This is a genomic window from Burkholderia lata (assembly GCF_902499335.1).
Classification (GTDB): domain Bacteria; phylum Pseudomonadota; class Gammaproteobacteria; order Burkholderiales; family Burkholderiaceae; genus Burkholderia; species Burkholderia lata_B.
The window spans coordinates 55779-111848 of the sequence record NZ_CABVQK010000013.1; the positions used below are offsets into that span (position 1 = coordinate 55779).

The 56070-nt window shown below is 68.1% G+C and carries 51 protein-coding genes and 1 riboswitch (2 of these 52 running past the window's edge); of the genes, 31 read left to right on the top strand and 20 right to left on the bottom strand.

Annotated features, from left to right (window positions below):
- Both BCO18175_RS28785 and BCO18175_RS28790 read right to left on the bottom strand, forming a co-directional pair.
- On the bottom strand, positions 1–1463 hold the 5' portion of the coding sequence (locus BCO18175_RS28785; RefSeq protein WP_254608185.1) for an amidase. 16 nt of this gene lie to the left of the window's left edge; the window shows 1463 of its 1479 coding nt (coding positions 1–1463); its start codon is at positions 1461–1463; the stop codon falls past the left edge of the window.
- Positions 1464–1514: 51 nt separating this feature from the next.
- Positions 1515–2831: an MFS transporter gene (locus BCO18175_RS28790; RefSeq protein ID WP_174986062.1), complete on the bottom strand. Its 1317-nt coding sequence runs from the start codon at positions 2829–2831 to the stop codon at positions 1515–1517.
- A 199-nt stretch (positions 2832–3030) separates the two neighbouring features.
- Here BCO18175_RS28790 and BCO18175_RS28795 point away from each other — a divergent pair, with 199 nt between their 5' ends.
- Positions 3031–3948 (top strand): LysR substrate-binding domain-containing protein, encoded by a 918-nt coding sequence (locus tag BCO18175_RS28795; protein ID WP_174986064.1) that lies wholly within the window; start codon positions 3031–3033, stop codon positions 3946–3948.
- Positions 3949–3996: 48 nt separating this feature from the next.
- On the opposite strand, the gene BCO18175_RS28800 is transcribed toward BCO18175_RS28795, so the two are convergent.
- A complete protein-coding gene (locus BCO18175_RS28800) occupies positions 3997–4389 on the bottom strand; it encodes an MAPEG family protein (RefSeq protein ID WP_174986066.1) in 393 nt (130 codons plus the stop codon).
- Between the two features lie 421 nt (positions 4390–4810).
- On the opposite strand from BCO18175_RS28800, the gene BCO18175_RS28805 reads away from it, so the two are divergent.
- Positions 4811–7918, top strand: coding sequence for a transglycosylase domain-containing protein (locus BCO18175_RS28805; RefSeq protein ID WP_174986068.1), 3108 nt, complete (start codon positions 4811–4813; stop codon positions 7916–7918).
- Between the two features lie 34 nt (positions 7919–7952).
- Here the strand turns inward: BCO18175_RS28805 and BCO18175_RS28810 are convergent, their stop codons facing one another.
- Positions 7953–8300 carry a GFA family protein gene (locus tag BCO18175_RS28810; protein WP_174986069.1) on the bottom strand — a complete coding sequence of 116 codons (348 nt, stop codon included), beginning with the start codon at positions 8298–8300 and terminating at the stop codon, positions 7953–7955.
- Positions 8301–8455: 155 nt separating this feature from the next.
- On the opposite strand from BCO18175_RS28810, the gene BCO18175_RS28815 reads away from it, so the two are divergent.
- A complete protein-coding gene (locus BCO18175_RS28815) occupies positions 8456–8701 on the top strand; it encodes a DUF1272 domain-containing protein (protein ID WP_069248784.1) in 246 nt (81 codons plus the stop codon).
- Positions 8702–8728: 27 nt separating this feature from the next.
- On the opposite strand, the gene BCO18175_RS28820 is transcribed toward BCO18175_RS28815, so the two are convergent.
- A complete protein-coding gene (locus BCO18175_RS28820) occupies positions 8729–9412 on the bottom strand; it encodes a FadR/GntR family transcriptional regulator (protein WP_174915441.1) in 684 nt (227 codons plus the stop codon).
- Between the two features lie 163 nt (positions 9413–9575).
- Here BCO18175_RS28820 and dgoD point away from each other — a divergent pair, with 163 nt between their 5' ends.
- Complete coding sequence (gene dgoD, locus BCO18175_RS28825) at positions 9576–10724, top strand: galactonate dehydratase (RefSeq protein ID WP_043190713.1); 1149 nt, start codon at positions 9576–9578, stop codon at positions 10722–10724.
- 154 nt (positions 10725–10878) lie between these two features.
- Here dgoD and BCO18175_RS28830 read toward each other — a convergent pair whose 3' ends face one another.
- Positions 10879–11811 (bottom strand): CopD family protein, encoded by a 933-nt coding sequence (locus BCO18175_RS28830; RefSeq protein ID WP_174986072.1) that lies wholly within the window; start codon positions 11809–11811, stop codon positions 10879–10881.
- 376 nt (positions 11812–12187) lie between these two features.
- Here BCO18175_RS28830 and BCO18175_RS28835 point away from each other — a divergent pair, with 376 nt between their 5' ends.
- The 3 genes from BCO18175_RS28835 to BCO18175_RS28845 all read left to right on the top strand — a co-directional run bounded on the left by BCO18175_RS28835 (position 12188) and on the right by BCO18175_RS28845 (position 15849).
- The gene (locus tag BCO18175_RS28835; RefSeq protein ID WP_041492946.1) at positions 12188–12952 is read left to right on the top strand and encodes a c-type cytochrome; all 765 of its coding nucleotides are present in this window, start codon (positions 12188–12190) and stop codon (positions 12950–12952) included.
- 19 nt (positions 12953–12971) lie between these two features.
- Positions 12972–14270 (top strand): c-type cytochrome, encoded by a 1299-nt coding sequence (locus BCO18175_RS28840; RefSeq protein ID WP_174986074.1) that lies wholly within the window; start codon positions 12972–12974, stop codon positions 14268–14270.
- A 133-nt stretch (positions 14271–14403) separates the two neighbouring features.
- On the top strand, positions 14404–15849 hold the full coding sequence (locus BCO18175_RS28845) for a DEAD/DEAH box helicase (RefSeq protein WP_174915359.1): 1446 nt from the start codon (positions 14404–14406) through the stop codon (positions 15847–15849).
- Here the strand turns inward: BCO18175_RS28845 and BCO18175_RS28850 are convergent.
- From BCO18175_RS28850 to BCO18175_RS28860, 3 genes are all read right to left on the bottom strand, one after another.
- Complete coding sequence (locus BCO18175_RS28850) at positions 15843–16349, bottom strand: hypothetical protein (RefSeq protein ID WP_174986076.1); 507 nt, start codon at positions 16347–16349, stop codon at positions 15843–15845. The genes BCO18175_RS28845 and BCO18175_RS28850 overlap by 7 nt on opposite strands.
- Positions 16350–16419: 70 nt before the next feature.
- Positions 16420–17247: a ferritin-like domain-containing protein gene (locus tag BCO18175_RS28855; protein ID WP_174915361.1), complete on the bottom strand. Its 828-nt coding sequence runs from the start codon at positions 17245–17247 to the stop codon at positions 16420–16422.
- Positions 17248–17574: 327 nt separating this feature from the next.
- Positions 17575–19215, bottom strand: a complete 1641-nt coding sequence (locus BCO18175_RS28860) for a gamma-glutamyltransferase family protein (RefSeq protein ID WP_174986078.1) — start codon at positions 19213–19215, stop codon at positions 17575–17577.
- Positions 19216–19437: 222 nt separating this feature from the next.
- Between BCO18175_RS28860 and BCO18175_RS28865 the strand changes: the two genes are divergently transcribed.
- Positions 19438–20217, top strand: coding sequence for a DeoR/GlpR family DNA-binding transcription regulator (locus BCO18175_RS28865; protein ID WP_048025981.1), 780 nt, complete (start codon positions 19438–19440; stop codon positions 20215–20217).
- A gap of 304 nt (positions 20218–20521) precedes the next feature.
- The gene (locus BCO18175_RS28870; RefSeq protein WP_011353109.1) at positions 20522–20719 is read left to right on the top strand and encodes a hypothetical protein; all 198 of its coding nucleotides are present in this window, start codon (positions 20522–20524) and stop codon (positions 20717–20719) included.
- Positions 20720–20808: 89 nt separating this feature from the next.
- On the opposite strand, the gene BCO18175_RS28875 is transcribed toward BCO18175_RS28870, so the two are convergent.
- Entirely contained in the window at positions 20809–21177 is a 369-nt protein-coding gene (locus tag BCO18175_RS28875; protein WP_174986080.1) for a hypothetical protein, read from the bottom strand.
- Between the two features lie 162 nt (positions 21178–21339).
- Here BCO18175_RS28875 and glpD point away from each other — a divergent pair, with 162 nt between their 5' ends.
- From glpD to BCO18175_RS28890, 3 genes are all read left to right on the top strand, one after another.
- Complete coding sequence (glpD, locus tag BCO18175_RS28880; protein WP_174986082.1) at positions 21340–22863, top strand: glycerol-3-phosphate dehydrogenase; 1524 nt, start codon at positions 21340–21342, stop codon at positions 22861–22863.
- Positions 22864–22969: 106 nt separating this feature from the next.
- Positions 22970–24472 (top strand): glycerol kinase GlpK, encoded by a 1503-nt coding sequence (glpK, locus tag BCO18175_RS28885; protein WP_174986083.1) that lies wholly within the window; start codon positions 22970–22972, stop codon positions 24470–24472.
- Between the two features lie 81 nt (positions 24473–24553).
- Complete coding sequence (locus tag BCO18175_RS28890) at positions 24554–25270, top strand: MIP/aquaporin family protein (protein WP_059233266.1); 717 nt, start codon at positions 24554–24556, stop codon at positions 25268–25270.
- Positions 25271–25350: 80 nt separating this feature from the next.
- Here BCO18175_RS28890 and BCO18175_RS28895 read toward each other — a convergent pair whose 3' ends face one another.
- From BCO18175_RS28895 to BCO18175_RS28905, 3 genes are read right to left on the bottom strand one after another with little or no spacing between them, the layout of a single operon-like run.
- Positions 25351–26601 carry an NAD(P)/FAD-dependent oxidoreductase gene (locus tag BCO18175_RS28895; RefSeq protein ID WP_174986085.1) on the bottom strand — a complete coding sequence of 417 codons (1251 nt, stop codon included), beginning with the start codon at positions 26599–26601 and terminating at the stop codon, positions 25351–25353.
- A 4-nt stretch (positions 26602–26605) separates the two neighbouring features.
- On the bottom strand, positions 26606–26914 hold the full coding sequence (locus BCO18175_RS28900) for a non-heme iron oxygenase ferredoxin subunit (protein ID WP_011353115.1): 309 nt from the start codon (positions 26912–26914) through the stop codon (positions 26606–26608).
- A gap of 36 nt (positions 26915–26950) precedes the next feature.
- The gene (locus tag BCO18175_RS28905; RefSeq protein ID WP_438820516.1) at positions 26951–27973 is read right to left on the bottom strand and encodes a fatty acid desaturase family protein; all 1023 of its coding nucleotides are present in this window, start codon (positions 27971–27973) and stop codon (positions 26951–26953) included.
- Positions 27974–28205: 232 nt separating this feature from the next.
- Between BCO18175_RS28905 and BCO18175_RS28910 the strand changes: the two genes are divergently transcribed.
- The 5 genes from BCO18175_RS28910 to BCO18175_RS28930 all read left to right on the top strand — a co-directional run bounded on the left by BCO18175_RS28910 (position 28206) and on the right by BCO18175_RS28930 (position 33233).
- On the top strand, positions 28206–29270 hold the full coding sequence (locus tag BCO18175_RS28910) for a LacI family DNA-binding transcriptional regulator (protein WP_174986089.1): 1065 nt from the start codon (positions 28206–28208) through the stop codon (positions 29268–29270).
- A gap of 144 nt (positions 29271–29414) precedes the next feature.
- Positions 29415–30473, top strand: coding sequence for a xylose isomerase (locus BCO18175_RS28915; RefSeq protein WP_174986091.1), 1059 nt, complete (start codon positions 29415–29417; stop codon positions 30471–30473).
- Positions 30470–31297 (top strand): TIM barrel protein, encoded by an 828-nt coding sequence (locus tag BCO18175_RS28920; protein ID WP_174986093.1) that lies wholly within the window; start codon positions 30470–30472, stop codon positions 31295–31297. Before BCO18175_RS28915 ends, BCO18175_RS28920 begins: the two co-directional genes overlap by 4 nt.
- A gap of 70 nt (positions 31298–31367) precedes the next feature.
- On the top strand, positions 31368–32354 hold the full coding sequence (iolG, locus tag BCO18175_RS28925; protein ID WP_174986095.1) for an inositol 2-dehydrogenase: 987 nt from the start codon (positions 31368–31370) through the stop codon (positions 32352–32354).
- 192 nt (positions 32355–32546) lie between these two features.
- Positions 32547–33233: an HAD family hydrolase gene (locus BCO18175_RS28930; RefSeq protein WP_174986097.1), complete on the top strand. Its 687-nt coding sequence runs from the start codon at positions 32547–32549 to the stop codon at positions 33231–33233.
- A 93-nt stretch (positions 33234–33326) separates the two neighbouring features.
- Here BCO18175_RS28930 and ribB read toward each other — a convergent pair whose 3' ends face one another.
- The 3 genes from ribB to BCO18175_RS28945 all read right to left on the bottom strand — a co-directional run bounded on the left by ribB (position 33327) and on the right by BCO18175_RS28945 (position 36589).
- Positions 33327–34037 carry a 3,4-dihydroxy-2-butanone-4-phosphate synthase gene (gene ribB / locus BCO18175_RS28935; RefSeq protein ID WP_039360016.1) on the bottom strand — a complete coding sequence of 237 codons (711 nt, stop codon included), beginning with the start codon at positions 34035–34037 and terminating at the stop codon, positions 33327–33329.
- Between the two features lie 118 nt (positions 34038–34155).
- A riboswitch (FMN riboswitch) is annotated at positions 34156–34304 on the bottom strand.
- Positions 34305–34493: 189 nt separating this feature from the next.
- Positions 34494–35195 (bottom strand): helix-turn-helix domain-containing protein, encoded by a 702-nt coding sequence (locus BCO18175_RS28940; protein WP_085042346.1) that lies wholly within the window; start codon positions 35193–35195, stop codon positions 34494–34496.
- Positions 35196–35413: 218 nt separating this feature from the next.
- Positions 35414–36589, bottom strand: coding sequence for an MFS transporter (locus tag BCO18175_RS28945; protein WP_174986099.1), 1176 nt, complete (start codon positions 36587–36589; stop codon positions 35414–35416).
- A 144-nt stretch (positions 36590–36733) separates the two neighbouring features.
- Here BCO18175_RS28945 and BCO18175_RS28950 point away from each other — a divergent pair, with 144 nt between their 5' ends.
- From BCO18175_RS28950 to lnt, 8 genes are all read left to right on the top strand, one after another.
- Positions 36734–37675, top strand: coding sequence for a LysR family transcriptional regulator (locus BCO18175_RS28950; protein WP_174915375.1), 942 nt, complete (start codon positions 36734–36736; stop codon positions 37673–37675).
- Positions 37676–37891: 216 nt separating this feature from the next.
- Positions 37892–39265 carry a tRNA (N6-isopentenyl adenosine(37)-C2)-methylthiotransferase MiaB gene (gene miaB / locus BCO18175_RS28955; protein ID WP_174915376.1) on the top strand — a complete coding sequence of 458 codons (1374 nt, stop codon included), beginning with the start codon at positions 37892–37894 and terminating at the stop codon, positions 39263–39265.
- 33 nt (positions 39266–39298) lie between these two features.
- Positions 39299–40345, top strand: coding sequence for a PhoH family protein (locus BCO18175_RS28960; protein ID WP_174915377.1), 1047 nt, complete (start codon positions 39299–39301; stop codon positions 40343–40345).
- A 147-nt stretch (positions 40346–40492) separates the two neighbouring features.
- Positions 40493–41269: an rRNA maturation RNase YbeY gene (gene ybeY, locus BCO18175_RS28965; RefSeq protein WP_174967522.1), complete on the top strand. Its 777-nt coding sequence runs from the start codon at positions 40493–40495 to the stop codon at positions 41267–41269.
- A gap of 12 nt (positions 41270–41281) precedes the next feature.
- Positions 41282–41914, top strand: a complete 633-nt coding sequence (locus BCO18175_RS28970) for a gamma-glutamylcyclotransferase (RefSeq protein ID WP_174915379.1) — start codon at positions 41282–41284, stop codon at positions 41912–41914.
- Positions 41915–41984: 70 nt separating this feature from the next.
- Positions 41985–42134 (top strand): hypothetical protein, encoded by a 150-nt coding sequence (locus BCO18175_RS28975; protein ID WP_174967520.1) that lies wholly within the window; start codon positions 41985–41987, stop codon positions 42132–42134.
- 311 nt (positions 42135–42445) lie between these two features.
- On the top strand, positions 42446–43333 hold the full coding sequence (locus tag BCO18175_RS28980) for an HlyC/CorC family transporter (protein ID WP_174986101.1): 888 nt from the start codon (positions 42446–42448) through the stop codon (positions 43331–43333).
- A gap of 52 nt (positions 43334–43385) precedes the next feature.
- Positions 43386–45074, top strand: a complete 1689-nt coding sequence (gene lnt / locus BCO18175_RS28985) for an apolipoprotein N-acyltransferase (protein WP_174986103.1) — start codon at positions 43386–43388, stop codon at positions 45072–45074.
- 88 nt (positions 45075–45162) lie between these two features.
- On the opposite strand, the gene BCO18175_RS28990 is transcribed toward lnt, so the two are convergent.
- Positions 45163–46827, bottom strand: a complete 1665-nt coding sequence (locus BCO18175_RS28990) for a tetratricopeptide repeat protein (protein WP_174986105.1) — start codon at positions 46825–46827, stop codon at positions 45163–45165.
- A 321-nt stretch (positions 46828–47148) separates the two neighbouring features.
- On the opposite strand from BCO18175_RS28990, the gene glyQ reads away from it, so the two are divergent.
- Genes glyQ through BCO18175_RS29015 form a run of 5 tightly spaced genes read left to right on the top strand, consistent with a single transcriptional unit; the run spans position 47149 to position 52591 of the window.
- Positions 47149–48153: a glycine--tRNA ligase subunit alpha gene (gene glyQ / locus BCO18175_RS28995; RefSeq protein ID WP_011885965.1), complete on the top strand. Its 1005-nt coding sequence runs from the start codon at positions 47149–47151 to the stop codon at positions 48151–48153.
- A gap of 22 nt (positions 48154–48175) precedes the next feature.
- Positions 48176–50275 carry a glycine--tRNA ligase subunit beta gene (glyS, locus tag BCO18175_RS29000; RefSeq protein ID WP_174973314.1) on the top strand — a complete coding sequence of 700 codons (2100 nt, stop codon included), beginning with the start codon at positions 48176–48178 and terminating at the stop codon, positions 50273–50275.
- Between the two features lie 10 nt (positions 50276–50285).
- Entirely contained in the window at positions 50286–50849 is a 564-nt protein-coding gene (gmhB, locus tag BCO18175_RS29005; protein WP_166963525.1) for a D-glycero-beta-D-manno-heptose 1,7-bisphosphate 7-phosphatase, read from the top strand.
- A gap of 43 nt (positions 50850–50892) precedes the next feature.
- The gene (locus BCO18175_RS29010) at positions 50893–51657 is read left to right on the top strand and encodes a lysophospholipid acyltransferase family protein (RefSeq protein ID WP_085042357.1); all 765 of its coding nucleotides are present in this window, start codon (positions 50893–50895) and stop codon (positions 51655–51657) included.
- A gap of 46 nt (positions 51658–51703) precedes the next feature.
- Positions 51704–52591 (top strand): M48 family metallopeptidase, encoded by an 888-nt coding sequence (locus BCO18175_RS29015; protein ID WP_069747088.1) that lies wholly within the window; start codon positions 51704–51706, stop codon positions 52589–52591.
- 108 nt (positions 52592–52699) lie between these two features.
- On the opposite strand, the gene gloA is transcribed toward BCO18175_RS29015, so the two are convergent.
- Positions 52700–53089 (bottom strand): lactoylglutathione lyase, encoded by a 390-nt coding sequence (gene gloA, locus BCO18175_RS29020; RefSeq protein WP_174915385.1) that lies wholly within the window; start codon positions 53087–53089, stop codon positions 52700–52702.
- Positions 53090–53460: 371 nt separating this feature from the next.
- On the opposite strand from gloA, the gene BCO18175_RS29025 reads away from it, so the two are divergent.
- Positions 53461–54396 carry a DMT family transporter gene (locus BCO18175_RS29025; RefSeq protein WP_174986107.1) on the top strand — a complete coding sequence of 312 codons (936 nt, stop codon included), beginning with the start codon at positions 53461–53463 and terminating at the stop codon, positions 54394–54396.
- Between the two features lie 97 nt (positions 54397–54493).
- Here the strand turns inward: BCO18175_RS29025 and rsmA are convergent, their stop codons facing one another.
- Both rsmA and pdxA read right to left on the bottom strand, forming a co-directional pair.
- Positions 54494–55321, bottom strand: a complete 828-nt coding sequence (gene rsmA / locus BCO18175_RS29030) for a 16S rRNA (adenine(1518)-N(6)/adenine(1519)-N(6))-dimethyltransferase RsmA (protein WP_174973311.1) — start codon at positions 55319–55321, stop codon at positions 54494–54496.
- A 49-nt stretch (positions 55322–55370) separates the two neighbouring features.
- Positions 55371–56070, bottom strand: partial view of a 4-hydroxythreonine-4-phosphate dehydrogenase PdxA gene (gene pdxA, locus BCO18175_RS29035; protein WP_174986108.1) — the 3' portion only. Its footprint extends 290 nt past the window's final position; 700 of the gene's 990 nt are visible here — the last part of the coding sequence; its start codon lies beyond the right edge, outside the window — the gene reads right to left on this strand; the stop codon is at positions 55371–55373.

Here is a 56070-nt window from a genome sequence, read left to right on the forward strand (position 1 = left end):
GCGACGATGGCCGGCGGCGTCCAGCGGCGGCCCGCCGCGACTTCGTAGGCACGGCCGAACTGCAGCACGCCCCAGTCGTCGCGGTAGCGGCCGACGATCTGCATGCCGATCGGCAGGCCGGTTGCACCGAAGCCGCACGGCACCGACAGGATCGGCGCCTCGGTCGACGACAGGTACCAGCACACGCGCATCCAGTCGATGTACGACGTGCTGGCGGCACCCGGCACATGCGCGGGCGAGCGCAGGCCGACATCGAACGGCATCACTTGCGTGGTCGGCAGCACGTAGAACGAATAGCGCTGCATGAACGCGCGCATCCGCTCGAACAGGCGCGTCTTGCGCACGAACATGCGGCCGAGATCGGCGGCCGTCATCGAGCGATGCAGCCGGTATTCGTCGTGAATCTCGGGCTTCAGCACCGCGCGCTGCGCATCGTCCAGCCCGTCGACCAGCGTGCCGATCATCCATGCGCGCTCGATGCGGAACACGTCCTCGGCTTCCGACAGATCGGGATCGTCGAATTCGACTTCGCAGCCCAGCGCCGCGAACACGCGCGCCTGCGCATCGACCGCACGCTCGATCTCCTGATCGATCGGCACGCCGGGCAGGCCGCGCGACATCGCGATGCGCGTGCCGCGGAAGTCGCGTTCGAGCGGCTGCGCGAAGCGTGCCCCAGGTTCCGAGAGTTCGGTCGCGGTCTCGCCGCTCGGCCCGGCGATCGCGGACAGCAGCAGCGCGGTGTCGGCCACGTCGCGCGCCATCGGCCCGTCGACACCGAGCGTCGTCCAGCCGTTCAGGTCCGGCGCGCGCGGCACGCGGCCCGGCGACGGCCGCAATCCGACGACGTTGTTCCATGCGGCCGGATTGCGCAGCGAGCCGCCCATGTCGCTGCCGCACGCAAGCGGGTTCATCCCGCACGCGAGCGCGGCGGCCGCACCGCCGCTGCTGCCGCCCGCTGAGCGCGTCAGGTCCCACGGGTTGCGCGTCGTGCCGAACACGTCATTGAACGTATGCGACCCGGCGCCGAATTCCGGCGTGTTCGACTTGCCGATCATCAGCGCGCCGGCGCTCGCGCAACGGCGCACGACGAGCGCGTCGTGCTGCGGCACGTGATCGGCGAACAATCGCGAGCCGTACGTGGTGCGCACGCCGTGCGTCGCGGTGAGATCCTTCTGCGACACCGGCAGCCCGTGCAGCGGCCCCTGCCATTCACCGCGCATCCAGCGCGCATCGATGTCGCGCGCACGGGCACGCAGCAGGTCGGGATCGACGACGGTCACGAGCGCGTTCACGCGCGGGTTGACCGTCGCGATCCGCGCGAGATGCGCGTCGAGCAGGTCGCATGCGCCGATCTCCCGCTTCTTCAGCAGGTCGAGCATCGCGCAGGCGGACAAGTCGCACAGGTCGCCGGCCATGACGCCGACGGACTGGGACGAAAACGAAAGCGAAGCGGTGGCGGTCATACGGTTCCGGAAGAAAGCAGAAAGGAAGGACGCGGTATCGGGCGCAGCCGGTCACGCATCGCGATCGCTGCGATCCGACGCGAATGCGAGCGCGACGAGCGACAGCACGCCGCAGACGATCACGTACCACGCGGGCGCGGCCGGATTGCCGGTCGCGCCGATCATCCACGTGACGATGAACTGCGCGAAGCCGCCGAAGATCGACACGCCGCCCGCATACGCGATCGACAGCGCGGTCGCACGCGTGCTCTTCGGAAACAGCTCGGCGAGGATCACGCCGTTCGCGCCGGCGTTGATCGAGTGCAACGCGGCGAGCAGCATCACGACCGCGTACATCGTCGCGATCGACGGCACCGCGCGCATCAGCCAGAAGCCCGGCAGGATCAGCACGGTCAACGCGATACGTGACCACAGCGCGACACGCTTGCTGCCGGTGCGGTCCGACAGCCGCCCGCCGACCGGCGCGGCGACGAACATCACGGCACCGGACAGGATCCCGCACCACAGCGCGGTATCCATCGGCAAGTGCAGCACCTTGATCGCATACGTCGACATGTAATACAGCACGATGAAGTGCGCGGCCGTGCCGCCGATCACGAGGCCGAGCGCGGTCAGCACGGCGCCGCCGTCGCGCCGCAGCACGGTGCCGAGTACTGCCGATGAACGCCGCGCGGCCGCGGCCGGCGCGTGCTGTTCGATCCCATTGAAGCGCGCGCGCAGGTAGAGGCCGACCGGCGCGATCAGCACGCCGAGCAGGAACGGCACGCGCCAGCCCCACGATTCGAGCGAGGCCGCGTCGAGAAAATGCGACAGCAGGAAGCCGACGAACGAACCGGCGAGCGCCGCGGCGCCCTGGCTCGCGAACTGCCAGCTCGTGTAGTAGCCGCGCTCACCGGCCGGCGCGCGCTCGGCGAGCAGCGACGTCGATACGCCTACCTCGCCGCCGGCCGAAAAGCCCTGCAGCAGCCGCGCGGCGATCACCAGCACGGGGGCCAACATGCCGATCTGCGCATAGGTCGGCATCACGCCGATCATGCCGGTGCCGACCGCCATCGTGACGAGCGTGAGGTTCATCGCGGGCACGCGACCGAAGCGGTCGGCAACGAGCCCGATCACGACGCCGCCGACCGGCCGCGCGATGAAGCCGACCCCGAAGGTCGCGACCGACATCAGCAATTGCTGCTGCGCGGATACCGCCGGAAAGAACAGTTTGCCGAGCAGCACCGCGAAGAAACTGAACACGGTGAGATCGAAGAATTCGAGACCGTTGCCGATCGTGATCGCAACAATCAACTGACGATTGGACGGGGATGCGGCAACGTTGCCGACATGCCCGCCAAACATGCTGTCCGCTCGGGGCGCCTTCATGAAGGTGTGTCTCCGTACTGGTTGTGCGTGTCGTGTGCGCGGCCCGTTCGACCGCCTGCGCATGCAGTCTAGGCATTCAAAAACCGCAGCCCGGAGCGACATTTTTCGATCGTGATAACGCATGGTTATCGCGTGCTTTGAATGCGGTGGCGCGGTGTAGGATGGGAGCGTCGCCACTGCCGCCGCGCCCCGCCACGCCGTGAAACACCACCAGCTCCGGGCGCTCGCCGCCATCGCCGAACACGGCAGCCTGCGCGCGGCCGCACGCGCGATCCACCTGTCGCAGCCCGCATTGACGAAGGCGATCCGCGAACTCGAACTCGATCTCGGCGTGCCCCTCGTCACGCGCAATGCGCGCGGCGCGCAGCTCACGCGTTTCGGGCAGGCCGTCTATGCGCGCGCGCGGCTGATCCTCGCGGAGATGCAGCACGCGCGCGACGACGTGATCCAGTTGGCGGGGGGCAAGGAAGGCGCGCTCGCCTGCGCGCTGACGCCGCTGATGTCGCTCGGCTTCCTGCCGGCCGCGCTCGACGCGTTCCGGCAGCGGATGCCGACGATCCGCCTCGACGTGCGCGAAGGCTTTCTCGACACCGCGCTGCCGCGCCTGCGCGACGGCTCGCTCGACTTCGTGATCGCGATCGTCGACGCGACGCGGCTATCGCCCGAATTCACGTTCCGGCCGCTGCTCGAGTCGGAGCTGATCCTGATGACGCGCGCGAGCAATCCGCTGCGTCACTGCACATCGCTCGCGCAGCTGCAGGACGCGCAATGGATCCTCAACACGTCGCCGGAAAGCATCGGCCGACTGCTGCAGGACGTGTTCGTCGCGCACGGCTATCCGGCACCGCAGCCGATCGTCGAATGCACGTCGTTCAGCGCGGCGTTTTCGCTGTCCGTGCATACCGATACCGTGTCCTGCGTGCCGCAGAGCTTCATGGAGGTCGACTGGATTCGCGAGCGGATGGTTGCAATCGACATCGAGGAGACGATTCCGGCCGTGTCGGTCGGCGTGCTCACGCGCCGCGATGCACTGAACACGATTGCATGCGACTACCTGATCCACTGCTTCGTCGAGGCCGTGCGCCGGCACGATCGCGCGACGCTGCTGTGGCGATAGCGGCGCGGCACGCGTGACGCGTCGCCACAAGCCGCGTGGCGGCGCCGCTCAGACGAACAGCGCGATACACAGCGCGGCGCCGCACAGATACGTGCCGAGCGCGCCGACGAAACGCACCGGATTCGGGTTGGCCATCGTCGGCCACGCGAGCAATCCGATCACGAGCAGGCAGCGGCACGCGGTTGCCGCGACGATCAGCGCCAGGATCGCGCGCGACGGATCGTGCGCGCCGAAATAGAGAAACAGCACCGCGAGAAACGGCGCGTATTCGGCCGTGTTGCCGTGCGCACGCACGATCTTGTGCAACCCGTTCGCCGGATCGGCCGCACACCCGGAACCGGTGGTGCAGCGAAAGCGCGTGACGGACACGACGAGCCCGAGCCCGAACAGCAGCAGCCCGAGGATGGCCGTGCATACGAGCGCGACGGGATGGATCGGCATGGGACTCCCGGCGAAAGCGGAAATGCGCCGCACATCCGATGATCGTACCCGCGGCCGATACCCGCGGCTATCGCGGAAACCCGCAGCATCGCCGTGCGCCGGACACAATTTTACGGTCGGGTTCCGGCCCGAATTGTCACCCTGCCGCACCGCACGAAACCGGTGCATTGCCCGCCTGCCCGGCCATCCGGGCCTCCCCGCCGACCCGCCCGCCACACGGACGCCCCGGCACGAAACGCGCAAACGTTACGCATGCGACGGCATGCACCACCGCAACGCAACGCGGGTTACAGCGCGTCACAGGCACGCGCGTTGCGTCGACGCATCTCGGTAGTGAACGCCCTTGGCAGCCCGCTGCGGAGGACTACACTAATCCTTAATGGGGTGCGGCCGGAGCCCGCGCCTTCAGGGAGACGCCGCCATGAATCGGCCGCTGAATCGTATCCTGCCGCGCGTGACCGGTCCCGCATCGGTCTGGACGTGGGTCAAGTGGTCTTTGCTGGCCGCGCTGCTGATCGCCGTGGCGATCGTTGCGCGACTCGTGCAGAGCGAGATCGAGACGTCCCGGCTGCAGGCGCGCTACCTGTCCGAGCTCACCCGCGACGTCGGCTACACGGTCGAGACGGGCCCGAGCGATCACATCCGCTTCCCCGCCAACGGCCCGTACGACCAGCGCCTCGGCTACTCGATGATTCCGGCGTTCCAGGAGCGGCTGCTCGCGCGCGGCTTCGCCGTCGACAAGCAGGCGCGCGATTCGCAGCGGATGCTGTCGCTCGGCGATCGCGGCTTGTTCCTCCCGTTCGAAGAGAAGGACCAGGCGGGCCTGATGCTGTTCGACTCGACCGGCGCGCCGCTGTTCGCGACCGTGTTCCCGCAGCGCGTCTACGCCGACTTCGACATGGTGCCGCGCGTGGTCGTCGATTCGCTGCTGTTCATCGAGGATCGCTACCTGCTCGACGCGAACCAGCCGAACCGCAACCCGGCGATCGACTGGGGGCGCTTCGGCCGCGCGGTCGCCGACCAGGCGCTGCATGTCGTCAACCGCCATCAGGCGCGCCCGGGCGGCAGCACGCTCGCGACGCAGATCGAGAAGTTCCGCCATTCGCCCGAAGGCCGCACCGCGACGCCGCCCGAGAAGCTGCGGCAGATCGGGTCCGCGTCGGTGCGCGCGTACATGAACGGCCCGCAGACGATGCCCGCGCGCCGCACCATCGTCGTGCGCTACCTGAACTCGGTGCCGCTCGCCGCGCGGCCGCATATCGGCGAGATCACCGGTATCGGCGACGGTCTCGCCGCGTGGTACGGCCGCGACTTCAACGACGTGAACCGCATCCTGTCCGCGCCGACGACCGGCGACAACGTCGACGAACAGGGCAGGACGTTCCGCGAGGTGCTGTCGCTGATCATCGCGCAGCGCGCGCCGTCGTACTTCCTCAACCGCGGCTATCCGGCGCTGCAGAAGCTGACCGACAGCTACCTGCGGCTGCTGTCGAACGGCGGCGTGATCTCGCCCGCGCTGCGCGACGCCGCGCTTGCCGCGCAGATCGAACGCAGCGCGCCGCCGGCCGCCGCACACGTGCAGTCGTTCGTGTCGCGCAAGGCCGTGACGTCCGCGCGCGCGTCGCTGCTGTCGGCGCTCGGCATCAGCGACGTGTACCAGCTCGACCAGTTCGACCTGGAGGCAACCAGCACGCTCGACAACGGCGTGCAGCAGGCGGTCGCCGAGCGACTCGCGAAGGCGTCGACGCGGGACGGCGCGCAGGCCGCCGGCCTGTACGGTTTCGAGATGCTCTCGCCGAAGGACGACCCGGCGCACCTCACGTACAGCTTCACGCTGTACGAACGCCGCAACGGCGCGAACCTGCTGCGCGTGCAGACCGACAGCGTGAACGAGCCGTTCGACGTCAATCGCGGCGGCCGCATCAACCTCGGCTCGACCGCGAAGCTGCGTACGCTGATCACCTACCTGCAGATCGTGTCCGACCTGCATGCGCGCTACGCGAACCTGTCGAACGCGGAGCTGGCCCGCGTGAAGCCCGACCCGATCGACGGGCTGTCGCACTGGGCGCTCGACTACCTGTCGCATACGCGTGACCGCTCGCTGCAGGCGATGCTCGACGCGGCCGTCGAACGCAAGTATTCGGCGAGCCCGGACGTGTTCTACACGGGCGGCGGCGCGCAAGTATTCTCGAACTTCGAGAAGTCGGACAACGGCCGCATCCTGACGCTGCACACGGCATTCGAGCATTCGGTCAACCTCGTGTTCGTGCGGCTGATGCGCGACATCGTCCACTACGAGACGCTGCAGGCGGCCGGCCCGTCGTCGTCGTGGCTCGGCGACCCGGAGCAGCGCCGGCGTTACCTGCAGCAGTTCGTCGACGGCGAAAGCCAGGTCTACGTGAAGCGCTACTACACGCGCTTTGCGGGCAAGGCGCCCGACGATGCGCTCGCGCTGATGCTGAAGGACGTGCGCAAGTCGCCGCCGAAGATCGCGACGGTGCTGCGCAGCGTCGCGCCGAACGAATCGCTCGCGTGGTTCGACGCGCAGATGCGCGTGCAACTGAAGGGCACGCCGGCCGCGACGCTGTCCGACGACGACCTCGCCAGGCTCTACGCGAAGTACGCGATCGACCGCTTCAACCTCAACGATCGAGGCTATATCGCGAGCGTGCATCCGCTCGCGCTGTGGACGCTCAACTACCTGCGCGCGCACCCGAGTGCATCGCTCGCCGACGTCCAGCGCGAGAGCCGCGATGCGCGTTTCTACACGTACTCGTGGCTGTACAAGACGCGCTACCACGCGACCCAGGACCGCCGCATCCGCCGCATGGTCGAACTGCGCGCGTATGCGGAAATCACGAAGTCGTGGCGTGCGCTCGGCTACCCGTTCGCGGAAGTCACGCCGTCGTACGCGGCCGCGATCGGCGCATCGGGCGACCAGCCCGACGCACTCGCGAAACTGATCGGCCTGATCGCGAACGGCGGCCAGAAAGCGCCGACCGAGACGATCACGCGGCTCGACTTCGCGAAGGGCACGCCATACGAAACGCGCTTCGTGCGCGCGGCCGCGCAGCCGCACCAGATGCTGTCGCCGGAGATCGTCAACGTGGCGCATACGCTGCTGCGCGACGTCGTGCTCAGCGGCACCGCGCGCCGCCTCGCGGGCGGCTTCACGCTGCCCGACGGCAAGACGCTCGACGTGTACGGCAAGACGGGGACGGGCGACCAGCGCTTCAACGTCTATGCGCGCGGCGCGCGGCTGATCGAGTCGCGCAAGGTGAACCGCAGCGGCACGTTCGTGTTCGTGCTCGGCGACCGCTTCTTCGGGGTCCTGACCGCAACGGCGCACGAACCGTATGCGGCACGCTACGACTTCACGAGCGCGATGGCCGTGCAGTTGCTGAAGTCGATGGCGCCGGCGCTCGCGCCGCTGATCGAACGCCCGGCCGGCACCGGCAAGCGCGCCGCGGGCCCTGCCCCGCAGGCGGAAACGCCCGCGCCGGATGCGGCTACCGCGCAACCGTCCTGACGGCCGCGCGACCGTTCATGCGCCGGCGCGCCGCTCAATGCGAGCGGCCGTCGTAGTGCGTGACCGGCAGCGCGTCGATATCGACATCCTCGAGACAGCGCACGTTGATCGCGGCCATCGCGGTGCCGTTCGGGTGGACGCCCTCGCCGAACGCGTGAATCCCGCAGCGCTTGCAGAAGCGGTGCTTGATCACGTGCTTGTTGAACATGTAGGTGGCGAGATGTTCGTCGGGCGTGAGGAGTGTCATGTGATCGCGCGGCACGAACCACATCAGCGCGCCCTTGCGCTGGCAGATCGAGCAGTTGCACGCCATCACGCCCTGCAGGTCGCCTTCCGCCTCGAACTTCACGTCTCCGCAGTGACAGCTTCCGCGATAAAGCATGGTCGTCTCCCGGTGCGGCCCATGCGCATCGACGGCGCCCCGGCGGGACACCGTTGGCCAGGCCGATCCAAGCGGGTACAGTAGCGCGCACATACGCCGCACGCAATGTCCGTGTGGCGCCCGTCCCGACCCCGTCCAAACCAAGGAAAACCGTCATGCTCGAACTGCGCCCCGGCTGCGAATGCTGCGACAAGGACCTGCCGCCCGATTCGGCGGATGCACGCATCTGTACGTTCGAATGCACGTTCTGCGCGACCTGTGCCGACGACGTGTTGAAGGGCCGCTGCCCGAACTGCGGCGGCGACCTGGTCGTGCGTCCGCGGCGGCCGGCGAGCCTGCTCGCGAAATACCCGGCGTCGACCGAGCGCATCCACAAGCCGGGCGGCTGCGCGAACGCCTGACGGCGCCGCACCACCCGCCCGCGCCCGTCACGACATCTCGATCCGCGCGCGCGTCACCGCGAGCAGCGCCGCCATCGCGCGGCGTGCACCGTCCTCGTCACGCACGCGGATCGCGTCGCTGACGGCCGTGTGCTCGGCGAGCGACGCGTTGTACACGTCCGCGCGGCGCGCATTCAGATGCAGTTGTGCCTCGAGCGTGCGATCGATCAGCGTGCCGAGCGGCACCAGCAGCTCGTTGCCGCCGGCCTCGAGCACGCTCAGGTGAAAGCGCAGGTCGGCGCGCACCCATTCGTCGACGTTGCGCGCGGCGGCCATTGCGCACGCCGCGCCGTCGATCGCGGCGAACGTGTCCGGCGTATGCATGCGCGCGGCAAGCGCGGCCGCGAACGGCTCGACCATCTCGCGCATCTCCTGCAGCTTCAGCGCGAACGCGAGCGGCGGCGCGACACGCGCATACCAGTCGAGCAGGTCGGCATCGAGCAGGTTCCATACGCCGCGCGGCCGCACGCGCGTGCCGATCTTCGGCCGCGATTCGACGAGCCCCTTCGACGTGAGCGTACGCAGCGCCTCGCGCATCACCGTACGGCTCACGCCGTACATCTCCATCAGGTCGGGCTCCCTCGGCAGCAGCGACTCGGGCGGGTAGTCGCCGCGCAGGATCGCCGTGGCGAGCCGGAAGGCCGTCTGTCCATGCAGGTCGCGTCGAATGATCGTTCTCCGTTAAGCCGGTGCCCGGGCGTGCCGGCTGCCCACTATCTGCACAATAGTGCTACTAATACTATTTTTTATCGGTCTACGCTAGGATAACCGCGAAATCATGCGACCGTGCGCCGCGCCCGATTGCCCGCGCCGGTCTACCCCGGAGACTCGCATCGTGAAAATCACCCGCCTCGAAACCTTCGTCGTCCCGCCGCGCTGGCTGTTCCTCAAGATCGAAACCGACGAGGGCATCGTCGGCTGGGGCGAGCCGATCGTCGAAGGCCGCGCGCACACGGTCGAGGCGGCCGTGCAGGAGCTGGCCGACTACCTCGTCGGCCGCGATCCGCTGCTGATCGAGGATCACTGGCAGGTGATGTACCGCGCAGGCTTCTACCGCGGCGGCCCGATCATGATGAGCGCGATCGCGGGCGTCGACCAGGCGCTGTGGGACATCAAGGGCAAGCATCACGGCGTGCCCGTGCACGCGCTGCTCGGCGGCCAGGTACGCGATCGCATCAAGGTGTATTCGTGGATCGGCGGCGACCGCCCGAGCGACGTCGCGAACAATGCGCGCGCGGTGGTCGAGCGCGGCTTCAAGGCCGTGAAGATGAACGGCTCCGAGGAACTGCAGATCGTCGACACCTACGACAAGGTCGAACAGGTAATCGCGAACGTCGCGGCGGTGCGCGACGCGGTCGGCCCGCACGTCGGGATCGGCGTCGACTTCCACGGCCGCGTGCACAAGCCGATGGCGAAGGTGCTCGCGAAGGAACTCGACCCGTACAAGCTGATGTTCATCGAGGAGCCGGTGCTGTCGGAGAACGTCGAGGCGCTGCGCGACATCGTCAACCAGACCAATACGCCGATCGCGCTCGGCGAGCGGCTCTACTCGCGCTGGGATTTCAAGCACATCCTCGCGGGCGGCTACGTCGACATCATCCAGCCCGACGCGTCGCACGCGGGCGGCATCACCGAGTGCCGCAAGATCGCGACGCTCGCGGAGAGCTACGACGTCGCGCTCGCGCTGCACTGCCCGCTCGGCCCGATCGCGCTCGCCGCGTGCCTGCAGCTCGACGCGGTCAGCTACAACGCGTTCATCCAGGAACAGAGCCTCGGCATCCACTACAACCAGGGCAACGACCTGCTCGACTACCTGCGCAACCCCGAGGTGTTCCGCTACGAGGACGGCTTCGTCGCGATCCCGCAGGGCCCGGGGCTCGGCATCGACGTGAACGAGGAGAAGGTGCGCGAGATGGCGAAGACGGGCCATCGCTGGCGCAACCCGGTGTGGCGTCACGCGGACGGCAGCGTCGCCGAGTGGTGAGCGCGATGCGCAGCGCGCGGCTGCGGCCCGCGCGGTAAGTCTCGATTCGAGAACGGCTGCCCGACAGGCAGCCGTTTTTGCATGTGCGGTGCGACGCCCGGCACGCGCCGGGCGCGCGACGGCGGCCTTGCGCCGCGCCAGGCGTAACCTGCCGTCAGCCGATCGCCGCGAACCCCGGCACGCTGAACGACAGCACGGCGGCCGCGACGAACACGCCGATCATCGTCAGCGCTTCGAGATGCAGGATGTTGCGGAACGTGTGCGCATCCTCGGTCGACGCGGTGCGGCGCAGGCGCGGCAGCGCCGCGAAGCGGTTCAGGCCGCCGAGCACGAGCGCGAGCGCGACGAGCAGCAGCTTCAGCAGCAACACGCGCCCCCACGTGCTGCCGTCGAGCGGCGCGAGCGAACCGCCGAGCCCGCGGATCGCGTTGAGCGCGCCGGTGCCGAGCACGAAGACGACCGCGATGATCGACGTACGCGACAGGTGCTGGCCGATGCGGATCAGCGCGCCGCGCGCGACCGACGAGCCGAGCGCCGGCAGCACCGCGAGCCCGCCCGCGAGCACGAGGCCGCCCCACACGGCGGTTGCGAGCAGGTGCAGCGTCTGCACGCCGACCGCCGCGGACAGCGCGCCCGTATCGGCCGCATGGCCGAGCGACGCCTTGCCGGCCGCGACCACGATCACCGCGAGCCACAGCACCGCATGCGCGACCGGGCCGTCCGGCTTGGCCAGCGCGACGATCGCGAGCACCACCGCACCGGCGAACGCGACGCTCCACGCGAAGCCCGTATGCGTCTGCGTCAGCATGACGGGAATCGCGGCGAACGCGCCGCCGAGCCCCGCCCCGCTCATCGTCGCGGCCTCGTAGACGAGCCAGCCGAGATCCGCGAGCACCAGCGCCAGCGCCGCCGCGACCAGCGAATGTTGCGCGCGCAGCCACGCGGGATGCGACGGCGCAATGACCGGACGCGCACCGTCCTTGCCGAGCCATGCCTTGAGCAGCGCCGAGCCGACCGCCATCGCGAACGCGGCGTCCATCAGCGCCGCGAGCGCGACCTGACCGATCCACAAGCTGTCGAACTTCATCGCGCACACCCTCCCGAAAGCGGCAGGCCGACGGGGCGGCGGCAACAGGACGGACAGCGTGAGGAGGGCAACGGCACGGTAGAAAACGTCATCGATGAATCCGGAAACGGGAGAAATGACTGGACCTGCGGCGGAGGCGGCGCCGCGCGACCCGCGAGTGTACGGTCTTCGATGGTGAAAACGCACGCCGGTTCACACCGGTGCGTCGCAATGCGCGTCAAATTGTCGCAAGTCGCAAACGGACAGGAACCGCTGTCCTTTTGCCAAATAGCCGTCATTACCCATCGATGATAGAATGCCGCGTCGCAGCAGCCCGGCTGCCTTGCCGTCATGCGCCGAGCCGATCGTAGCCCGGACAGGTCCCCGTCGAATAAACATGGAGTCTCGTGTGTCTTCAAGACGCCTCTTCCGTCCGCTGCTCGCCGTTCTGATGTTCGGCAGCGCGGGCCTTATGAGCGCTGCCCAAGCGCAGACCAAGCCCACGGAGCAAGCGCACGCCCAGCAGGCGCCGCTCAAGGCACCCGATACCATGGCCGAGCGCGTGCGCGGCTGTACGGCCTGCCATGGCGTCCATGGCCAGGGCACGGACAACGACTACTTCCCGCGTCTTGCCGGCAAGCCCGCCGAGTACCTGTACAACCAGCTCGTCAACTTCCGTGACGGCCGGCGCAAGTACCCGCCGATGAACTACCTGCTGACGTACCTGAACGACGACTACCTGCGCGAGATGGCCGAGCACTTCTCGGCTGAACGCCCGCCGTACCCGGCGCCGGCGAAGCCGACGCTGCCGGCCGCGACGCTCGCGCGCGGCAAGCAACTCGTCACGCAAGGCGACCCGTCCCGCAAGCTGCCGGCCTGCGTGGCCTGCCACGGCGCGACGCTGACCGGCATGCAGCCGGCGATCCCGGGCCTGGTCGGCCTGCACGCCGATTACCTGAGCGCGCAGATCGGTGCATGGCGTTCGGGCAACCGTCACGCGAAGGCGCCCGATTGCATGCATGACGTCGCTTCGAAGCTTTCCGACGAAGACGTGACGGCCGTGACCGCGTGGCTCGCCGCGCAACCGGCGCCCGCCAACCCCGTGCCGGCTCCGGCGCGTTCGATGAAGACTCCGCTCGCCTGCGGCAGCGAACCGCAATAAGGCAAGGGAGACAGACACAATGAAACGCAAGTCCCTGTTTGCACTCTCGGCCGTCGCGATCGTCGCGGCTGCCGCCCTCGTGCCGGTCCTGTGGCCGGGCAACGACACGCTGCACGGCGCCGCTGCCGTCGCGGCCACGCCGGCCGACCAGGCCGCGCTGATCAAGAAGGGCGAATACCTCGCGCGCGTCGGCGACTGTATCGCGTGCCACACCGTGCGCGGCGGCAAGTCGTTCGCGGGCGGCCTGCCGATGGCGACGCCGTTCGGCACGATGTACACGCCGAACATCACGCCGGACGACAAGGACGGCATCGGCAAGTGGACGTCGGACGACTTCTACCGCGCGATGCACACCGGCCGTTCGAAGGACGGCAGCCTGCTCTACCCGGGCTTCCCGTTCGCGAGCTACACGAAGGTCACGCGCTCGGATTCGGACGCGATCTACGCATACCTGCGCTCGGTCGCGCCGGTGTCGGTGCCGAGCCGTCCGCATGAACTGAAGTTCCCGTTCAACAACCGCAACCTGCTGATCGGCTGGCGCACGCTGTTCTTCAAGGAAGGCGAGTACAAGCCGGATCCGACCAAGTCGGTCGAATGGAACCGCGGCGCGTACCTCGTCGAAGGCCTCGGCCACTGCTCGATGTGCCACACGTCGATCAACATGATGGGCGGCCCGGTGACGGGGTCGGCGTTCGCCGGCGGCCTGATCCCGCTGCAGAACTGGTACGCTCCGTCGCTGACGAACGACAAGGAACTCGGCCTCGGCGACTGGCACGTGCAGGAGCTGTCCGACCTGCTGCAGGCCGGCGTGTCGAACAAGGGCGCAGTGTTCGGCCCGATGGCCGACGTCGTGCACAACAGCCTGCAGTACATGAGCGACGAAGATACGCGCGCGATGTCGACGTACCTGAAGTCGATCCCGCAGAAGGCTGAAGCGCCGAAGAACATGCAGTACGAGCCGTCGAAGCAGTTCGGCAACGCGCTGTTCGATCAGGGCAAGAAGATCTACGCGGACAACTGCGCGACCTGCCACGCCGAAACCGGCGCAGGCAAGCCGCCGGCGTATCCGCCGCTCGCGGGCAACCACTCGATCATGATGGAATCGGCAGTCAACCCGATCCGCATGGTGCTGAATGGCGGCTATCCGCCGAGCACGTTCAAGAATCCGCGTCCGTACGGGATGCCGCCGTTCGCACAGTCGCTGTCGAACCAGGAAGTGGCGGCGGTTGTCACGTATATCCGGATGTCGTGGGGTAACAACGGTACGCCGATCTCGCCGCAACAGGTGAGCGACCTGCGTTCCGCGCCGCTCGACTAAGAAGCGGCGAACACAAACGGGGCGCGGCTGCGGGAAACCGCGGCCGCGCCCTTTTGCATTTTGCATTTTGCGATGTCACTCCCGCGCGGGCCGCGCGAGACGTCGCCGATCATAAAACTGAAGAGTGGTATCTATGTCTTTCGAATCTCTCGGCCTGGCCGAACCGCTGGTCAAGGCGGTCAACGAGCTCGGCTACACGTCGCCGACTCCGATCCAGCAGCAGGCGATCCCCGCCGTCCTCGGCGGCGGCGACCTGCTCGCCGGCGCGCAGACGGGCACCGGCAAGACCGCCGGCTTCACGCTGCCGATCCTGCAACGCCTGCATACGTTCTACGCGGAGCATCGTGGCGCGAAGCGCGCGGTGCGCGCGCTGATCCTCACGCCGACGCGCGAACTCGCCGCCCAGGTCGAGGAAAGCGTGCGTGCGTACAGCAAGTACCTGAAGCTGCGCTCGACCGTGATGTTCGGCGGCGTCAGCATCAATCCGCAGATCGATGCGCTCAAGCGCGGCGTCGACATCGTCGTCGCGACGCCGGGCCGCCTGCTCGACCACATGCAGCAGAAGACGATCGACCTGTCGGACCTCGACATCCTCGTGCTCGACGAAGCCGACCGGATGCTCGACATGGGCTTCATCCACGACATCAAGCGCGTGCTCGCGAAGCTGCCGCCGCAGCGTCAGAACCTGCTGTTCTCGGCCACCTTCTCCGATGAGATCAAGGCGCTTGCCGACAGCCTGCTCGACTCGCCGGCGCTGATCGAAGTCGCACGCCGCAACACGACCGCCGAAAGCGTCGCGCAGAAGATCCACCCGGTCGACCGCGACCGCAAGCGCGAACTGCTCACGCACCTGATCCGCGAACACAACTGGTTCCAGGTGCTCGTGTTCACGCGCACGAAGCACGGCGCGAACCGGCTTGCCGAGCAGTTGACGAAGGACGGCATCAGCGCGATGGCGATCCACGGCAACAAGAGCCAGTCGGCCCGCACGCGCGCGCTGGCGGAGTTCAAGAACAGCACGCTGCAGGTGCTCGTCGCGACCGATATCGCCGCGCGCGGGATCGACATCGACCAGTTGCCGCACGTCGTCAACTTCGACCTGCCGAACGTGCCGGAAGACTACGTGCACCGGATCGGCCGCACGGGCCGCGCGGGCGCGACCGGCGAAGCCGTGTCGCTCGTGTGCGTGGACGAAAAGCAGCTGCTGCGCGACATCGAGCGGCTGATCAAGCGCGAGATTCCACAGGAAGTGATCGCGGGCTTCGAACCCGATCCGAACGCGAAGCCGGAGCCTATCCAGCAGCGCCGCGGCCAGCAGCAGCCGCGCGGCGGTGGCGGTGGCGGCAATCGCCAGCCGCGCGCAGGCGGCTCGGGCCAGCCGGCCGCGAAACGCGACGGCAACGCACAACCGAAGGCGTCTCAGCAGAAGGCCGCGAAGCCGCGCACGCAAGGGCAAGGCGGCGCCGGCGGTACGGGTGGACGTCCGTCAGGTGGCGGCAACAGCGCACGCCCGGCAAACGGCAACGCCGCGCACCCGAACCGCAACCGTTCGTCGCGTAGCGGCCAGCGCGGTCACTGAAGCCGTGCGGCCGCGCGCCGCAGGTGCTCGACCTGGCGTTGCCAGCGCGCGAGCACCGCGGCGCGGTCCCCTTCCAGCGTGAACGTGACACCTGTCGCGAGTCGCGCATAGCCGACCCGCTGCGCATCGCCATGCGCGATCGTCGCAGCGAATCCGGCCAGTCCGCCGAAGTCTCCTTCGAGCGGCGCCATCGTCAATTGCGCCTGAAAGAACGCGCCGTCCGCGACGAGCGTCAACGCGGCCGTACGCCGTCGCCCGATCGCGCGCGCCGCACGCGATTGCGGCCAGAGCGCCAGCAGCAGCGTGCGCGCATCGTGCGCATAGATCTCGCCGACGCCGAGCAGCGTCGTGCGCAACTGGCCGTCGTCGGTCGCGACGATCAGCGATGCGGCGAAGTCGGCATGACGCTCGAGCGCGGTGCCGTCGAACAACGAAACGACGGCCGGCGGCCACGCATCGAACGTCCATTGTTCGAGCGCGTGGCGATGGGTATCGGTCATGATGGCGTGGCCCCGGTGGAAAGCGGATGAAGAACCCGCAGCATACGCGCGCCGGGCCGCGCCGCGGCGATCAGCGCAGGAACACGTGCCGCGTGATCTTGGTGAGCGGATAGTGGACGCCCGGCTGGATCTTCGCGGGCAGGTCGAGCGGCTTGAGCAGCATCTTCACGCACATGTCGGCCGACAGGTTGCGCCGCACGAGCTTGCTGATGCGCGCGACTCGTTCGCGGTTGTACTGGCTGTCGCCGACACGATCCGGGTAGCGGACCGCGAACACGTGGCGCAGCGCGATCTCGGAATCCTCGTTCTTGATTTCCATCACGCGGCGCGCCAGCGCGCCGAGCACCGCGAGCCGGCCATTGCCTTCGAGCTGGTTGTACTTCTTGAAGAACTTGAAGAAGTGCTTGTAGTGACGCACTTCGTCCGTGCGGATGTTGTCTGTGATTTCCTTCAGCACGGGCTCGTCCGAGCACTCGTTGATCGCGCGATAGAGCGTGGCCGTGCCTGTCTCGACGACGCAGCGCGCGACCATCTCGAGTGCGCGGGTCTTCTCGAACGCCTCGACCTTGCAGGTCTGCGAATACTCGGCGAAGAAATTCGCGAACGCGGTATCCCAGTCGAACTCCGGCCACACGTGCGCGATGTACGCCTTCAGCGCGCGCCCGTGCTGCAATTCTTCGTGCTCCCATGCATTGTTGAGCCATGCGGAGACTTCCGGATCGTCGTTGAAGAACTGGCTCAGATTGCTCGTGTAGAGATCCGAGCCGCTTTCGATGAACGACGACGCGCACAGCAGTAGCAACAGATCCTCGTTCGCGGCGGCACGCTGACGATCGATCCGGTTCAGGTCGATGTCCTCGATTCGCCACGGCATCACATGCGTCGTTTTGGTGTCCATGGTGGTGCGCTCCCAGTCGTCGCGCGGGGGCCGGCCCATGCCTTCGGCACTGGCGCCAACCGTCCCGCTGGCGGCGTTTTACTTGCGTTTATAGTGGATTGGTCCGGCCGAACCATGCTGGCATCTTAGCCGGACTTTGATGTTCGTGCTCCAGAGCACTGACCATAACCGACAAGCGCAGTTCCACGGCGTCTGTTGCCGTTCGTTAGACGAGTCCTTCAAACCGCTTGCGCCCGTTCGATGTTGCGGGCCGATGCAAACGAAACGGGCGGCCATTCGGCCGCCCGTGAAGCGCAGGAAAAACCGGCGAAAGCCGGTAGCAATCCGTCAGAAACCGGCCGCCAGACCGTCGCGCCGGCTGTCGCTCGCGGCCACGTAGCCGCGTTCGCGATCGTCGCGGTCGAGACGCCAGATGAACTGCCCCGAACCGAAATCCATGTAAGGATCGTCGATCGACTTGATCGTATGGCCGCGTGCGGCCAGCGCATCGACGGTCGCGCGATTCATCGTTGCTTCGACGTCGAGCGTGAAGTCGCGATTGACCTTCCAGCGCGGCGCATCGCAGGCGGCCTGCGGTTGCTGGCCATGGCCGAGCATCCGCACGACGGTCTGCAGATGGCCCTGCGGCTGCATGTCGCCGCCCATCACGCCGAAGCTCATCACGGCCTCGGTGCGGCCGTCGACCTCCTCGGTGACGAACGCCGGGATGATCGTGTGGAACGGCCGCTTGCCGCCCGCGACGACGTTCGGCGAAGCCGGGTCCATCGAGAAGCCGTGCCCGCGGTTCTGCAACGCGATGCCGGTGCCGGGCACGACGAGCCCCGAACCGAAGCCCATGTAGTTCGACTGGATGAAGCTCACCATCATCCCGCGCTCGTCGGCTGCCGACAGGTAGATCGTGCCGCCCGAATGCGGCCGGCCGGCGCCGAAGTGCGTCGCGCGCGCGGGATCGATCAGCTTCGCGCGTTCGGCGAGATACGCATCGTCGAGCATCTGTTCAGGCGTGACTTCCATCGCGCGCGGATCGGCGACGTAGCGATAGACATCGGCGAACGCGAGCTTCATCGCCTCGATCTGCAAATGCTGCGAGTCGGCCGAATCGACTGGCCATTCGGTCACGCCCGCGTGCTCGGCGATCCCGAGCGCGATCAGCGCGGCGATACCCTGCCCGTTCGGCGGAATCTCGTGAATCGTGTGACGGCCGAAGCGCTTGCCGATCGGCTCGACCCATTCCGGCCGGTAAGCGTGCAGGTCGGCTGCGGTCAGCGCGCCACCGCCTTCGCGGGAGAACGCGGCGATGCGCTCGGCGAGCGCGCCCTCGTAGAACGCGCGGGCGCCCTCCTTCGCGAGCGTGCGCAGCGTCTGCGCATGACCGGGCAGGCACACGCGCTCGCCCACCTGCGGTGCGCGGCCGTGCGGCATGAAGGTTTCCGCGAAACCCGGCAGCCCCTTGAGTTCCGGCACGGCGGCCGCCCACTTGTGCGCGACGATCGGCGGTACCGCATAGCCGCGCTCCGCGATCTCGATCGCCGGTTCGAGCAGGTCCGCGAACGGCAGCGAACCGAACTTCGCATGCAGCGCTTCCCAGCCCGCGATCACGCCCGGCACGGTGACGGTATCCCAGCCGCGCGTCGGCTTGTTCGCGAGGCCGTTGCCCGCCTCGCCGTGGCGCTTGCGGAAATAATCGACGTTCCACGCGGCCGGCGCGACGCCCGACGCGTTCAGCCCGGACAACCGCTCGCCGTCCCACACGAGCGCGAACGCGTCGCCGCCGAGCCCGCACGACACGGGCTCGACGACCGTGATCGCGGCTGCCGCGGCCAGCGCCGCGTCGACCGCATTGCCGCCCTTCCACAGCATCCGCAGCCCAGCCTGCGCGGCGAGCGGGTGCGACGTCGACACGACGTTGCGCGCGAACACCGGAATGCGGGTCGTCGGATACGGGTTGTGCCAGTTGAAGCCAGTCATCGGTTCCACCTCGTCGAAAGCTGAATGAACGCGCCGGACGCGCACGCACGTGCGCGGGCAATCCGCCATTGCAGCGCGATCAGCGCAATCGCACAAATTCATTTGTCACATGAATCAATGCAATTTCCGCATGAATGGCAGGCGACCCTGCGGGCCAGGCCGGCCTAACGCCGTTGCCGCCCTTACAATACCCGCTCCGTCTCACGACACGACCATCGAGCCATGACCCGAGATCCCCGCCTCACCCTCAACGCGCGTCAGCAGGAACTGCTCGAATGGGTGCAGCGCGACGGCTTCGTGACCGTCGACGATCTCGCCGCGCACTTCGCGGTGACGCCGCAGACGATCCGCCGCGACGTGAACTGGCTCGCCGACCTGAACCTGCTGCGCCGCTACCACGGCGGCGCCAGCCTGCCGACCAGCTCGGAGAACGTGTCGTACACCGCTCGCCAGCGGATGTTCCACGACGAGAAGCGGCGCATCGCGGCGCTCGCGGCATCGCACATTCCCGACCAGGCATCGCTGTTCATCAACCTCGGCACGACCACCGAGGAAGTCGCCCGCGCGCTGAACCGCCACCACGGGCTGCACGTGATCACGAACAACCTGAACGTCGCGTCGATGATGAGCGGCTATCCCGACTGCGAGGTGCTGATCACGGGCGGCATCGTGCGGCCATGGGACAAGGGGATCGTCGGCGAACTCGCGATCGACTTCATCCGCCAGTTCAAGGTCGACTACGCGATCATCGGCACGTCGGCGATCGAGGCCGACGGCACGCTGCGCGACTTCGACACGCGCGAAGTGCGCGTGGCCGAGGCGATCATGCAGCATGCGCGCACGGTCTATCTCGTCGCCGACCACTCGAAGGTCGGCCGCCCCGCGCTGGTGCGCCAGGGCCATCTGAGCCAGGTGCACGCGCTCTTCACCGACAAGCCGCTGCCGCCCGAGATGGCCGATGCCGTGGCGGCCGCCGGCACCCAGGTGTACGTCGCGGAGTGACGGCGCCGATGCTGCACCGCACCCGAAACTTCAAGTGAAATCAAGAAGTTGGCGTCGCAAGCAAACCGCTTGCGCGCGGTTCGGCTGTCAAAGGGAAAATTAACGGGGCACGATTTGTCGTTGCCTGCGTGCTCGACTAGACTCCAGTTCCCCGGCCCGTTTCGACCGTTCCGCCTGTGCCAGGGCGCGGACGAATGGCATGGCCGGCGCATGCAGCTTTTCCCCCCAAGCCATACCCCGATGGGTATCGCGCGTCGGCTTTTACGCCGGCCGCGCGGGCTGACTGGTCGCCATGGAGAGAACGATGCTGAGTCCGCATGAATTCGCCACGCTATTGCTTGTGAAGGACGCTCCCGATCAAACCCATATGGATCGGGACGAAATCGATGCACTGCTCGAACAGCAGCTCGTTCGCCTGGAAGGGCTCGGATCGGGGCGCAAATACTGCGTGACCGAAACCGGCGACGCCGCGCTGCGATCCATCAAATACCGCTATTCGTAAAACCACACCGTTCCTGACCTGACCGCGCCGCCCGGATTCCGGGCCGCGCGGCCGTTTCCGCTTCTCTCTCCGGCCCGCCGCGGCCTGCTTCAGCCGCCGCGCAGCGTCGGATCGACCGCCGCCCGCCAGCTGATGGCCTGTGCACGCGCCCCGTTGAAATACGCGATCCAGCCGGCACGCGCCGTCGCATCAGGCGCCACATAGTGCGTCGAAAGTTCGTTTACGAACGCACAATAGTTCGCTTCGGTCAGCCCGCGGTATCGTTTCGCCACGTACGCGTCGTACAGCGTCGAGTAGACCGGCTGCGCGTCCGCGCCCCAATCCCGCGCCGTGCCGCCGCATGACGTCTGCAGGTCGACGAACGACGGCGTGCGCCAGTTGCCGACGAGCGGCGGCATGCCGGCACTGCACCCCGCCAGAAGGACGGCGCACACGCCGGCCCACATCCCAATACGCATGATTCACCTCGCGAAACGGTCGATTCCGCCAGTATCGTCCGGGATCGCGCCGCGCGCTACTGGCCCCGCTTTATCGAACTTTACTTTTTCGATTTCGTTCGTTAAATTTCGAATTCGAACATTTCGTGTTCACCCAATTTCAACAGACGATAAGGACAGCAGGTGACCCAACCGAATCGCTACGATCTGCTCGTCGTCGGCGGCGGCATCAACGGCGCGGGCATCGCGCGCGATGCGGCCGGCCGCGGCCTGTCGGTCATGCTCTGCGAGCAGGACGACCTCGCGTCGCACACGTCGTCGTCCAGCACGAAGCTGATTCACGGCGGCCTGCGCTACCTCGAGTACAACGAGTTCGGGCTCGTGCGCAAGGCGCTGCAGGAGCGCGAGACGCTGCTGCGCGCGGCGCCGCACATCATGTGGCCGCTGCGCTTCGTGATGCCGCACATGCCGAACCTGCGTCCGGCCTGGCTGATCCGCATCGGCCTGTTCCTTTACGATCACCTCGCGAAACGCGAACTGCTGCCCGGCTCGCGCGGCATCGACATGCGCCGCCATGCGGCCGGCGCGCCGCTGATCGATTCGATCAAGCGCGGCTTCGTCTATTCGGACGGCTGGGTCGACGACGCGCGCCTCGTCGTGCTGAACGCGATGGACGCGAAGGAGCGCGGCGCCGAGATCCTGACGCGCACGAAGCTGGTATCCGCCGAGCGCCGCGGCGACGAATGGGAAGCGCGGCTGCAGCACGCCGACGGCTCGATCCGCGTCGTGCATGCGCGCGCGATCGCGAACGCGGCCGGCCCGTGGGTCGGCGAAGTGCTGAAAGGCGCGCTCGGCCGCGGCGCGCACCACAGCGTACGGCTCGTGAAGGGCAGCCACATCATCACGCGCCGCCTGTTCGATCACGACCACGCGTACATCTTCCAGAACCCGGACAAGCGGATCATCTTCGCGATTCCGTACGAACACGATTTCACGCTGATCGGCACGACCGACGTCGAATACACGAACGATCCCGCGAAGGTCGCGATCGATCGCGACGAGACGCAGTACCTGTGCGACTCGATCAACCGCTACTTCAAGCGCAAGATCTCGCCGGCCGACGTGCACTGGACCTACTCGGGCGTGCGCCCGCTGCTGGAAGACGAGAACGCCGCGAACGCATCGGCCGTCACGCGCGACTACCGCCTCGAGCTGGACGACGGCGCGGGCGCCCCGCTGCTGTCGGTGTTCGGCGGCAAGATCACGACGTTCCGCAAGCTCGCGGAAGAAGCCGGCGACATGCTGTGCCACGCGCTCGGCAGCGACGCGAAGACCTGGACGGCCGGCGTCGCGCTGCCGGGCGGCGACATCGCGAACGCGAAGTTCGACGCATTCGCCGACACGTTCGCCAAACGCCATGCGTGGCTGCCCGCCGCGCTCGCCCGCCGCTATGCACGCGCATACGGCACGCGCGCGGAGCGCGTGATCGACGGCGCGAAGTCGCTCGCCGATCTCGGCACCGAAATCGCACCGGGCATCCACGACGCCGAACTGCGCTACCTGCGCGACGCCGAATGGGCGACCTGCGCGCAGGACGTGCTGTGGCGCCGCTCGAAGCTCGGCCTGCACGTGACGCCGGGCACGCTCGACGCGGTGACCGCCGCGGTCGATGGGTGGTTTGCCGCCGCGCACGCGCCGCACGCCTGATCCGAATGCAGTTGCAGTTGCCGTACCGACGTTGACTCACCGACGCGCCGCCCCACATGCGGCGCGCATCACAACTAAGCCAAATCCACGGATGGAGATGAGAGACATGCAGGATCAGTACATCCTCGCGCTTGACCAGGGCACCACGAGTTCCCGCGCGATGCTGTTCGATCGCCAGGGCAATATCGTATCGATCGCCCAGAAAGAATTCGAGCAGATCTACCCGCAACCCGGCTGGGTCGAGCACGACCCGCAGGAAATCTGGTCGACGCAAGCCGGCGTCGCCGCGGAAGCCGTCACGCGCACGGGCCTGAACGGCACGTCGATCGCCGCGATCGGCATCACCAACCAGCGTGAAACCACGATCGTCTGGGATCGCGAGACCGGCCAGCCCGTCTACAACGCGATCGTCTGGCAGGATCGCCGCACGGCCGACTTCTGCGATTCGCTGAAAGCACAGGGCCTCGAGGCGAAGGTGCGCGCGAAGACCGGCCTGCCGATCGATTCGTACTTCTCCGGAACCAAGATCCGCTGGATCCTCGACAATGTGCCGGGCGCACGCGAGAAGGCCAAGCAGGGCAAGCTCGCGTTCGGCACCGTCGACAGCTGGCTCGTGTGGAACTTCACGAAGCACGAACTGCACGTGACCGACGTGACGAACGCGTCGCGCACGATGCTGTTCAACATCCACACGCGTGAGTGGGACAACGAACTGCTCGAGCTGCTCGACATCCCGCGCAGCATGCTGCCGGAAGTGAAGGCATCGTCGGAAATCTACGGCCACACGAAGACCACCGTGTTCGCGTCGAAGATCCCGCTCGCGGGCATCGCGGGCGACCAGCAGGCGGCGCTGTTCGGCCAGATGTGCACGCAGTCCGGCATGGTGAAGAACACCTACGGCACCGGCTGCTTCCTGATGATGAACACCGGCGACAAGCCGATCGAATCGAAGAACAACCTCGTCACGACGATCGCCTGGCAGATCGGCGACAACGTGCAGTACGCGCTGGAAGGCAGCATCTTCATCGCGGGCGCGGTGGTGCAGTGGCTGCGCGACGGCGTCGGCATCATCAAGTCGGCCGCTGAAATCGAAGCGCTCGCCGCAAGCGTGCCGCATACCGACGGCGTCTACCTGGTACCCGCGTTCGCCGGCCTCGGCGCACCGCACTGGAACGCGCGGGCGCGCGGCTCGGTGTTCGGCGTCACGCGCGGCACGACCTCCGCGCACCTCGCACGCGCGGCGCTCGATTCGATCGCGTACCAGTCGCTCGACGTGCTGGCCGCGATGGAAGCCGATTCGGGCATCAGCATCGGCGAGCTGCGCGTGGACGGCGGCGCGAGCGCGAACGACCTGCTGATGCAGTTCCAGGCGGACCTGCTCGGCGTCGACGCGGTACGTCCGCAGATCACCGAGACGACCGCGCTCGGCGCGGCCTACCTCGCGGGCCTCGCGATCGGCTACTGGAAGAGCCTCGACGACGTGCGCGACCAGTGGCAGCTCGATCGCCGCTTCTCGCCGTCGATGCCGAAGGAGCAGGTCGAACGCTGCATGTCGGGCTGGCAGCGTGCGGTGCGTGCCGCGAAGGCATGGGCCGACGACGCCCAGTAATCCCAAGAAATCCAGACGAAATACAACAACACCGGCGGACCGCGCAACGCGCGAGTCCGCGATGACATACGAGAGACAATCATGTCACCTTATATTGCAGAGTTCATCGGCACAGCGATCCTCGTGCTGCTCGGCAACGGCGCGGTCGCAAACGTGCTGCTTGCAAAGACCAAGGGCAAAGGCGCGGACCTGATCGTGATCGTGATGGGCTGGGCGATGGCCGTGTTCGTCGCGGTCTACGTGACCGCGTCGTTCAGCGGCGCGCACCTGAACCCGATCGTCACCATCAGTCTCGCGCTCGCGGGCAAGTTCGCGTGGTCGAAAGTCGGCGGCTACATCCTCGCGCAGATGCTCGGCGGGATGGCGGGCGCCTTGCTCGTGTGGCTCGCGTATCGCCAGCACTTCGCGAAGGAAGCCGATGCGGACCTGAAGCTCGCGGTGTTCTGCACGGCGCCCGCGATCCGCAGTGTCACGCACAACGTGCTGACCGAAGCGATCTGCACGTTCGTGCTGATCCTCGGCGTGCTGTACCTTGCATCGCCGCAGGTCGGCCTCGGCGCGCTCGACGCACTGCCCGTCGGCCTGCTCGTGCTTGGCATCGGCATCTCGCTCGGCGGCCCGACCGGCTATGCGATGAGCCCCGCACGCGACCTGTCGCCGCGCATCATGCACGCGCTGCTGCCGATCCCCGGCAAGCGCGACAGCGACTGGCGCTATGCATGGGTGCCCGTCGTCGGCCCGCTGCTGGGCGGCGCCGCGGCGGCCGGCCTGTACCTGCACCTGCACACGACGATCTGATCGTCGTTTGACCGAAGCGCGCGGCATTCATCGCCGCGCGCTTCACGCCCCTTCTCTCGCGGTTCGCCGCATCGTTCCCGCTACCGGTCGCCCGCGGCCGATACCAGCGACTTCAGCTTCACCCCCCTATCCGCAACGGCCGCCGGGCTCACGTCGATCCCCCGCTCGACCAGCATTCTCGCCACGCGCATTTCCTTGACGAACCCCGACGCGCGGCCGAAACCGCTCGCGGCGACGAGCCGCGCACCGGCGTCGAAATGGAAATGGATTTCCGCGTCATCGTCGAGCACGCGCGCGACCGACCGCTCGCCAAGCGCCGGCTCTCCGGCCACCTGCAACTGCGCGTCGTATTGATCCGACCAGAACCACGGCGTCTCGCGATACGGCTCGTCGGCGCCGAGCATGTTGCGCGCGGCGACGCGCGCCTGCGTCTCGGCGCCGTGCCACGTCTCCTGCCGGACCGGCCGCCCTGACAGCACACTCGGAAACACCGCGACGTCGCCGGCCGCGTAGATGCCGTGCGCCGAAGTCTCGAGCCGCGCGTTCACGACGATGCCGCGCTCGACGGCGAGGCCCGCGTCGCGCGCCAGCTCGTCGGCCGGGTCGATGCCGATGCCGGCGACGACCGTGTCGGCGATCAGCATGCCGCCGTCGTCGAGCACGACGGCCAGCGCGCCGCCCGCCGTCCGCTCGATCGCAACCGGCTTCCGGTTCACGCGAATGGCCACGCCCTGCCGTTCGTGAAGTGCGTGCACACGCGCCGCGATCGTCTCCGGCACCGCGCGCCCGAGCAGGCGCGGTGCTGCATCGAGCACCGTCACGCGGCACCCGCGCAGTCGCGCCGATGCCGCGACTTCGAGACCGATGAAGCCGCCGCCGATCAGTACGATCCGCGCATCGGGCACGAGCCGCATGCCGAGCGCCGCCGCGTCGTCGAGCGTGCGCAACGCAAACACGCCGTCGAGCGTCGCGCCCGGAATCGCGAGGCGCCGCGCGCGGCCGCCGGTCGCGAGCAGCAGCGCGTCGTAGCCGAACACGCGAGCGCCCGACACGCGCACTTCGCGTGCGCACGGATCGATACGCTCGACCGTCGCGACAACCGGCTCGATGCGATCGGCCGCCCACGCGTCCGGATCGCGCAACCGGCACTGCGCCGTGCTGCGCTCGCCGGTCAGCACGCCCTTCGACAACGGCGGCCGCTCGTACGGCAGGTGCGCCTCCGCGCCGATCAGCACGATCCGCCCGCCCCAGCCGGACTCGCGCAGCACCTGCGCCGCGCGGCCACCCGCGTGGCCCGCGCCGACGATCGCCATCACCCGGTCGTTCGTCATCGCGTCACACCTCGATCAGGATGCGGCCGTCTTCGATCTTCGCGCGGTACGTGCGCAGCTTCTCGCAGGCGGGTGCGGACAACGGCCGGCCGTCGCGGACGTCGAAGCGCCCGTTGTGCTTCGGGCATTCGATCACGTGGTCGATCACGAGCCCGTCCGCGAGGTGCACGTGCTCGTGCGTGCACAGGCCGTCGCTCGCATAGACTTCGCCGTCGATGCGGTAGATCGCGTACGTGTGCCCGGCATGGTCGAAGCGCGCGACGTCTTCGTCGTCGATGTCGTCGAGCGCGCCGGTGTCGATCCATTGCGTCATGTTGCGTGTCTCCTCGGTTGGAAGGTTCGATGTCGGTCATGCACGCGCGGCATCCGGCACGGGCCGCACGACGTAATGGGAAGGGTCGCGCGTCTGCCGGACCAGCGCCGGCACGATCTCCGCATACGCGGCCAGCGTGCTGCGGTACGGTGGCGGCATGTCGGCCTTCACGGCCTCGTGCAGCTTCGGCAGCGCGTGGAACGGCACCATCGGGAACATGTGGTGCTCGACGTGGAAGTTCATGTTCCAGTACAGGAAGCGGAACACGGGATTCATCATCACGGTCCGGCAGTTGCGCCGGTGATCGAGCACGTTCTCGGGCATGCCCGCGTGCTGCGTGAGACCGAAATACAGGTACAGCCACGCACCGTAGAGACTCGGCAGCCCGATGTAGAGCAGCGGCAGGATCGTGTGCCAGTAGAACGACGCACCCGTCACGAGCGCATAGATCGCGAGATGAATGCGCGACTCGCGCACCACCTTCGGCACTTCCGATTCGGGCACGTAAGTGCGCTCCTCGTCGTCGAGCCGGCCGGTGAACGCGATCGCGATCATCTTGCGCAGTTCGCCTGCCACATGCTTCAGCGCGACGACGTTCAGCGCAAGCGAGAGCCAGTCGGTCGGCTTCGGCGCGGCGATTTCCGGATCGCGCCCGACGACCAGCGTATCGGTGTGATGGCGCGCATGGCTCCAGCGCCATGCCGTCGCGCGGCGGAACACCTGGAACGACGCCACCTGGTACAGCACGTCGTTCATCCAGCGCGTGCGGAATGCGGTGCCGTGCCCGCATTCGTGCCAGCGCGAGTCCGCCGGGCTGCAGTAGAGCGTGCCGTACACGAAGAACGCGGGGATCGCCCACGCCGAATGCGCGCGCCATGCCAGCCACGCGAGCACGCCGCTGATCGCGATCGCCGCGTACCAGATCAACGTGTCGCGGATCGCGCGCGCGTCGCCGCGCTGCATCAGCTGCTTCATCAGCGGCCGCGGCACCGGGCACCGGTACCACTCGGCGTTGACGAGCCCGGCCGCCTGCGCACGCTCGCCGGCGCCGCCGATCATCCGGTATGTCTGACGGCGCGCCACCGTGCGGTCGTGCGCCTGGTCGTCGATATGAACCACGTGCGTCTCCTTGATTCCTTGTCCGTAGGAAGCGCGGCAAGCGCTTCGGCATGGAATCAAAATTAGGCCCGCGGCCGCCCCCGCTCAATCGAAACGTTGACGAAATTTCGCCATCGCTTTAGCGTTCCTCGCATCGCCACGTCTCGATGGCGACACCACGATGGAGACAACCATGGCAGGCGAATCCGGGCCGCGCTGGCGCAAGCGCACCGCGCGCTTCGACGAGATCGCGGCGCTCGCCGGGGTCAGCACGACCACCGTCGACCGCGTGCTGAACGAGCGCGGCAGCGTCTCGGCGCAGGCACGCGAGCGCGTGGTGGCGGCCGCGCGGCAGCTCGGCGTGCCGCGCCAGCTGCCCGACACGCGGCACGGGCTGATCCACGTCGACGTGCTGCTGCCGGATACCGACGCGGCGTTCTTCCGGCGGCTGCAGCTGGCGCTGCAGCGCTCGCTGCAGATGCTCGACCGGCGCGTGGTCGTGCATCGGACGATCCTGCCCGCTGCCGACGACGAGCGGGCCGCCGCACTGATCGAACGGCCCGCCTACCGGCGCGCGGCGCTGATCGTCACGGCGCGCGACACGGCCCGCGTGCGCGACGCGCTGGCCGGCGCGATCGCGCGCGGCGAAACCGTCGTCACGATGGTCACCGACATCGGCGGGATCGACCGCGTGCACTTCGCGGGCATCGACAACTACCGGGCCGGGCGCACGGCCGGCTACTACATCGGCCGCCTCGCGGCACGCCCCGGCCGCGTGCTGCTGCTCGGCGGGCGCATGGGCTACCGCGCGCACGCGGACCGGATGGCCGGCTGCCGCGACCAGCTCGCCGAGGCGTTCGCCGCCGTCCGCTGCGACGACGAGCCGGTCGAGACGCTCGACCAGGACGACCGCTGCTACCGCGCCGTGACGAAGGCGCTGCAGGCGCACGACGACGTGGTCGCGATCTACAACAGCGGCGCCGGTTCGGCCGGCATCGAAGCGGCGCTGCGCAAGGCCGGCGCGGCCGGCAAGGTCGTATGGATCGGCCACGAGATGATCGACCTGCACCGCACCTTCATCGAAGCCGGCGCGATGGACCTCGCGATCGACCAGGATCCGGACGGCCAGGTGATTTCCGCGCTGCAGCACGTGCTGCATGCGTGCGGGATCGTCGACCAGCCGCCGCCGGCCGACCCGGTCGAATTTCGCGTGTTCTGTCCGGCAAACGTACGGACGAGCGCTTACCTGCCGGCCTGAATCCCGCCGTCTGTCACACCGCATGCTCGTCGCAAAAAAATCGACTGCCGCATTGGCGATTTTTCGCCAACGTTTGTCATGCAGCCCGCGCCGCGCATCCGTACATTGGGCAGCCAATCCCATGACAACGGCGGACAGGAGACGATGGCTGAACCGATCCTCATCGGCGTGAATCTCGACGGCGTGCTCGAACACGACGGCCTGCCGTTGCCCGCGCCCGCCGAACGCTTCCGGATGGTCGCGGGCGCCGGTGTATTCGACTACGTCGAAAAGAACCCGGTGCGCGGCGAAGACCTGTCGCCGTATTTCGCGCTGGTCGACCGCCATGCGCTGCCGATTCGCGTGATCGGCGGCATCTGGTGCGCGGGCCGTGACGAAGCGCACGTCGCCGAGATCGTCGACGCGGGCGGGCGCTTCGGCAGCACGGTGCTCAACTGCCAGCTATACGCGCATCACGCAGACGGCCATCCGCTGTCCGACCGCGAGGTCGCCGATTTCTACCTGCGGACCTACGCGCGCGGCGAGCCGGCCGGCTGCCTGCCGAGCCTCGAAGTGCACGTCGACATGTGGAGCGAGGATTTCACGCGCATCGCACGTGTCGCGCGGCTTGTCGAACAGGCCGGCGTGCCGTTCCGGATCACGCTCGATCATTCGCACCTGCTGTTCAAGATCGGCAATCGCGCCGAGCTCGACGCATCGGGCATGCGCGACGCGGCCGACGACGGCCGCCGGGTGCTCGACCCGGCGTCCCCCGACGCCCTCTACGCCGACTGGATCGCGCGCGGCTGGGTCCGGCATGCGCATGCGCGCAGCGTGATGCCGAACAATCCGCACAACCCGTGGATGCGCCGCGCCGACGGCAGGCCCGGGCGCGGCATCCAGTATCCGTTCGTCGCACCCGCGCCGGGCGCCTATCACGGTGCATGGCGCGCGGCGGCACTCGACACGTGGAAAGCCGCGCTTCGGCAGTTGCTGCACGCGCAGGCCCGCGCACAGCCGGTGCACGTCGAACAGATCAGCTGCGAGTTCATCCCGTTTCCCGACTACGGCGGCGGCGCGCGCTATTCGATCTTCGACAACAACGTCGCATGCGCGCAATGGTTGCGCGACACGTGGCATGCCCTCGCCGCGCCGCCGATATCGCGCGCACCCGCACCTGATTCGAACCCAGCCCCCACTCGAGACCCAAGGACAGAACGATGACGCAAGCCTTCCATTTTTCGCTGAACCGGATGAGCGCACCGCGCTTGCCGTTCGACCGCTACGTCGCACTGTGCAAGCGCCTCGGCGTCGACACGATCGAGATCCGCAACGATCTCGATGGCGTCGAGATCGCCGACGGCACGCCGGCCACCGCCGTGCGCGCGACGGCCGAAGCCGGCGGCGTGACGATCCTGACGATCAACGCGCTGCAGCGCTTCGAGCAATGGAGCGCCGAGCGCGCGGACGAGGCGACCGTGCTGGCCGACTACGCGGCGCAATGCGGCGCGCGTGCGCTGGTGCTGTGCCCGACCAACAGCCGTGCCGACACGCGCAGCGCGGACGTGCGCCACGCGGATCTCGTGAAGGCGCTGAAGGCGCTCAAGCCGATCCTCGACGCGCGCGGCCTGCTCGGCTTCATCGAGCCGCTCGGCTTCGAGGAATGCGCGCTGCGCCGCAAGTCGGATGCGGTGAAAGGCATCTACGACGCGGCAGGCGAACAGGTGTTCCGGCTCGTGCACGACACGTTCCACCATCACCTGTCGGGCGAGGACATCTTCTTCCCGAACCTGACGGGCCTCGTGCACATCTCGGGCGTCGAGGAAGACGACCTGCCGGTCGACCGGATGCGCGACGGCCATCGCGTGCTGGTCGGCGGCGCCGACCGGCTCGGCAATATCCGCCAACTGCGCGAACTGCTCGCGCGCGGCTACCGCGGCGCGTTCTCGTTCGAGCCGTTCGCGAACGAGATCGCCGAAGCCGGTGACATCGAGGACCGGCTGCGTGTGAGCATCGACTACGTACGCGGCGAACTGTCGAATCAATGACCACCGCCAAGGTAGGCGGCCAATTCGAGCCGCGTGCCCGCACAAAACTACCCAATCACAGGAGAACGGAATGATCGAATTCGCGTTGTTCGGCGCGGGACGGATCGGCAAGATTCACGCGGCGAATCTCGCGCGCCATCCGGGTGCGAAGCTGAAGTACGTCGTCGACCGGCATGCGCCGTCGGCCGACGCGCTGGCCCATGCGCACGGCGCGCAGGTGGCCGACGTCGAGCGCGCGCTCGGCGATCCGGCCGTCCGCGCCGTGGTGATCGCATCGAGCACCGACACGCACGCGGACCTGATCGTCGCGGCCGCGAACGCTGGCAAGGCCGTGTTCTGCGAGAAGCCCGTCGACCTGACCGTCGAGCGCTCGCGTGTGTGCGCGGACGCCGTCCGGCGCAGCGGCGTGACCTGCATGATCGGCTTCCAGCGCCGCTTCGACCCGACGTTCGCCGCGCTGAAGGCGCGCGTCGAGCGCGGCGAGATCGGTGCGCCGGAAATGCTGGTCGTCACGAGCCGCGACCCGGGCGCGCCGCCCGTCGACTACATCCGCAGCTCGGGCGGCATCTTCAAGGACATGCTGATCCACGATTTCGACGTGTTCCGCTGGATCCTCGGCGACGAAGCGCAGACGCTGCACGCGACCGGCAGTTGCCTGACCGATCCGGCCGTGCACGACGCCGGCGACATCGATTCGACCGCCGTGACGATCCGCACGCGCCGCGGGCTGCTGTGCCAGATCAACACGTCGCGGCGTGCCGCCTACGGCTACGACCAGCGTTTCGAGCTGCTCGGCAGCAGCGGAATGCTGCAGGCCGGCAATGTGCGGCCGACCGAGGTGAGCGCGTGGCTCGCGGGCGGCATCGCGACGGACGTGCCGGAGCCGTTCTTCCTCGAGCGCTACCGGCACGCTTACGCGGCCGAGATCGCGCACTTCGTCGACGCGCTGCGCGACGGCACGCCGGTCCGCACGACGATCGACGACGGGCTCGCCGCGCTCGAACTGGCCGAGGCCGCGATGACGTCGTGGAAAACGGGGCGCGTAATCGACCTGTAGCGCAACCGGTGGCAGGCGGCGGCGAACCGCGCAAGCGGGCCGCCGCCGGATGATCGGCGGCCCGCCCGGTCGATACGCGGCAAGCGTGCGACCGCATCGGGAAAATTTGCCGAAGCGTCGCGCGGCATGCGCGTGAAAGCACGTATGATGGCGAATTGATCTGCGTCGCCGACATCCCGCTTTTTCACCACCATGCTCGATCACCTCATCTGCGACTGCGACGGCGTGCTCGTCGACAGCGAAGTCATCGCCGACCGCGTACTGCTCGACACGCTGTCCACCACGTTCCCGAATCTCGATTTCGAAGCCGCGGCAAAATCGGCGTTCGGCCAGCAGACGTCGCGCTTCCTGGCGGGAATCGAATCCCGCTTCGGGATCGAGATGCCCGCCAACTTCATCGAGACCATCGAGCACAACATCGAGAGCGCGCTGGCGCAATCGCTCGCGCCGATCTCCGGCGTGCGCGACGCGCTGCTGAAGGTGAGCCTGCCCGCGGCCGTCGTGTCGAACAGCCGGCTCGCGCGTGTGCGCAGCTCGCTGAAGCGCGCGGCGCTCACCGAGATCTTCGGCGATCGCGTGTTCAGCTCCGAGCAGGTGGCGCGGCCGAAGCCCTATCCCGACGTCTACCTGCATGCGGCGCACACGCTCGGCGTCGCGCCGGAGCGCTGCATCGTCGTCGAGGACAGCGTGTCGGGGTTGAATGCCGCGCGTGCGGCGGGCATGAAGACGATCGCGTTCGTCGGCGCGAGCCACATCCCCGACAACTACGCGGACGCGCTGCGCGCGATGGGCATCACGCGGATCATGCGCAAGATGGACGAACTGCCGGCGTTCGTCGAAGCCGGCATGCGCGGCGAATTCAAGGACGTGCAGTCCTGACGATCATGCCGGCCCGATCAGGCTGATCGGGCCAATCCGGCGTGCGCCGGTTCACGCACGCCGTGCCACGGGCGCAAATGCGCCCGCCTTCCCTCAGGCCGGTTCGCAGCAGCGCTCGCGCGCGGCGGCCAGCGCCTCGCGGAACTCGACCAGTTCCGCGATCGTCAGCATCGGCAGCCCGTGCTGTTGCGCGAAACGCTCGACATCGTCGCCGCGCGTCATCGTGCCATCCGGATTCATCAGCTCGCACAGCACGCCGGCCGGCTTCAGGCCCGCGAGGATCGACAGGTCGACCGTGCCTTCGGTGTGACCGCGGCGGGCCAGCACACCACCCGGCTGCGCACGCAACGGAAACACGTGGCCGGGGCGCACGATGTCGTGCGGCTTCGCCCCTTCGGCGATGGCCGCGCGGATCGTCGTCACGCGATCGGCCGCCGACACGCCCGTATGCACGCCCTCGCGTGCCTCGATCGAAACGGTGAACGCAGTGCCGTTGCGGCTTTCGTTGGTCTGCACCATCGGCGGCAGCTCGAGCGCGCGCACCGTGTCGTCGGTCAGGCACAGGCACACGATGCCGCTGCATTCGCGGATCAGCAGTGCCATCGTCTCGGGCGTGATGCGCTCGGCGGCAACGATCAGGTCGGCTTCGTTCTCGCGGTCGTGGTCGTCCTGCAGCACGACCGCACGGCCTGCGCGCATCGCTTCGAGCGCGGCGGCGATGCGGGGCGGCACCGGTTCGGAATCCAGCAACGGGAGATCGGCAAAGGCGTCGGCGGGTGCCGACGAAACGGACATCAAGGACATGTGAAACGCTCCTCGCAAATACGATTTGGGCGAAAAACGTTTCAGGGCATTGCAAACAGACAGAACGACAACCCGCTTCGCACGCACGGCGAAGCGGCCCTGACGGACATGACTATCTGCACATCTTCTCTCATCCGGACTATGACCGTCGGCTCTGGCATTCGACCAGATCTGCTGACCCCGCGCGGATGCGCGGGCGCTCGCGGGCTCGCCGGCTTACGCCAGCCTACCGCCGGTGGGGAATTTCGCCCCGCCCTGAAGACGCACTGATTGCCGGATGGGGCAACCCCATCTGCGGCGGGCCAAGCATACAACAGCTGCGCGCGCGGCGCAGCGAACATCACCTAAAACCTTACTGACGACCCCGTCTAACGGCATCGTCCAAACGGCCGACGAATGACCCGCGATCCCGCCCGAACGGCGAGCACGCGACCCGCTTTCGTGCGGCCTGCGCGATCAGCCGGCCGCGTGCGCTGCATGGGCCGTGTGCGCCGCGTCGGGCACGAGCCAGCGCGGCGGCACCTCCGGGCTCACCGTCACGCGGAACGCGCGCGCCTCGCTGTCGCCCGGGTTGCGCAGGCTGTACGGCTGGTCGGCGTCGAACACGATCGCGTCGCCGGTCGCGAGCAACTGGCGGCGGTCATGCACGCTGACTTCGAGCGTGCCCTCGCTGACCACGAGGTTGACCGTCGTGCCGGGCGCGCGGCGCGCGCCGGGCTCCGTATGCAGCGGCGCGATCCGCAGCTCGTGGAACTCGGCCGCGGCCGGCTCGCCTTCCGGGTACAGCGCGCGTGCCGAGAAGCGGCCGTTCGAGCTGACGACGCGCGACGCGCGTTCGGCCGCCAGGTGCTCGAAGCCGTTCACCGCATGGCGGCGCAGGAATGCGGCGACCGATACCTTCAACGCCGCGGCGATCTTGCAGAGCACCTTGATCGACGGCACGCTACGCGCCGACTCGATCTGCGCGAGCATCGCGCGCGACACGCCGGACAGCCGCGCGAGCGCATCGAGCGACAGCTGCCGCTCGGCGCGCAATCGCGCGAGGTTCACACCAACGACCTGTTCGAGAACGTCGAGCGACGCGGACGCCCGCGCATCGGCGGCGTTGCCGGACTCGAAGGAAGACACGTCGCGCACGAGCGCCAGGGATGAAGACATAGCATTGCCTCCGGGCCGCTGTGCAGCCCTGCGTATGGGGTAAGCCGGGATCGGAATCGGGTTGCGCCAGCAACGGCGCGTATCGAAACGCTATCACCCGGTCTTGCACCGGCAAACGAAGTTATCTTCACACCGTTATCAGCATCGCGGAGGAATGCGTTTCTCGCGAACCTTTTCCCGCCGTTATCGCGTCGCATGGGCGCCGCTCATTGCGCCTCTCATTGCGCCGCCGGCGCCGCACCGCGTGCCGGCCCGCGCGCGTCGAGCCGCATCGCGAACCACGTGACGACGAGCGCCGCGAACGTCACCGCGACGGCGACCCATGGCAGCGCATCGAGCGCGAGGCCGTGTTCCAGCGCAAGGCCGCCGAGCCACGCGCCGAGCGCATTGCCGACGTTGAACGCGCCGATGTTCAGCGTCGATGCGAGATGCGGCGCGCTCGCGGCCTTTTCGACCACGTGCGCCTGGAGCGGCGGCACCGTCGCGAACGCGGCGATTCCCCATACGAACACGGTGACGGCCGCCGCGACCGGATGGTGGCTCGTCCTGGCGAACACGACCATCACGGCCATCAGCGCGACGAGGATCGCGATCAACGACGGCATCAGCGCACGGTCGGCGAGCTTGCCGCCGAGCGTGTTGCCGATCGTCAGACCCGCGCCGAACAGCACGAGGATCAGCGCGACCGCGCGCGGCGAATAGCCCGACACGGACTGGAGAATCGGCGCGATGTACGTGAACACGACGAACACGCCGCCGAAGCCGAGCACGGTCATCAACAGCGCGAGCCACACCTGCGGCTCCTTCAGCACGCGCACCTCATGGCCGAGGCCGGCCGGCCTGCTGTCGTGGCGGTTCGGCACGAGCGCAGCGACGCCGCCGAGCGCCAGCACGCCGAGTGCGGCGACGATCCAGAACGACGCACGCCAGCCGAGCAACTGCCCGACGAACGTGCCGAACGGCACGCCGAGCACGTTCGACAGCGTAAGCCCCGTGAACATCAGCGCGATCGCGCTCGCGCGCTTGTCGGCCGGCACGAGCGACGCGGCGACCACCGCACCGATACCGAAGAACGACCCGTGCGCGAACGACGTGACGACGCGCGCGACCATCAGCATCGCGTAGCCCGACGCGGTCGCGCACAGCACGTTGCCGACGATGAAGATCGCCATCAGCAACTGCAGCGCGGCCTTGCGCGGCATGCGGCTCGTCAGCACCGCAAGGAGCGGCGCGCCGGCCGCGACACCGAGCGCGTAGCCCGTGACCAGCAGGCCGGCCGACGGCAGCGACACGGCCAGGTCGTGCGCGACTTCGGGCAGCAGGCCCATGATGATGAACTCGGTGGTACCGATGGCGAAGGCGCTGATCGCAAGCGCCAGTAACGGAATGGGCATGACGTTCTCCGGAAGGCGGCGGACGCGGCGCCCGGTCAGTGCCGCACCGCACAAAAGGCAGGATGTGCGCATTGTCCCGAAGATGCCTATATTTGATAATTGGCGTGGCATTTGAACCATTTTCAAATATTTCTGAAAAATCGCATGGATCGACTGGGCGATATCCGGCTGTTCGTCGAAGCAGCCGAACTGGGCAGCCTGTCCGCCGCCGGGCGCAAGCTGAACCTCACGCCGGCCGCCGCGAGTGCACGCCTCGCGAAGCTCGAGGCGGCGGTCGCTACCCGGCTGTTCGACCGTTCGACCCGGCAGTTGCGGCTCACCGACGAGGGCCGCCTGTACCTGAACGGCTGCCGGCAGGCGCTGCAGGCGCTCGACGACGCGAATGCGCTGCTGCAGGCCGGCCGCAACGTCGTCGGCGGCCGGGTGCGGCTGTCGGCGACGTCCGATTTCGGCCGCCGCCGGCTGCTCGACTGGCTCGACGAATTCACCGCGCGCTACCCGGACGTGACGTTCTCGCTGACGGCGTCCGACTCGACGGTGAACCTGTGGCAGGACGAGATCGACCTCGCGATCCGCTTCGCCGCGCCGCCCGACGGCGCGCTGATCGCCCGCCGGCTTGCCGCGGACCGGCGCGTGCCGTGCGCGGCGCCGTCGTTCATCGAACGCCACGGCTTGCCGCGTGATCCGCACGATCTGGCCCGCTTTCCGTGCAACGTGATCACGGTGGCATCCGGGCCGATGAACACGTGGCGCTTCACGCGCGGCGACCGAGGCGACGATATGCAGACCTGCACGGTGCCGCTCGCCACCGCGTTCGAGACCAACGACGGCGGCCTTGCCCGCGAGTGGGCGCTGCGCGGCCGCGGCATCGTGCTGAACTCGATCTGGGATGTTGCCGACGACATCCGCGCCGGGCGGCTCAAGGTCCTGCTGCCCGACTGGCGGCACCAGAGCGCGCCGCTGCACGCGATCTATCCCGGCAAGCGCTACATGGCACCCCGCGTACGCGTGCTGCTCGACTTTCTCGCCGAACGCTTCGCGCGCGAGGAAGCCGCGCACGAAGACCTGCTGAACGCGTGCCGCTGACGGCCGGCACGCCGCCATTCAGGGGTCGGAACGTGGCGGGCTGCGTCGCGCGCCCGCAACCCGCGGCCCGTCCCGGGCGGCATGAAAAGCTATAATGGAAAGCTTTCCCGACGGCTTTTCATGCTGGCTGCGCGCCATCCGCGCGCAGCGCAAGGCCGTCCCGATTCACCCTATAGACGACGCCCCCAGGTCAACCACTGCGAACGGCGAACCCCCATGACCAAGAAAGTTTACGTAAAGACCTTCGGCTGCCAGATGAACGAGTATGACTCGGACAAGATGGTGGACGTGCTGAATGCGGCCGAAGGCCTCGAAAAGACCGATACGCCGGAAGACGCCGACATCATCCTGTTCAACACGTGCTCGGTGCGTGAAAAGGCGCAGGAGAAGGTGTTCTCCGATCTCGGCCGCGCGCGCGCGCTGAAGGAAGCGAAGCCCGGCCTGCTGATCGGCGTCGGCGGCTGCGTCGCGAGCCAGGAAGGCGCATCGATCGTGTCGCGCGCGCCGTACGTCGACCTCGTGTTCGGCCCGCAAACCCTGCACCGCCTGCCGCAGATGATCGACGCGCGCCGCGAGAGCGGCCGTGCGCAGGTCGACATCTCGTTCCCCGAGATCGAGAAGTTCGACCACCTGCCGCCCGCGCGCGTCGAGGGCCCGAGCGCGTTCGTGTCGATCATGGAAGGCTGCTCGAAGTACTGCAGCTACTGCGTGGTGCCGTACACGCGCGGCGATGAAGTGTCGCGCCCGCTCGACGACGTGCTGACCGAAGTGGCCGGCCTCGCCGACCAGGGCGTGCGCGAAGTCACGCTGCTCGGCCAGAACGTGAACGCCTATCGTGGCGCGCTGGCGGCCGGCTCGGCGGAAATCGCCGATTTCGCGACGCTGATCGAATATGTCGCCGATATCCCCGGCATCGAGCGGATCCGCTACACCACTTCGCACCCGAAGGAATTCACGCAGCGCCTGATCGACACCTACGCGAAGGTGCCGAAGCTCGTGAGCCACCTGCACCTGCCCGTCCAGCACGGTTCCGACCGCATCCTGATGGCGATGAAGCGCGGCTACACGGTGCTCGAATACAAGTCGGTGATCCGCAAGCTGCGCGCGATCCGCCCGGACCTGTCGCTGTCGACCGACATGATCGTCGGCTTCCCCGGCGAGACCGAGGACGATTTCGACAAGATGATGGCGCTCGTGCACGAGATGAGCTACGACACCAGCTTCTCGTTCATCTACAGCCCGCGCCCCGGCACGCCGGCCGCGAACCTGCACGACGACACGCCGCGCGAAGTGAAGCTCAAACGCCTGCAACATCTGCAGGCGACCATCGAGGAAAACGTCGCGCGCATCAGCCAGTCGATGGTCGGGAAGGTCGAGCGGATCCTCGTCGAGGGCCCGTCGCGCAAGGACCCGAACGAACTCGCGGGCCGCACCGAGAACAACCGGGTCGTGAATTTCCCGGCGCCGCTCGCGTCGCACCCGCGCCTGATCGGCCAGATGATCGACGTGAAGATCAACCACGCGTACCCGCATTCGCTGCGCGGCGAGCTCGTGCTCGTCAGCGACGACGCGAGCGCGGCCACCCATTGACCGACTGACGCTCAACAGGAACCCGACGCCACTTTGAAGCCGACCCAAGCACTGGAATTCGTCGCGCCGCGCGACGACAATGCGCGCCTTGCCAACCTCTGCGGCCCGCTCGACGAGAACCTGCGGCAGATCGAGCAGGCGCTCGACGTCACGCTGTCGCGACGCGGCCACCGGATCGCGATCCGCGGGCGCGGCGCCAAGCTCGCGCTCGCCGCACTCGAGAACTTCTACAACCGCGCGCGCGATGCGCTGTCGGTCGACGACATCCAGCTCGCGCTGGTCGAAGTGCGCCACACGTCCGGCAACGGCCGTCAGGACACGCTCGACGTGCGCTTTCGCGGCGATCCCGACCATCCGTTCGACGAGCCTGTCGTGCAGCTGGACGCCAGCGAGCCGGAAGAGGAGCCCGGACCGAAGCTCTACACGCGGCGCGCCGACCTGCGCGGCCGCACGCCGGCGCAGCGCGAATACCTGAAGCAGATCCTGTCGCACGACGTGACGCTCGGCATCGGGCCGGCCGGCACCGGCAAGACCTACCTCGCGGTCGCGTGCGCGGTCGACGCGCTCGAGCGCGACCAGGTCAAGCGGATCGTGCTGACGCGCCCGGCCGTCGAGGCCGGCGAGCGGCTCGGCTTCCTGCCGGGCGATCTCGCGCAGAAGGTCGACCCGTACCTGCGTCCGTTGTACGACGCGCTGTACGACCTGCTCGGCTTCGACAAGACGGCGAAGATGTTCGAGCGCCAGATGATCGAGATCGCGCCGCTCGCGTACATGCGCGGCCGCACGCTGAACCACGCGTTCATCATCCTCGACGAGGCGCAGAACACGACGCCCGAGCAGATGAAGATGTTCCTCACGCGGATCGGCTTCGGCTCGAAGGCAGTCGTGACCGGCGACACGAGCCAGGTCGACCTGCCGCGCGGACACAAGAGCGGCCTCGTCGAGGCGCAGCAGGTGCTCGGCGGCGTGCGCGGCATCGCGCTCACGCGCTTCACGAGCGCGGACGTCGTGCGCCATCCGCTCGTCGCGCGCATCGTCGAGGCGTACGACGAATTCCACGCGCAGCACCAGGACGGCTGACCGGCCGGCGGCACTTGCACGCCGCCCCGGCCCGACAGCCCGGCCCGGCCCGCCAGACGGCGCGCCGGGCTTTTTTTCGCCTGCGTGAATTCGGGTGCGATCGGCCGTTTGGTGTATCCTCAACGCGTCCTAATCGCCGCACGCGTCATGAAATCCTCCCGTTCCCGCAAGTCCGGGCGCGCCCAGTCCGCCGCGCCCGCCTCCCCCCGCCTGTCGCTGTTCGATGCGAAGGGCAAGGCCCGGACCGTCAACGCGCAAGGGCTGCGAATCGACTTCCCGGACGGCCGCAGCCTGATGTTCGACCTGTCGGGCAGTTCCGGGGAAGCCGCCGTCGCGATCGTCGCGCAACACAACGATCCGGCCATGCGCGCGAAGCTCGCGCTGCAGCCCGAGCACTACGACAGCGTGACGCTGCACGTGGGTGCCGAGCCCGCGCCGCGTGAAGACGAAACCGAAGACGCGCTGCGCGAGCCGGAGCTCGACCTGTCCGTGCAGTACGGCGACGAGATCACGAGCGACGTGCGCAAGACGTTGCCCAAGCGCAAGCTGATCGCCGAATGGATCGAGCCGGCGCTGTTCGCCAGCGCGCAGCTCACGGTGCGCTTCGTCGGCGAAGACGAAGGCCGCACGCTGAACGCCGGCTACCGTCACAAGGACTACCCGACCAACGTGCTGACCTTCGCGTACGACGCGGCGCCCGACGGCACCGTGATCGGCGACCTCGTGCTGTGCTGCCCGGTCGTCGAGAAGGAAGCGCACGATCAGGGCAAGCCGCTCACGGCCCACTACGCGCACCTGCTGGTGCACGGCGCGCTGCACGCGCAGGGCTACGACCACGAGACGAGCGACGAGGACGCGGCCGAAATGGAAGCGCTCGAAGTCGACATCCTCGCGAAGCTGGGCTTCCCGAACCCGTACCAGTAAGCCGTCCGCACGATGCGCAACGCCGCGACGCTCCCGCCCGCCTACCCGCCGTCGATCGGCGACGGGCGCCTGCTGACGGAAGACGAGCTCGCGGCCTCGCTCGCGCACACGATGCGCGACTGGGACGGCCAGCAGGATCTCTGGCTGTTCGGCTATGGCTCGCTGATCTGGAACCCGGGGTTGCCGACCGTCGCCGCCGTGCGCGGCAAGGTGCACGGCTATCATCGCGGGCTCTACCTGTGGTCGCGCGTGAACCGCGGCACGCCCGAACGCCCGGGCCTCGTGCTTGCGCTCGATCGCGGCGGCTCGTGCTCCGGCATCGCGTTCCGGCTCGCCGGCCCGACCGCGCAGCCGCACCTCGAAACGTTGTGGAAGCGCGAGATGCCGATGGGTTCGTACCGGCCCGCATGGCTGCCGTGCTCACTGGAAAACGGCGAACGCGTGAACGCGCTCGCGTTCGTGATGCGCCGCGACGCGCCGACCTACACGGGCAAGCTGACCGATCCCGTCGTGAAGGAAGTGTTCGGCTGCGCGGCCGGCCGCTACGGCACGACGCTCGACTACGTGAGCCGCACGGTCGACGCGCTGCGTGCGAGCGGCATCCCCGATCGTGCGCTCGAAGGGTTGCTCGCGCGATGCCGGTGACGCGGCACGACGCACGGTTTGCCGCCACGCGATGCCGCGCCGCATACGCATTCGAACGAGGGTACGATCGATGAAACCGTCACACTGGTCGCGTTGCAGGATTGCCGCGCTGATCGTCGCCGCGAGCGTCGCGCTGTCCGGCTGCGGAATACTCGGCTGCGGCGGCGCCGCGACCAACGGCGCGGCCGGCGGCGGCTGCTCGGCCGGCATGCGGTTCTGAACCGCGGCGCGGCGATGCCCGCGTGCGGTGCGGCAGAATGCCGCCGCTGGCCGCTTCGGCCGGGCATTTTCCCGCGTCCCGGTTCCCCGCCCCTTCCACACCCGTTTTTTGCCGCCGCTGCCCCGCTACCCCTTTCTGAGATAGGATGGACACGAGGACGATGTCGCGCCCGGCGCGGCCGTCCGTGAGCGGGGTCCGCGCGAGCAGCCCACCCTGGCCGTGCGGCCGGTGTGACACGGTCGCGTCGTGCCCTTGGTGTATCCTTGCCTACTCCGTGACAGCGCGCTCCGGCATGACCCGGGCGCACCACCATGAACGATTCGTATCCCAGTCGTAAGCCAACCGACAAACCGCAAGAAAAGCGCTCGCTGCTCGAGCGCCTGACCGACTTCATCTCGCCCGAGCCCGAATCCCGCGGCGAGTTGCTGGAAATCCTCCAGGATGCCCACGAGCGCAACCTGATCGACGCCGATTCGCTGTCGATGATCGAAGGCGTGTTCCAGGTTTCCGACCTGTGCGCGCGCGACATCATGGTGCCGCGCGCCCAGATGGACGCGATCAACATCGCCGACAAGCCTGAAGATTTCATCCCGTTCGTCCTCGAGAAGGCGCACTCGCGCTACCCCGTGTACGAGGAGAACCGCGACAACGTCATCGGCGTGCTGCTCGCGAAGGATCTGCTGCGTTTCTATGCCGAAGAGGAATTCGACGTGCGCGGGATGCTGCGCCCGGCCGTGTTCATTCCCGAATCGAAGCGCCTGAACGTGCTGCTGCACGACTTCCGCGTGAACCGCAACCACCTCGCGATCGTCGTCGACGAATACGGCGGTGTCGCGGGCCTGATCACGATCGAGGACGTGCTCGAGCAGATCGTCGGCGACATCGAGGACGAATACGACTTCGACGAGGAAGCCGGCAACATCATCTCGGGGCCTGACGGCCGCTACCGCGTGCGCGCGCTCACCGAGATCGAACAGTTCAACGAGACGTTCGGCACCGATTTCCCCGACGACGAAGTCGACACGATCGGCGGGCTGATCACGCATCATTTCGGCCGCGTCCCGCATCGCGGCGAAAAGCTGCAGCTCGACAACCTCGTATTCGAGATCCAGCGCGGCGATGCGCGCCAGGTCCACGTACTGCTGGTGCGCCGCAACCCGCTCGCCAGCCGTCGCGCCGAAGCCTCGCACGAGGACTGACCGTCGCGCGCCAGCCGCGCGTTCCACAACCGCTCGCCCACTTCCGCTTCACATGGACGATCCGATCCTGTCCCGCCCGGCTGGCGGCCTTCTCGCGCCGACACCCGGCCGCGCGCTGCCGCGCTGGCACTACCCGGCCGCGCTGCTCGCCGGCGCAGCCAATACGCTCAGCTTCGCCCCGACGCCGCATGGCGGCTGGCTGCAACTCGTCGTATTCGTCTGGTTTTTCGCGCAGCTCACGCGCACCGCGAGCTGGCGCAGCGCCGCGCTCACCGGCGGCGCGTTCGGCTTCGGCAACTTCATCAGCGGCATCTGGTGGCTCTATATCAGCATGCACGTGTACGGCGAGATGGCCGCGCCGCTCGCGGGCGGCGCGCTCGTGCTGTTCTCGCTGTACCTGTCGCTGTACCCGGCGTTCTCCGCCGGGCTGTGGTCGTTCTGCGCGGGCCATGCGTGGCATCGCCGCACGCCCGACCCGCGCCCGTTCTCGCCGACCTGGCACGGTGCATTCGCGTTCGCGAGCGCCTGGGCACTCGGCGAATGGCTGCGCGGCACCGTCCTCACCGGCTTCCCGTGGCTCGCCAGCGGCTATCCGCAGGTCGACGGCCCGTTCGCGGGCTTCGCGCCGGTCGCCGGCGTGTACGGGATCGCGTGGGTGCTCGCGCTGTTCGCCGCGCTCGTCGTGCAGGCGCTCGCCGCCGCCCGGCCGTCGCCGCTTGCCGAACCCCTCGCCGGCAATGCGCGCGTACGCATCGCCGCGCCGGCCGGCATCGCGGTCGCGCTGATCGCGGCTGGCCTCGGGTTGTCGCAGGTCACGTGGACCGTGCCCGCGAACAAGCCGCTCACCGTGCGGCTGCTGCAGGGCAACGTGAAGCAGGACATCAAGTTCGAGGAAGCGGGCATCGACGCGGCGATCAAGATGTACACGCAGATGATCATCGAGAAGCCGGCCGACCTGATCGTCACGCCCGAAACCGCGATCGCGGTGATGATCCAGGAGCTGCCCGAGCCGTTCGCCGTCGCGATCCGCAAGTTCAGCGACACGACGGGCTCGGCCGTGCTGTTCGGCGCGGTCGGCGCGTCAGTGACCGAGGACGGCCACTACGTCGACTATACGAACAGCCTGTACGGCGTGACGCCGAATTCGCGCGACATCTATCACTACGACAAGCACCACCTCGTGCCCTTCGGCGAATTCATCCCGTGGGGCTTCCGGTGGTTCGTCGACCTGATGAAGATGCCGCTCGGCGACTTCGCGCGCGGCGCGCCCGTGCAGAAGCCGTTCCTCGTGCACAACCAGCCCGTGATGGCCGACATCTGCTACGAGGACTTGTTCGGCGAGGAAATCGCCGCGACGATCCGCGACAATCCGCAGCCGCCGGGCGTGCTCGTCAACGTGACGAACCTCGCGTGGTTCGGCGACACGATCGCGCTCGACCAGCACCTGCAGATCGCGCGGATGCGCTCGCTCGAGACGGGCCGGCCGATGCTGCGCTCGACCAACACCGGGATGACGGCCGCGATCGATGCGCATGGCCGCGTGCTCGGCCAGTTGAAGCCGTTCACGATCGGCTCGCTCGACGTGCGGATCGAAGGCACGAGCGGCTTCACGCCCTACGTGACGAGCGGCAACAACATCGTTCTTGCGGTGTCGCTCGTGCTGCTCGCGTTCGGCTTCACGTTCGGCCCCGGGCTGCGCCGGCGCAACGGCAAGAAGAACGGCGACGACCAGCCGGAATGATGCAACGGGCGGCCGCTGCGCAGCGCGTGGCGGCCGCCGCCAAATGCAGCATGCAGCAGCGGCCCGTGGCCGCGAACCGGCCGGCCGCTCAGGCCTGCCGGGCCGACTCCGCCGATTGTGCCGATTGACCCGGCTGCGCGGCCAGGCGCCGCAGGTCGCGGCTCACGTCCTCCATCACCGGCGCCCACGCGCCGAACACCGGTTGCCGGTACAGCGTCGCGGTCGGGTACCACGGGCTGTCGTTGCGTTCGAGCAGCCACGGCCAGTGCGGATTCACGTCGAGCAGCACCCAGGTGCGCGCGCCGAGCGCGCCCGCCAGGTGCGCGACCGACGTACATACGGTGATCACGAGATCCAGCGCGCCGATGAACGCGGCCGTATCGTCGAAGCTCGTCAGTTCCGCCGTGAAATCCTCGATCGCGAAGCCGGTCGCGCGCGCCGCCGCGACATCCGCCTGCGCACCCGGTTGCAACGAATAGAACGCGACGCCTTCGATTCCGCGGAACGCGTCGGCATAGCGCTCGAGCCCGACGCGCCGGAACGGATTGCGCTGGTGCCCCGCGCTGCCGGTCCACACGAGCCCGACCTTCAGCCGGCGGTCGCCCGCGAACCGCGCGCGCCACGCATCGCACGCATGCGGATCGGCCTGCAGATACGGCACCGACGACGCGAGCGTCGACGTCTCCATGCCGAGCATCAGCGGCAGGCCGATCAGCGGCACTTCGTAATCGAAGGCGGGCAGCAATTCGACGCTGCCGCCCGCGCTGAACGCATCCGCATGCGCGCCGAGGCTGCGCTGCATCAGCGCACCCACCAGCGGGAACGTATTCCAGATGAGCCGGCCGCCCTCGCGATGCACGCGCTCGGCGAGCGGCGCGACGAAGCGGCAGAACTGCAGCACGTCGCCGAGCCCTTGCTCGCCCCACACGAGCAGCGTCTTGCCGGCGAGCGGCTCGCCCTGCCAGCGCGGGCCCGGCAGCACCGGCCGGCGGCCGCGCAACTCGCCCGCGCCGTCCCAGCGCGCCTCGTGGCCGCGCCAGCCGGCCGCGTAGTTGCCGCGCACGAGCTGGATGATCGCCAGGTTGAAACGGAACGACGCGTCGTGGGGCGCCAGCTCGCACGCGCGCGCCGCGTAGCGCTCGGCTTCGTCCCAGCGCTGCGCCTCCTTCATCGCCATCGCGACGTTGTTCATCGCGAGCGCGTTGTCGGGCGCGAGCTCGACGAGCCGCGCCGCGCACGCGAGCGCGGCATCCAGGTCGTGCGTCGCGATCCGCGCGACGACGAGGTTGATCCACGCCTGCACGTCACGCGGATCGCTGTGCACGGCCGCGTCCAGCAGCGCGATTTCCTCCGCGCGATCGCTGCCCGACAGCCGCAGCGCGATCGCGAGGTTGTTGCGCAGCGATGGCCGATCGGCATCGAGCGCCAGCGCCGCGCGATACGGCGCCACGGCATCCGCGTGACGGCCGGCCATCTGCAGCGCGTAGCCGTGATTGAAGTACGCGGTCGCGCCCGGCTGCACGCGCGCCGCGCATTCGGCGAGCGCGACCGCATCGGCCGTGCGCTGCCGCGACACGAGCGCGCCGGTGAGCTGCGCGAGCGCATCGGCGTCGACCGCATGCAGGTGCGCGGCGGCGGCGAGCCACAGATCGTGCGCGGCGCGCTCGCCGCTCGCCTGCGCATCGGCGGCCCGCCCGAGCAGCGCGAGGAAGGGCGGAAGCAGCGGAATGAGGATGTCGTTCGGATCGTCCATGCGGTCGGGATCGGCAAGCGGTGGCGCGGCACACGTCGCGCGCACCGCAATACGCGCATCTTAACGCTCGCGCGAAGCCGCGCGGCACCCGCGTCGCGACCGGCCGCGCGCGGCCGCCCGGCGCGCGCCGGTCACGCCTGCGCAGGCCGCCCGAACGGGGCCGACGGTGCACCCGCCCGCGTTCCGGCCGCATCCGCTCGCCGATCCGGTAAAATTACGCGTTTCAGCACACTAACAAGCCGCGCCGCCGCGCGAGCCGACCCTCCGGGCCCCGCCCGGAGCGCCGCCCGCAACGGAGCGCCAGCGCCACGAAGGCTCTTCATGCTTACGTTTCAGCAAATCATCCTGACGCTGCAGTCCTACTGGGACAAGCAGGGTTGCGCCCTGCTCCAGCCCATCGACATGGAAGTCGGCGCAGGCACGTCGCACGTCCACACGTTCCTGCGCGCGGTCGGCCCCGAGCCGTGGCGCGCCGCGTACGTGCAGCCGTCGCGCCGCCCGAAGGACGGCCGCTACGGCGAGAACCCGAACCGCCTGCAGCACTACTACCAGTACCAGGTCGTGCTCAAGCCGGCGCCGGAAAACATCCTCGACCTGTACCTCGGCTCGCTCGAGGCGCTCGGCTTCGACCTGCAGCAGAACGACGTGCGCTTCGTCGAGGACGACTGGGAAAACCCGACGCTCGGCGCGTGGGGCCTCGGCTGGGAAGTGTGGCTGAACGGGATGGAAGTCACGCAGTTCACGTATTTCCAGCAGGTCGGCGGCCTCGACTGCAAGCCGGTGCTCGGCGAGATCACCTACGGCCTCGAGCGCCTCGCGATGTACCTGCAGAAGGTCGAGAACGTGTACGACCTCGTGTGGACCGAGTGGGAAGAGCAAGGCCCGAACGGCCCCGAGCTGCGCCGCCTGTCGTACGGCGACGTCTACCACCAGAACGAGGTCGAGCAGTCGACCTACAACTTCGAGCACGCGAACGTCGACCTGCTGTTCACGTTCTTCAACAGCTACGAAGCGGAAGCGAAGAAGATGATCGACGCGCAGCTCGCGCTGCCCGCGTACGAGCTCGTGCTGAAGGCCGGCCACACGTTCAATCTGCTCGATGCCCGCGGCGCGATCTCGGTCACCGAGCGCGCGGCATACATCGGCCGCATCCGCGCGCTGTCGCGTCTCGTCGCGCAGGCTTACTACGACTCGCGCGAGAAGCTCGGCTTCCCGATGCTCGGCAACCCGCCGGGCGTGCCGGGCCTCACCACCGACGCCCAGGACGCCGCACAACCGGCATGGGCGCCGCCGCTCAAGGTCGAACGCAAGATCGATCAGGACTGACGAGACGAGATTCATTCCAATCATGACGCACAATCATCCCGCCCCCCTGCTCGTCGAACTGCTGACCGAAGAGCTGCCGCCGAAGGCCCTCGCGCGCCTCGGCGACGCATTCGCCGAAGGTCTTGCGCAACGCCTCGCGGCGCGCGACCTCGTCGAAGGCGAACTCGTGTTCGAACGCTACGCTACGCCGCGCCGCCTCGCCGTCGTCGTGCAGAACGTGCGCGCCGTCGCACCTGAAAAGCAGGTCCGCGAAAAGGTCCTGCCCGTGTCGGTCGCGCTCGATGCCGAAGGCAAGCCGACCGCCCCGCTCGCGAAGAAGCTCGCGGCGCTCGGCCACCCGAACCTGTCGATCGCCGATCTCGAGCGTGCACAGGACGGCAAGGCCGAAGCGTTCTTCCTCAACTATTCGGCAGCCGGCGCGACGCTCGCCGACGGCCTGCAGGCCGCGCTCGACGAAACGCTCGAGAAGCTGCCGATCCCGAAGGTGATGACCTACCAGCGCCCGGACGGCTCCGACGTGAAGTTCGTGCGCCCGGTGCATCGCCTGACCGTGCTGCATGACGATCGCATCGTGCCCGTCACCGCATTCGGCGTCGACGCCGGCGACACGACGCTCGGCCACCGCTTCCTGTCCGACGGACTCGTCGCGATCCAGCATGCGCGCACCTACGCCGACACGCTGCGCGACAAGGGCCGCGTGATCGCGCACTTCGTCGATCGCCGCGAAACGATCCGCACGCAGCTGAACGAACATGCGAACGGCGATACCGTCGTGATGCCCGAGTCGCTGCTCGACGAAGTGACGTCGCTGGTCGAATGGCCGGTCGTCTACCCGTGCCGCTTCGAGGACGAATTCCTGCAGGTACCGCAGGAATGCCTGATCCTCACGATGCAGACGAACCAGAAATACTTCGCGCTGACCGACATCGGCGGCAAGCTGCGCTCGCGCTTCCTGATCGTGTCGAACATCGAGACGAAGACACCGGCCGAGATCGTCGAAGGCAACGAGCGCGTCGTGCGCCCGCGCCTCGCCGATGCGAAGTTCTTCTTCGAGCAGGACAAGAAGAAGCCGCTCGCCGACCGCGTGCCGCAGCTCGCGAACGTCGTGTATCACAACAAGCTCGGTTCGGCGCTCGCGCGCGTCGAGCGCCTCGAGGCGCTGGCCGGCGAGATCGCACCCGCGATCGGCGCCGACGCCACGCTTGCGAAGCGCGCCGCGCGTCTCGCGAAGGCCGACCTGCTGACCGACATGGTCGGCGAGTTCCCGGAACTGCAGGGCACGATGGGCACGTACTACGCGCGCCACGACGGCGAAGCCGACGACGTTGCGCTCGCGTGCGCCGAGCACTACCAGCCGCGCTTCTCCGGCGATGCACTGCCGACCACGCCCGTGTCGACCGCCGTCGCGCTGGCCGACAAACTCGAGACGATCGTCGGCATCTGGGGCATCGGCCTCGCGCCGACCGGCGAGAAGGATCCGTTCGCGCTGCGCCGCCACGCGCTCGGCGTGCTGCGCCTGCTGCTCGAAAAGCAGCTGCCGCTCGATCTCGTGTCGCTGCTGCGCACGGCCCATGCACGCTTCGAGGGCGTGCCGGGTGTCGCCGAGTCGACCGATGCGATCTTCGCGTTCTTCATGGATCGCCTGCGCGGCCTGCTGCGCGAGCGCGGCTATTCGGCCGGTGAAATCGACGCAGTGCTGAGCCTGAACCCGACGCGCGTCGACGATCTCGTCGCACGCCTCGACGCGGTGCGCGAATTCACGCGCCTCGCGGAAGCCGAAGCGCTCGCGGCCGCGAACAAGCGGATCTCGAACATCCTGAAGAAGTCGGAAGGCGGCGCGAACGGCACGGTGCAGCCGGCGCTGCTCGTCGAAGCCGCCGAGAAGGCGCTGCACGAACAGCTCGCAGCCGTGACGCCGCACGTGCAGTCGCAGCTCGAGGCGCGTGCGTACACGGGCGCGCTGTCGGCGCTCGCCGCGCTGCGCGCACCGGTCGACACGTTCTTCAACGACGTGATGGTCAACGCGGAAGATCCGGCACTGCGCGCGAACCGTCTCGCACTGCTGTCCGCGCTGCACCAGCAGATGAACTGCGTCGCCGACATCTCGAAGCTCGCCGCATAAGGGCCGCACGATGCCGACCAGCCCCAACCGAAAGCTCGTCGTCCTCGACCGGGACGGCGTGATCAACGTCGATTCGGATGCGTTCATCAAGACGCCCGACGAATGGATCGCGCTGCCCGGCGCCCTCGAGGCGATCGCCCGGCTCAACCACGCGGGTTATCGCGTGGTCGTCGCGACCAACCAGTCCGGCATCGGTCGCGGGCTGTTCGACATGGCCACGCTCAACGAGATGCATCTGAAGATGCATCGGGCGGCGGCCGCGGTCGGCGCACGTATCGACGCGGTGTTCTTCTGCCCGCACACGGCCGAGGATCACTGCGACTGCCGCAAGCCGAAACCCGGCATGATGCAGATGATCGCCGAGCGCTTCGAGATCGATCCCGATCACACGCCGGTCGTCGGCGATTCGCTGCGCGACCTGCAGGCCGGCGTCGCGGTCGGCTTCCGGCCGCACCTCGTGCTCACCGGCAAGGGCAAGAAGACGCTCGCCGCCGGCAACCTGCCGCCCGGCACGAAGGTTCACGACGACCTGCGCGCGTTTGCGCTCGATTTCCTTTCACACGAACACGAGTGATGCAGCCGCCGCGCGCATCCTCCCTAACGCCAGACTTACGCCGATGCGCTTCGTCCGCTCCCTGCTGCTGCTGATCTACTTCATCCTGTACACGGTGCCGTACGCCACCGCGTGCTTCATCGCCTTTCCGTTCATGCGCCCCGACGCGCGCTACTGGATGGCGGCCGGCTGGTGCAAGTCGACGCTGTGGGTCGTGCGCTGGCTGAACGGCATCCGCTACCGGATCGAAGGGTTCGAGAACCTGCCCGACGGCCCGGCCGTGCTGCTGTCGAAGCACCAGTCCGCATGGGAGACGCTCGCGTTTCCGGCGCTGATGCCGAAGCCGCTCTGCTACGTGTTCAAGCGCGAGCTGCTGTACGTGCCGTTCTTCGGCTGGGCGCTCGGGTTGCTGCACATGGTCAACATCAACCGCAAGGAAGGCAAGAATGCATTCGTGTCGGTGATCCGCCAGGGCAAGAAGCGCCTGTCGGAAGGCGCATGGATGATCATGTTCCCGGAAGGCACGCGCACGCCGGTCGGCAAGCAGGGCAAGTACAAGACGGGCGGCGCGCGCTTCGCGATCGAAACCGGCGCACCCGTCGTGCCGATCGCGCACAATGCAGGTCGGGTGTGGCCGCGCAATTCGTTCACGAAATTCCCGGGCGTCGTCACCGTGTCGATCGGCAAGCCGATTCCCAGCGAGGGGCTGACGCCCGATGCATTGAACTCGCAGGTCGAAGCATGGATCGAAGCGGAAATGCGCCGGATCGATCCGGATTCGTATCGCCAGGCGGGCAATGCCGGCACGCGCGATGCCGCGCGTGTCTGACGCCCCCAGGTTGCAGCCGTTGCGTACGACAAAAAGAAGCGAACTGATGAAACAGCGTCCGCGGCCACGGCCTGCCGTCGTGGCCCTCGATCATCGCCAGATGGACCTGCCGCTCTTCGACGGGCCGGCCGCCGCACCGTCGGCGCCCGCCACGCCGCCGGCGCCGCCCGAAGCGGCCCCCGCCGCGCCCCTCGATCCGGGCCCGGCGCCCGATCGCTCGCGCGTGCGTACGTTCGCACTCGACAGCCGCGTGCTCGAATACCGCCTGAAGCGCTCCGCGCGCCGCACGATCGGCTTCACGATCGACGGCAGCGGGCTGTCGATCACCGCGCCGCGCTGGGTCACGCTCGCCGACATCGAAGCCGCGATCTCCGAGAAACAACGCTGGATCTTCGCGAAGCTCGCGGAGTGGAAGACGCGCACCGAGCAGCGCGCGCTTCCGCAGATCGACTGGCGCGACGGCGCGCAGCTTCCGTATCTCGGCAAGACGGTGACGATCGCGCTCGGCGCGGGCGCCGTCGCGTTCGATGCCGATGCGCTGCGGCTCTCGCTGCCGCTGCCCGTGCAGGCCGACATGCAGCAGATCAAGGATCGCGTGCAGGGCTGGCTACAGGGCGAAGCGAAGCGGATCTTCGGTGAACGCCTCGCGGTCTATGCGGAGAAGCTCGGCGTCACGTATTCGATGTACGCGTTGTCGTCGGCCGCGACGCGCTGGGGCAGCTGCTCGAGCGACGGGAAGATCCGGCTGAACTGGCGGCTGATCCATTTCCCGATGTCGATCGTCGACTACGTCGTCGCGCACGAGCTGTCGCACCTGCGCGAAATGAATCACAGCCCGGCCTTCTGGCAAACCGTCGAATCGATCTTCCCCGAGTTCCGCGAAGCGCGGCACACGCTCAAGCATCACCCGCCCGAGTTGCTGCCGTCGCTTTGACGCGCACGGCTTCGCCGCCAACGAAAAAGGGCGATGCGGGTCACCCCGCATCGCCCTTTTTTGCTGCCGCGGCGCACATCGCACGCCGCGGCCCGGCTCATCCGGCGCTCAGTGCGCCTTTTTCTGGATGAACTCGATCTTGTAGCCGTCCGGATCCTCGACGAACGCGATCACGGTCGTACCGTGCTTCATCGGGCCCGCTTCGCGCGTGACCTTGCCGCCTTGCGCCTTGATCCTGTCGCACGCCGCGTACGCGTCGTCGACTTCCAGCGCGAGGTGGCCGAAGCCGTTGCCGAGATCGTAGGCCGGCGTATCCCAGTTGTGGGTCAGCTCGATCACGGTGTTATTGCTTTCATCGCCGTAGCCGACGAATGCGAGCGTGAACTTGCCTTCCGGATAGTCGTCGCGGCGCAGCACCTTCATGCCGAGCAATTCGGTGTAGAACTTGATCGAGCGGTCGAGATCGCCGACTCGCAGCATCGTATGCAGCAATCGCATGTGTTGTACTCCTGTGGGGACTTTCCAGAACCGGGAACTCTACCAGAGTCGGGTGAACTTCGCCGGAGGCGCCAGGCCGGGGGCGGCCAACCGGAGGGGCTTGGCCCGCGTGCGGCCAATGCGGCGCATCGGCACCGGCCGGCGCGAGCACATCGACGGAAAACAGCCCGATCCGGCTCGCCCGGCTACCGCGCCGATCGGGTAACATCGTTCCACCTCGCACCAAAAGCGGGCATGTACCCCACCGCCCGAACGCAACCGCCCACCCGCCCCTACAGCCACACTGCCGTGCGAAACCGCCGATTCGAGCGCACCGGATGCGCCGCCCTCCCGATCCCGCAGTCGCCGTACCGAACCGGCGAGGTTCGCCGATGACTACGCTCGCCGCTGCCCCCGTGCGCCGCGCGCTCGACATGCGCGCCGTCGGCCTCATGCTGCTGCTGTGCGCGATCTGGGGCTTCCAGCAGGTCGCGATCAAGAGCACGAACGCCGCGATCGCGCCGATGTTCCAGGCCGGCCTGCGCTCGGTGATCGCGGCGGTGCTGTTGTGGGGCTGGGCCCGCTCGCGCGGTACGCCGCTGTTCCAGGCGGACGGCACGTTCGGCGCGGGTCTTGCGGCCGGTGCGCTGTTCGCCGGCGAATTCATCTGCGTGTTCTTCGGTCTGACGCTGACGAGCGCATCGCACATGGCGATCTTCCTGTACACGGCACCGTGCTTCACGGCGCTCGGCCTGCACCTGTTCGCACCGGGCGAACGGCTGCAGCGCAAGCAGTGGGCCGGCGTCGGCCTGGCATTCGCCGGCATCGCGCTCGCCTTCGCGGACGGCTTCCTGAAGCCCCGCGCGCCCGGCGCATCCGTGCTGGCCGGGCTCGCCGGCGATGCGCTCGGGATACTCGGCGGCGCGATGTGGGCTGCGACGACGGTCGTCGTGCGCTCGACGGCACTCGCGCGGGCGAGCGCGAGCAAGACGCTGTTCTACCAGCTCGCGGTATCGGCGGTCGTGCTGGTCGCGCTTGCCGCGCTGTTCGGCCAGGTGTCGTTCGCGCACGTCACGCCGGTCGCGGTGGCAAGTCTCGCGTACCAGTCGGTGATCGTCGCGTTCGTCAGCTACCTGTCGTGGTTCTGGCTGCTGACGCGCTACAGCGCGTCACGGCTGTCCGTCTTCACGTTCCTGTCGCCGCTGTTCGGCGTCGCGTTCGGCGTGCTGCTGCTCGGCGAATCGGTCGGCTGGCGCTTCATGTCCGCGGCCGCGCTCGTGCTGACCGGCATCGCGCTCGTCAACGCGCCGCCGCGCCGGCGAGCATGACAACCGCGCGCAACTCGCGCGCATCCACGCAATAAAAAAGGCTGCCCCGCAGGGCAGCCTCTTCGGCACACATCCGGTCCGGCTCGCGTGGCCGGCCTCAGCCGGCCTTGCGCACCGCCGCGAGCGCCTGCGCGACGCCGACGTACTCGGCCACGCTCACGTCCTCCGCACGGCGCGCGAGATCGAAGCCGAGCGCGTCGAAATCGATCGTCTCGCGATAGTCGCCGAGCGTATTGCGCAGCATCTTGCGGCGCTGCGAGAACGCGGCGGTGACGACTTCGCCGAGCAGCACGGGATCGACGTCCGGCAGTTCGTGCGGCTCGTACGGAATCATCCGGACGATCGCCGAATCGACCTTCGGCGGCGGCTGGAACGATTCCGGCGGCACATCGAGCATCTTTTCCATCACGTAGCGGTACTGCAGCATCACCGACAGACGCGAGAACGCCTTCGTGCCCGGCTCCGCGACCATCCGCTCGACGACTTCGTTCTGCAGCATGAAGTGCTGGTCGATGACCGCATCGGCGAACGTCATCAGGTGAAACAGCAGCGGGCTGGAAATGTTGTACGGCAGGTTGCCGACGATCCGCAGCGACGGCTTGTCGCCGGGCGCCGCAAGCGAACGGAAGTCGAACGCGAGCGCATCGCCCGCGTGCAGTTCGAGCAGCGCGCCGAAGCGCTGCTGCAGGCGCCCGATCAGGTCGCGGTCGAGCTCGACCGCGTGCAGCGGCGACTCGGGCGTCGCGAGACGCTCGATCAGCGGCTCGGTCAGCGCGCCGAGCCCGGGGCCGATCTCGACCATGCGCTGGCCGCGCGCGGGGCCGATCGTCGCGACGATCGAGTCGATCACGCCGTGATCGACGAGGAAGTTCTGCCCGAAGCGCTTGCGCGCGAAATGGCCTTGGTGCTGTCTGCTGTTCGACATCGACTGAGTAAAACGAAAAATACGACGAATGAGGTGAAGCCGGGCCGCGTCAGGCCGTGCGGCGATGGCGCGCCATCGTGACGGCCGTGTCGAGCGCGGCGATCATGCTGCCCGGATCCGCTCGGCCCGTGCCGGCCAGGTCGAGCGCCGTGCCGTGATCGACCGACGTCCGGATGATCGGCAGCCCGAGCGTCACGTTGATGCCCTCGCCGAACGTCGCGTACTTCAGCACGGGCAGACCCTGGTCATGGAACATCGCGAGCACGCAATCGGCATCGGCAAGATGGCGGGGCTGGAACAGCGTGTCGGCCGGATACGGGCCGCGCGCGTCGATGCCCTGCGCGTTCGCGCGGGCCAGCGCCGGCGAGATCACGTCGATCTCCTCGCGGCCGAGATAGCCGTTCTCGCCCGCGTGCGGGTTCAGGCCCGTCACGAGAATGCGCGGCGCGGCCAGACCGAAGTCGCGCCGCAGGTCGCGATCGATGATCGCGAGCGTCTCGACGAGACCGTCGATCGTCAGTGCGGCCGACACGTCCTTCAGCGGCAAATGCGTGGTCGCGAGCGCGACGCGCAGCGGCTTGTGGCCGGTACCGGCCAGCATCATCACGACACGCGGCGTATGCGTGCGCTCCGCCAGGTATTCGGTATGGCCGGTGAACGGCACGCCCGCATCGTTGATCGTGCTCTTCTGCAGCGGTGCGGTGACGATCGCGTCGTACCGGCCTGCCAGCGCGCCGTCGATCGCCGCG

What these genes read in the sequence shown, in the direction of transcription:
- BCO18175_RS28900 (WP_011353115.1), bottom strand. Translation starts at nt 26,914, where the DNA reads ATGACGCAATGGATCGACACCGGCGCGCTCGACGACATCGACGACGAA.
- BCO18175_RS28860 (WP_174986078.1), bottom strand. Translation starts at nt 19,215, where the DNA reads ATGACTGGCTTCAACTGGCACAACCCGTATCCGACGACCCGCATTCCG.
- ybeY (WP_174967522.1), top strand. Translation starts at nt 40,493, where the DNA reads ATGAAATCCTCCCGTTCCCGCAAGTCCGGGCGCGCCCAGTCCGCCGCG.
- miaB (WP_174915376.1), top strand. Translation starts at nt 37,892, where the DNA reads ATGACCAAGAAAGTTTACGTAAAGACCTTCGGCTGCCAGATGAACGAG.
- BCO18175_RS28915 (WP_174986091.1), top strand. Translation starts at nt 29,415, where the DNA reads ATGGCTGAACCGATCCTCATCGGCGTGAATCTCGACGGCGTGCTCGAA.
- BCO18175_RS28940 (WP_085042346.1), bottom strand. Translation starts at nt 35,195, where the DNA reads ATGTCTTCATCCCTGGCGCTCGTGCGCGACGTGTCTTCCTTCGAGTCC.
- ribB (WP_039360016.1), bottom strand. Translation starts at nt 34,037, where the DNA reads ATGTCCTTGATGTCCGTTTCGTCGGCACCCGCCGACGCCTTTGCCGAT.
- glyQ (WP_011885965.1), top strand. Translation starts at nt 47,149, where the DNA reads ATGCTTACGTTTCAGCAAATCATCCTGACGCTGCAGTCCTACTGGGAC.
- BCO18175_RS29010 (WP_085042357.1), top strand. Translation starts at nt 50,893, where the DNA reads ATGCGCTTCGTCCGCTCCCTGCTGCTGCTGATCTACTTCATCCTGTAC.
- BCO18175_RS28875 (WP_174986080.1), bottom strand. Translation starts at nt 21,177, where the DNA reads ATGCGTATTGGGATGTGGGCCGGCGTGTGCGCCGTCCTTCTGGCGGGG.
- iolG (WP_174986095.1), top strand. Translation starts at nt 31,368, where the DNA reads ATGATCGAATTCGCGTTGTTCGGCGCGGGACGGATCGGCAAGATTCAC.
- gmhB (WP_166963525.1), top strand. Translation starts at nt 50,286, where the DNA reads ATGCCGACCAGCCCCAACCGAAAGCTCGTCGTCCTCGACCGGGACGGC.
- BCO18175_RS28850 (WP_174986076.1), bottom strand. Translation starts at nt 16,349, where the DNA reads ATGACCGATACCCATCGCCACGCGCTCGAACAATGGACGTTCGATGCG.
- glpK (WP_174986083.1), top strand. Translation starts at nt 22,970, where the DNA reads ATGCAGGATCAGTACATCCTCGCGCTTGACCAGGGCACCACGAGTTCC.
- lnt (WP_174986103.1), top strand. Translation starts at nt 43,386, where the DNA reads ATGGACGATCCGATCCTGTCCCGCCCGGCTGGCGGCCTTCTCGCGCCG.
- BCO18175_RS29025 (WP_174986107.1), top strand. Translation starts at nt 53,461, where the DNA reads ATGACTACGCTCGCCGCTGCCCCCGTGCGCCGCGCGCTCGACATGCGC.
- BCO18175_RS28930 (WP_174986097.1), top strand. Translation starts at nt 32,547, where the DNA reads ATGCTCGATCACCTCATCTGCGACTGCGACGGCGTGCTCGTCGACAGC.
- BCO18175_RS28990 (WP_174986105.1), bottom strand. Translation starts at nt 46,827, where the DNA reads ATGGACGATCCGAACGACATCCTCATTCCGCTGCTTCCGCCCTTCCTC.
- BCO18175_RS28845 (WP_174915359.1), top strand. Translation starts at nt 14,404, where the DNA reads ATGTCTTTCGAATCTCTCGGCCTGGCCGAACCGCTGGTCAAGGCGGTC.
- glyS (WP_174973314.1), top strand. Translation starts at nt 48,176, where the DNA reads ATGACGCACAATCATCCCGCCCCCCTGCTCGTCGAACTGCTGACCGAA.
- BCO18175_RS28945 (WP_174986099.1), bottom strand. Translation starts at nt 36,589, where the DNA reads ATGCCCATTCCGTTACTGGCGCTTGCGATCAGCGCCTTCGCCATCGGT.
- BCO18175_RS28830 (WP_174986072.1), bottom strand. Translation starts at nt 11,811, where the DNA reads ATGAAGTTCGACAGCTTGTGGATCGGTCAGGTCGCGCTCGCGGCGCTG.
- BCO18175_RS28855 (WP_174915361.1), bottom strand. Translation starts at nt 17,247, where the DNA reads ATGGACACCAAAACGACGCATGTGATGCCGTGGCGAATCGAGGACATC.
- BCO18175_RS28890 (WP_059233266.1), top strand. Translation starts at nt 24,554, where the DNA reads ATGTCACCTTATATTGCAGAGTTCATCGGCACAGCGATCCTCGTGCTG.
- BCO18175_RS28805 (WP_174986068.1), top strand. Translation starts at nt 4,811, where the DNA reads ATGAATCGGCCGCTGAATCGTATCCTGCCGCGCGTGACCGGTCCCGCA.
- BCO18175_RS28975 (WP_174967520.1), top strand. Translation starts at nt 41,985, where the DNA reads ATGAAACCGTCACACTGGTCGCGTTGCAGGATTGCCGCGCTGATCGTC.
- BCO18175_RS28815 (WP_069248784.1), top strand. Translation starts at nt 8,456, where the DNA reads ATGCTCGAACTGCGCCCCGGCTGCGAATGCTGCGACAAGGACCTGCCG.
- BCO18175_RS28970 (WP_174915379.1), top strand. Translation starts at nt 41,282, where the DNA reads ATGCGCAACGCCGCGACGCTCCCGCCCGCCTACCCGCCGTCGATCGGC.
- BCO18175_RS28865 (WP_048025981.1), top strand. Translation starts at nt 19,438, where the DNA reads ATGACCCGAGATCCCCGCCTCACCCTCAACGCGCGTCAGCAGGAACTG.
- gloA (WP_174915385.1), bottom strand. Translation starts at nt 53,089, where the DNA reads ATGCGATTGCTGCATACGATGCTGCGAGTCGGCGATCTCGACCGCTCG.
- BCO18175_RS28870 (WP_011353109.1), top strand. Translation starts at nt 20,522, where the DNA reads ATGCTGAGTCCGCATGAATTCGCCACGCTATTGCTTGTGAAGGACGCT.
- BCO18175_RS28980 (WP_174986101.1), top strand. Translation starts at nt 42,446, where the DNA reads ATGAACGATTCGTATCCCAGTCGTAAGCCAACCGACAAACCGCAAGAA.
- BCO18175_RS28905 (WP_438820516.1), bottom strand. Translation starts at nt 27,973, where the DNA reads ATGATCGGCGGCGCCGGCGAGCGTGCGCAGGCGGCCGGGCTCGTCAAC.
- BCO18175_RS28920 (WP_174986093.1), top strand. Translation starts at nt 30,470, where the DNA reads ATGACGCAAGCCTTCCATTTTTCGCTGAACCGGATGAGCGCACCGCGC.
- BCO18175_RS28835 (WP_041492946.1), top strand. Translation starts at nt 12,188, where the DNA reads ATGGAGTCTCGTGTGTCTTCAAGACGCCTCTTCCGTCCGCTGCTCGCC.
- BCO18175_RS28950 (WP_174915375.1), top strand. Translation starts at nt 36,734, where the DNA reads ATGGATCGACTGGGCGATATCCGGCTGTTCGTCGAAGCAGCCGAACTG.
- BCO18175_RS28800 (WP_174986066.1), bottom strand. Translation starts at nt 4,389, where the DNA reads ATGCCGATCCATCCCGTCGCGCTCGTATGCACGGCCATCCTCGGGCTG.
- BCO18175_RS28790 (WP_174986062.1), bottom strand. Translation starts at nt 2,831, where the DNA reads ATGAAGGCGCCCCGAGCGGACAGCATGTTTGGCGGGCATGTCGGCAAC.
- rsmA (WP_174973311.1), bottom strand. Translation starts at nt 55,321, where the DNA reads ATGTCGAACAGCAGACAGCACCAAGGCCATTTCGCGCGCAAGCGCTTC.
- BCO18175_RS28840 (WP_174986074.1), top strand. Translation starts at nt 12,972, where the DNA reads ATGAAACGCAAGTCCCTGTTTGCACTCTCGGCCGTCGCGATCGTCGCG.
- BCO18175_RS28895 (WP_174986085.1), bottom strand. Translation starts at nt 26,601, where the DNA reads ATGACGAACGACCGGGTGATGGCGATCGTCGGCGCGGGCCACGCGGGT.
- BCO18175_RS28910 (WP_174986089.1), top strand. Translation starts at nt 28,206, where the DNA reads ATGGCAGGCGAATCCGGGCCGCGCTGGCGCAAGCGCACCGCGCGCTTC.
- BCO18175_RS29015 (WP_069747088.1), top strand. Translation starts at nt 51,704, where the DNA reads ATGAAACAGCGTCCGCGGCCACGGCCTGCCGTCGTGGCCCTCGATCAT.
- BCO18175_RS28810 (WP_174986069.1), bottom strand. Translation starts at nt 8,300, where the DNA reads ATGCTTTATCGCGGAAGCTGTCACTGCGGAGACGTGAAGTTCGAGGCG.